40 protein-coding genes (1 of these 40 only partly in view) are annotated in these 45,782 nt (G+C 38.4%); 21 read left to right on the top strand and 19 right to left on the bottom strand.

The genetic code is table 11. The annotated features are described in order from the left end of the window. Positions 1–409: 409 nt before the first annotated feature. A complete protein-coding gene (locus OW492_RS15190) occupies positions 410–1,294 on the bottom strand; it encodes an endonuclease/exonuclease/phosphatase family protein (protein WP_290041218.1) in 885 nt (294 codons plus the stop codon). A gap of 150 nt (positions 1,295–1,444) precedes the next feature. Between OW492_RS15190 and ndk the strand changes: the two genes are divergently transcribed. The 4 genes from ndk (at position 1,445) to OW492_RS15170 (ending at position 3,589) form a co-directional block, all read left to right on the top strand. Continuing rightward, positions 1,445–1,873, top strand: coding sequence for a nucleoside-diphosphate kinase (gene ndk / locus OW492_RS15185; protein ID WP_290041215.1), 429 nt, complete (start codon positions 1,445–1,447; stop codon positions 1,871–1,873). Between the two features lie 175 nt (positions 1,874–2,048). After that, positions 2,049–2,921, top strand: coding sequence for an A24 family peptidase (locus tag OW492_RS15180; protein WP_290041213.1), 873 nt, complete (start codon positions 2,049–2,051; stop codon positions 2,919–2,921). Positions 2,922–2,925: 4 nt separating this feature from the next. Beyond that, positions 2,926–3,429, top strand: a complete 504-nt coding sequence (gene tadA / locus OW492_RS15175) for a tRNA adenosine(34) deaminase TadA (RefSeq protein WP_290041211.1) — start codon at positions 2,926–2,928, stop codon at positions 3,427–3,429. Next, positions 3,419–3,589, top strand: a complete 171-nt coding sequence (locus tag OW492_RS15170; RefSeq protein ID WP_169727660.1) for a hypothetical protein — start codon at positions 3,419–3,421, stop codon at positions 3,587–3,589. Before tadA ends, OW492_RS15170 begins: the two co-directional genes overlap by 11 nt. Positions 3,590–3,673: 84 nt before the next feature. Here the strand turns inward: OW492_RS15170 and OW492_RS15165 are convergent, their stop codons facing one another. From OW492_RS15165 to mltF, 3 genes are all read right to left on the bottom strand, one after another. After that, entirely contained in the window at positions 3,674–4,615 is a 942-nt protein-coding gene (locus tag OW492_RS15165) for an EamA family transporter (protein ID WP_290041207.1), read from the bottom strand. Between the two features lie 221 nt (positions 4,616–4,836). Next, positions 4,837–5,253, bottom strand: coding sequence for a CBS domain-containing protein (locus OW492_RS15160; RefSeq protein ID WP_290041205.1), 417 nt, complete (start codon positions 5,251–5,253; stop codon positions 4,837–4,839). A gap of 193 nt (positions 5,254–5,446) precedes the next feature. Further along, positions 5,447–7,279, bottom strand: a complete 1,833-nt coding sequence (gene mltF, locus OW492_RS15155; RefSeq protein ID WP_290041203.1) for a membrane-bound lytic murein transglycosylase MltF — start codon at positions 7,277–7,279, stop codon at positions 5,447–5,449. A gap of 192 nt (positions 7,280–7,471) precedes the next feature. Here mltF and purL point away from each other — a divergent pair, with 192 nt between their 5' ends. The 5 genes from purL to OW492_RS15130 all read left to right on the top strand — a co-directional run bounded on the left by purL (position 7,472) and on the right by OW492_RS15130 (position 16,953). Beyond that, complete coding sequence (purL, locus tag OW492_RS15150) at positions 7,472–11,368, top strand: phosphoribosylformylglycinamidine synthase (protein WP_290041201.1); 3,897 nt, start codon at positions 7,472–7,474, stop codon at positions 11,366–11,368. A gap of 145 nt (positions 11,369–11,513) precedes the next feature. Continuing rightward, a complete protein-coding gene (locus tag OW492_RS15145) occupies positions 11,514–14,219 on the top strand; it encodes an EAL domain-containing protein (RefSeq protein WP_290041199.1) in 2,706 nt (901 codons plus the stop codon). A gap of 189 nt (positions 14,220–14,408) precedes the next feature. After that, positions 14,409–15,866: a cardiolipin synthase gene (gene cls, locus OW492_RS15140; RefSeq protein ID WP_290041197.1), complete on the top strand. Its 1,458-nt coding sequence runs from the start codon at positions 14,409–14,411 to the stop codon at positions 15,864–15,866. 445 nt (positions 15,867–16,311) lie between these two features. Beyond that, on the top strand, positions 16,312–16,752 hold the full coding sequence (locus OW492_RS15135; protein WP_290041195.1) for a hypothetical protein: 441 nt from the start codon (positions 16,312–16,314) through the stop codon (positions 16,750–16,752). 15 nt (positions 16,753–16,767) lie between these two features. Beyond that, positions 16,768–16,953 carry a DUF1289 domain-containing protein gene (locus OW492_RS15130; RefSeq protein ID WP_290041193.1) on the top strand — a complete coding sequence of 62 codons (186 nt, stop codon included), beginning with the start codon at positions 16,768–16,770 and terminating at the stop codon, positions 16,951–16,953. 258 nt (positions 16,954–17,211) lie between these two features. Here the strand turns inward: OW492_RS15130 and OW492_RS15125 are convergent, their stop codons facing one another. Next, positions 17,212–17,667 (bottom strand): MerR family transcriptional regulator, encoded by a 456-nt coding sequence (locus OW492_RS15125; protein ID WP_290041191.1) that lies wholly within the window; start codon positions 17,665–17,667, stop codon positions 17,212–17,214. A 253-nt stretch (positions 17,668–17,920) separates the two neighbouring features. Here OW492_RS15125 and OW492_RS15120 point away from each other — a divergent pair, with 253 nt between their 5' ends. After that, positions 17,921–18,172 carry a hypothetical protein gene (locus OW492_RS15120; RefSeq protein ID WP_290041189.1) on the top strand — a complete coding sequence of 84 codons (252 nt, stop codon included), beginning with the start codon at positions 17,921–17,923 and terminating at the stop codon, positions 18,170–18,172. A gap of 93 nt (positions 18,173–18,265) precedes the next feature. On the opposite strand, the gene adhE is transcribed toward OW492_RS15120, so the two are convergent. Continuing rightward, complete coding sequence (gene adhE / locus OW492_RS15115; RefSeq protein WP_290041187.1) at positions 18,266–20,950, bottom strand: bifunctional acetaldehyde-CoA/alcohol dehydrogenase; 2,685 nt, start codon at positions 20,948–20,950, stop codon at positions 18,266–18,268. A 351-nt stretch (positions 20,951–21,301) separates the two neighbouring features. Between adhE and OW492_RS15110 the strand changes: the two genes are divergently transcribed. Both OW492_RS15110 and OW492_RS15105 read left to right on the top strand, forming a co-directional pair. Next, entirely contained in the window at positions 21,302–22,423 is a 1,122-nt protein-coding gene (locus OW492_RS15110; protein WP_290041185.1) for an AI-2E family transporter, read from the top strand. A 1-nt stretch (position 22,424) separates the two neighbouring features. After that, positions 22,425–23,354, top strand: a complete 930-nt coding sequence (locus OW492_RS15105; RefSeq protein ID WP_290041183.1) for a class I SAM-dependent methyltransferase — start codon at positions 22,425–22,427, stop codon at positions 23,352–23,354. 96 nt (positions 23,355–23,450) lie between these two features. Here OW492_RS15105 and OW492_RS15100 read toward each other — a convergent pair whose 3' ends face one another. From OW492_RS15100 to OW492_RS15090, 3 genes are all read right to left on the bottom strand, one after another. Next, a complete protein-coding gene (locus OW492_RS15100) occupies positions 23,451–24,053 on the bottom strand; it encodes a hypothetical protein (RefSeq protein ID WP_290041181.1) in 603 nt (200 codons plus the stop codon). 234 nt (positions 24,054–24,287) lie between these two features. Further along, a complete protein-coding gene (gene pta, locus OW492_RS15095) occupies positions 24,288–26,453 on the bottom strand; it encodes a phosphate acetyltransferase (protein WP_290041179.1) in 2,166 nt (721 codons plus the stop codon). Between the two features lie 62 nt (positions 26,454–26,515). Continuing rightward, a complete protein-coding gene (locus OW492_RS15090) occupies positions 26,516–27,715 on the bottom strand; it encodes an acetate kinase (RefSeq protein ID WP_290041178.1) in 1,200 nt (399 codons plus the stop codon). Between the two features lie 279 nt (positions 27,716–27,994). Between OW492_RS15090 and yfbV the strand changes: the two genes are divergently transcribed. Next, entirely contained in the window at positions 27,995–28,444 is a 450-nt protein-coding gene (gene yfbV / locus OW492_RS15085; protein ID WP_290041176.1) for a terminus macrodomain insulation protein YfbV, read from the top strand. Here yfbV and rlmA read toward each other — a convergent pair. The 3 genes from rlmA to pflB all read right to left on the bottom strand — a co-directional run bounded on the left by rlmA (position 28,441) and on the right by pflB (position 32,569). After that, positions 28,441–29,256 carry a 23S rRNA (guanine(745)-N(1))-methyltransferase gene (gene rlmA / locus OW492_RS15080; RefSeq protein ID WP_290041173.1) on the bottom strand — a complete coding sequence of 272 codons (816 nt, stop codon included), beginning with the start codon at positions 29,254–29,256 and terminating at the stop codon, positions 28,441–28,443. The two genes, yfbV and rlmA, sit on opposite strands and share 4 nt — an antisense overlap. Before the next feature lie 103 nt (positions 29,257–29,359). Then, entirely contained in the window at positions 29,360–30,100 is a 741-nt protein-coding gene (pflA, locus tag OW492_RS15075) for a pyruvate formate lyase 1-activating protein (RefSeq protein WP_290041171.1), read from the bottom strand. A 183-nt stretch (positions 30,101–30,283) separates the two neighbouring features. Beyond that, positions 30,284–32,569: a formate C-acetyltransferase gene (gene pflB / locus OW492_RS15070; RefSeq protein WP_290041169.1), complete on the bottom strand. Its 2,286-nt coding sequence runs from the start codon at positions 32,567–32,569 to the stop codon at positions 30,284–30,286. Between the two features lie 475 nt (positions 32,570–33,044). On the opposite strand from pflB, the gene OW492_RS15065 reads away from it, so the two are divergent. Then, positions 33,045–33,548 carry a hypothetical protein gene (locus OW492_RS15065; protein ID WP_290041167.1) on the top strand — a complete coding sequence of 168 codons (504 nt, stop codon included), beginning with the start codon at positions 33,045–33,047 and terminating at the stop codon, positions 33,546–33,548. A gap of 108 nt (positions 33,549–33,656) precedes the next feature. Here the strand turns inward: OW492_RS15065 and OW492_RS15060 are convergent, their stop codons facing one another. Together OW492_RS15060 and fldB are read right to left on the bottom strand one after the other, a co-directional pair. Next, a complete protein-coding gene (locus OW492_RS15060; RefSeq protein WP_290041165.1) occupies positions 33,657–35,177 on the bottom strand; it encodes a DUF3360 family protein in 1,521 nt (506 codons plus the stop codon). 441 nt (positions 35,178–35,618) lie between these two features. Beyond that, a complete protein-coding gene (gene fldB / locus OW492_RS15055) occupies positions 35,619–36,137 on the bottom strand; it encodes a flavodoxin FldB (protein ID WP_290041163.1) in 519 nt (172 codons plus the stop codon). A 57-nt stretch (positions 36,138–36,194) separates the two neighbouring features. Between fldB and xerD the strand changes: the two genes are divergently transcribed. The 3 genes from xerD to recJ all read left to right on the top strand — a co-directional run bounded on the left by xerD (position 36,195) and on the right by recJ (position 39,768). Beyond that, positions 36,195–37,091 carry a site-specific tyrosine recombinase XerD gene (gene xerD / locus OW492_RS15050; RefSeq protein ID WP_290041162.1) on the top strand — a complete coding sequence of 299 codons (897 nt, stop codon included), beginning with the start codon at positions 36,195–36,197 and terminating at the stop codon, positions 37,089–37,091. Between the two features lie 131 nt (positions 37,092–37,222). Beyond that, positions 37,223–37,978 (top strand): bifunctional protein-disulfide isomerase/oxidoreductase DsbC, encoded by a 756-nt coding sequence (dsbC, locus tag OW492_RS15045; protein WP_290041160.1) that lies wholly within the window; start codon positions 37,223–37,225, stop codon positions 37,976–37,978. A 56-nt stretch (positions 37,979–38,034) separates the two neighbouring features. After that, a complete protein-coding gene (recJ, locus tag OW492_RS15040) occupies positions 38,035–39,768 on the top strand; it encodes a single-stranded-DNA-specific exonuclease RecJ (RefSeq protein ID WP_290041158.1) in 1,734 nt (577 codons plus the stop codon). A gap of 50 nt (positions 39,769–39,818) precedes the next feature. Here recJ and trmL read toward each other — a convergent pair whose 3' ends face one another. Next, positions 39,819–40,283, bottom strand: coding sequence for a tRNA (uridine(34)/cytosine(34)/5-carboxymethylaminomethyluridine(34)-2'-O)-methyltransferase TrmL (trmL, locus tag OW492_RS15035; RefSeq protein ID WP_290041157.1), 465 nt, complete (start codon positions 40,281–40,283; stop codon positions 39,819–39,821). 345 nt (positions 40,284–40,628) lie between these two features. Here trmL and OW492_RS15030 point away from each other — a divergent pair, with 345 nt between their 5' ends. Further along, complete coding sequence (locus OW492_RS15030) at positions 40,629–41,564, top strand: cation diffusion facilitator family transporter (RefSeq protein ID WP_290041155.1); 936 nt, start codon at positions 40,629–40,631, stop codon at positions 41,562–41,564. A 27-nt stretch (positions 41,565–41,591) separates the two neighbouring features. After that, positions 41,592–42,371 (top strand): serine O-acetyltransferase, encoded by a 780-nt coding sequence (gene cysE, locus OW492_RS15025; protein WP_290041154.1) that lies wholly within the window; start codon positions 41,592–41,594, stop codon positions 42,369–42,371. Between the two features lie 19 nt (positions 42,372–42,390). On the opposite strand, the gene OW492_RS15020 is transcribed toward cysE, so the two are convergent. Next, positions 42,391–42,624, bottom strand: a complete 234-nt coding sequence (locus OW492_RS15020; RefSeq protein ID WP_290041153.1) for a DUF1653 domain-containing protein — start codon at positions 42,622–42,624, stop codon at positions 42,391–42,393. Positions 42,625–42,796: 172 nt separating this feature from the next. Between OW492_RS15020 and OW492_RS15015 the strand changes: the two genes are divergently transcribed. Further along, positions 42,797–43,030 (top strand): cell division protein ZapB, encoded by a 234-nt coding sequence (locus tag OW492_RS15015; protein WP_290041151.1) that lies wholly within the window; start codon positions 42,797–42,799, stop codon positions 43,028–43,030. Between the two features lie 107 nt (positions 43,031–43,137). On the opposite strand, the gene rraA is transcribed toward OW492_RS15015, so the two are convergent. The 3 genes from rraA to pyrB form a co-directional block, all read right to left on the bottom strand. Further along, entirely contained in the window at positions 43,138–43,653 is a 516-nt protein-coding gene (rraA, locus tag OW492_RS15010) for a ribonuclease E activity regulator RraA (protein ID WP_290041149.1), read from the bottom strand. Between the two features lie 306 nt (positions 43,654–43,959). Next, positions 43,960–44,415 carry an aspartate carbamoyltransferase regulatory subunit gene (pyrI, locus tag OW492_RS15005; RefSeq protein ID WP_290041148.1) on the bottom strand — a complete coding sequence of 152 codons (456 nt, stop codon included), beginning with the start codon at positions 44,413–44,415 and terminating at the stop codon, positions 43,960–43,962. Positions 44,416–44,424: 9 nt separating this feature from the next. Further along, positions 44,425–45,360, bottom strand: a complete 936-nt coding sequence (gene pyrB, locus OW492_RS15000; protein ID WP_290041147.1) for an aspartate carbamoyltransferase — start codon at positions 45,358–45,360, stop codon at positions 44,425–44,427. A 170-nt stretch (positions 45,361–45,530) separates the two neighbouring features. Between pyrB and dacB the strand changes: the two genes are divergently transcribed. After that, positions 45,531–45,782 carry the 5' portion of a D-alanyl-D-alanine carboxypeptidase/D-alanyl-D-alanine-endopeptidase gene (gene dacB, locus OW492_RS14995; RefSeq protein WP_290041146.1) on the top strand. 1,227 nt of this gene lie beyond the right edge of the window, so 252 of the gene's 1,479 nt are visible here — the first part of the coding sequence; it begins with the start codon at positions 45,531–45,533; its stop codon lies off the right edge, out of view.

Here is a 45,782-nt window from a genome sequence, read left to right as displayed (position 1 = left end):
AGCACAACCTTGCCAAGGTTGGGGTCACGAGTTCGAGTCTCGTGTACCGCTCCAATTTACTTACTAAAATATCCTAATATCCCAAAGAATCAAACAACCTTGCCCGGATTAAGTGCTGGGGTCACCTGTTTTTTTAGTCTCGTGTACCGCTTCAAATTTACTTCCTAAAGTATCCTAATATCCTAAAGAATCAAACAACCTTACTTTTCAAAAATTATTTATCTAAATACTATTAGCCTACTCAGTAGATCAATTCTCAATTGTTGCACTAATGCCAATCGCACTAATTAACGGATCTATTTTACTTGTTAAAATCACTTATTTCTTCGTTGTAATTTTCGTAAATAGAACGACTATTTGACTTAAATTACGCCTTGAACTCAGTCATTTTTCCGGTGCAAAATTTAGATCACTTATTTAATGCAATTGGTATAAAAGTGACTAATTGCGGTGTGTGATCGGAAGCATTGGTTGGAATACTTCGGGCATTAGTGACAGCTAAGCCTTTATAAAAAACATGGTCTAAGGGGGTATTGAATATTTTTAGCCTGTTATCCGTGGTAAAAGTCACTTCATTTAAACCTAATTCTGTTAATGCTTGATCGACAACCGATGTTCGGGCTTCACTCCATGTATTAAAGTCACCAGTTACAATAACTGGACCTTTGTGATCCTTGATTAAGGCGATAAAAGGAGTTAATTGTTCGGCTAATGGTGTTGAGGTTAGTGTGAAGTTCACCCCATGTATATTCACAACTAATAAAAGGTTGGTACTTCCTGCTATTTGATAAGTTGATGCAATTGCACTTTTAGGGATTCGACTCCAGGGTTCCGTATAACGAGTTCCACAAACTTGCAGCGCAGTCGCGCTACTTAAGGTATTTACACCATAATTAATCTGTTGATATTCAAAGGCTATATTTTGTAAAGATGAAAGTTTTTGCTGTTGTAAAAAAAGTTTTAAAGCAGGTTCATATTTAGCCTCTTGTAACGTTAGTAAGTTGGCTTGTTTTGCCCATTTAGTTAATTGCGCTAACCATTGTGTATTTTGTTGTTTATAAATATTCCAATTTAATAAAGAAAAGGTCGTTGGTAAAACGCTATTATTCGTCGTTAATAAAGGTTCGCTCAATGCAGGGCAAGTCGCTGAATATTGCCTTTGTTCTTGATTAATAATGGTCATTTGTGCCGGCGTATGAGGGAGTAAACCATTACTAATAAACCAGAGAACAATTGCAATCAGCACTATTAAGGATATTAAGATGATTTTTTTTATATTGAAATTAGCTCGCATTTTGTATTGCCTTAAATAAAAACTGCACGATAAATACCCATCTATATGAAGGAAATGTGATATTGAGTTCTGAATGGTCAGGTTGTTATTGATAGCCAGTGTCTATACAGGGTATATTATGAGTCCCATTAACTAATTTAAGAAACTATTATGCCATTAGAAAGAACACTTTCCATGATTAAACCTGATGCTGTTGGTAAACAACTAATTGGCACTATCTTACAACGATTCGAACAAGCTGGCTTCACTGTTGTTGCTGCAAAACTAATGCAATTAACGCGTGAGCAAGCAGAAGGATTTTATGCAGAGCATGAAGGCAGAGATTTTTATGAGCCATTGATTGACTTCATGACATCTGGCCCAACGATGGCGTTAGTATTACAGGGTGAAGATATCATTCCTGCTTATCGTGAACTTATTGGCAAAACTGATCCAACACAAGCAGCTGCGGGTACTATCCGTGCTGATTTTGCTGAGTCTACTCGTTTAAATGCGGTACATGGTTCAGATAGCCCTGAATCTGCTGCACGTGAGATTGCTTATTTCTTTGTTGATGATGAGATTTGCGTTAAAGCATAATCTATTTGATATTGTTCATATTGGTTAATACGGCTATAGAATGTTTTCATTAACAGTCTATAGCTTTGATGACGTTAATCAGTGTGATTAACCACCTACATTCAGCATTACCAATAAATCTGGTGATGCTGAATTTTTACCCGCATTAATTTAAATATTAACAATGAAGGCATTTATGAGTGACGTGATCACATTGATGGAACAAGTTCCCTCTTTTTATTTTGGGCTTGTTTTAGTCTTAGGCTTATTGGTTGGTTCATTTTTAAATGTGGTGATTTATCGCTTGCCTGTGATGATGCAACGTAGTTGGGAAGCTGATTGTGCAGAAACATTTCCTGACAGTAATATTAAAGTTGACGATTCCACCTTCAATTTAGTACTACCTCGTTCGCGTTGCCCTAAATGTAATCATTTGATTGGTTCACTTGAAAATATTCCATTAGTCAGCTGGTTGCTACAAAAAGGTCGTTGCAAGCATTGTGATTGCAATATCCCTGCTCGTTACCCAAGCATAGAGTTATTGACTGGTTTAATGTCATTAGCTGTTGCTTATGTCATTCCGTTTGGTTGGCCTGTTTTATTTGCACTATTGTTCACTTGGACCTTGATTAGTTTAACCTTTATTGATGTAGATACTATGTTACTGCCGGATCAGTTAACTTTACCATTGGTTTGGTTAGGTTTACTGGTGAATATGTCTGATACCTTCATAGGGCTTCAGGATGCGGTTTTAGGCGCTGTTTTTGGTTACTTGACCCTTTGGTCAGTTTACTGGGCGTTTAAGCTCCTGACGGGCAAGGAGGGCATGGGATACGGTGACTTTAAATTATTAGCTGCGTTAGGTGCATGGTTTGGTTGGCAAGCGCTGCCTTTAATTATTATTCTCTCTTCATTTGCTGGTGCCATTTTGGGCATTATTATGATCGCTTTATCTAAGGATAAACAAAGCAAACCAATGCCTTTTGGCCCATATTTAGCGATAGCAGGTTGGGTTTATTTAATCTGCGGTGCAGAATTAACTGACCTCTATTACTCTTTGATTCTTTAGTACCATGAATACTGAACATTTTACCGACCATGACTGGATGCAATATGCTTTATCTTTAGCGGATAAAGCTGAAACGCTTGGCGAGATCCCTGTCGGTGCTGTGCTGGTTAAAGATAACCAAATTGTTGGTGAAGGTTGGAACCTGTCGATTGTTGAACATAACGCTTGTGCCCATGCAGAGGTGAATGCTATTGCCAAAGCTGGACAATATTTACAAAACTACCGTCTAATTGATTGTACTTTATACGTGACTTTAGAGCCTTGTCCTATGTGTGCAGGTGCGATTGTACACTCTCGTATCAAACGTTTAGTTTATGGTGCGGGTGATTATAAAACCGGTGCGGCGGGGAGCGTGTTTGATTTAGTGCGTCATGAACAACTGAACCATCAAGTTGAAGTTACAGCTGGTGTTGATGCCGAACAATGTGCGACAAAAATCAGTGATTTCTTTAAACGCCGTCGTAAAGAAAAAAAAGCCTTAAAAAAGGAGCGCAATAATGAGCAATAAAGTCGTTAATTTTGAAATAGAAAAAGAGACTAAAAACAGCGTCCGTTATAAAGAAGTGCCAGAAGAGGGGCAAGCACCAATTGTCGGGAGTTTATATGTTCAAAAGTGGTTTGCTGGTAATAGTAAAAATATACAAGTAACCATTGAAAAGAAAGATTAAGCTTATTCGCTAATAAAATGAATAATATTTAACACCTTTATTTATATAACAAAGCATATAAATAAAGGTGTTTTTTATTTTCTGTTAAATAGACTTAGTCGCTGTAGGTTTAATTTCATTGTTAATGATGGTTTTATTTACCTGCTTATTAGCTTGTTTTTTAGCAAAATAAGTACTTAATAAAGACCCTAATAACGAGGTCATAATGATCAAAGCCATTAATACATATTGAATATGAGTAAATTGCTCTCCAACCAATATTAACCCCATCAAAATCCCTGCAATCGGATTGCTAATGCCTGCAAAAGTAAACTCAACTACTGTCATTCGGCTTAATAACCAAACATATAATGAATAAGCCAACATGGTATTCAGAACGATTAGCCAGACTAAGCCGCCAATATTCAGGTAGCTAATATTTTGTAAAGCCGAGACATATTGTGCTGGTGAAGATAAAGCATGCATTATTGCGATCACGGTTAAAATACTACCGCCAATAATTAACTGCCAACATAAAACCGGCCACCAGTGCATTTTTAAGCCTAAGTTTTTAGTGATATTACTGCCGATCACAATACAGGCTAAAGCACAAAGCATAGCCACTAAGCCTACGGGGTTAAGTTTCAGATGTAATGGGTCAAATAAGAACCACGCAAGTGTGATTAAAGTACCTCCTGAGATCAGTTGCACCTTCGTTGGTGTACTTTTATGAACAATCCAATAGTAAAACATGGCAAATACCGGTAATGAAACCATGCCAACCCCTGATATAGCAGAAGGCAGTGTTTGCGCCATAATAAATAATAAGCCAAAGAACAGGGCGATATTAATCGAGCCTAATCGTATTAATACAGGCCATTCATGTGCTTTTGGTAAATTTGGTTTGAAGGCGAGTAGCAGTAAACCTGCTGGCAATGCGCGTAATGCTCCCAATAATAGAGGCGGCCATCCGCTTAAAGTGTACTGTGTTACTGCATAGGTTGTACCCCAAAAAAATGCAGCTATCATTGCCAATATTACGTTCATTGATGTCGCTCTTAAAATAAAAAGGGTGTGCACTCTGCCTATTTTTAATGCATTTGTACAGAAAACTATTTTTGTATCGTGGCTTAGGTTGAGTTAAATCAAGGTAGGATCTTACTAAGTGGTTGATCTGTTGTTTACAAATCAACCTTTATTCATTTTCTAAGGCTTACCCTTTAAATTTGTATTTTTCATTTTAGCTTCATTTATCCCTTAGAAAAGGATTACAACTGCTTTTGCGAACACAAAGATAAATTGTTTTGTAAGTGTGTCAGTAAATCTGTTCGTTTCATAATGCCGATTAACTTATCGCCTTTCACAACAGGGAATATATTATCCGATAAATGCTGCGTTTTAATGGCGACTTCAGATAAATCTTCATCGGCATTGAATGTATTAAAGTCTATCGCCATGACGTTATCAACCTGTACTGGTTTATCACAATGGTAAGCACTGCTTAATAATGCTTTTTGACATCCTACTAACGATACCATTCCTAGTAACTTTTTCTCGTTATTAACCACTGGTAATTGTGATTGTTGACTACTAATTAAGGTTTTTACGATATCAGTTAGCGATGTGTGGCACTGTAATGTGATGGGGTTGTTTTTCATGATTTGGCTAATTGTTTTTTTGCTCATTGCAAGGCCTTTATAATTATTGGAAGTTAATATCAGTCATCATAAATGAAGTTTTAGGATTGTCTAAATCGATTGTTTTTATTAATTTAATAGGTTTTGTTGTTACTTGTCTGGGGCACAGGGTAGGGTTAGTTGCTTCGAGGCTAGTTTGATTGGTGTTAGTGAGAGGCTTCAGCCTCCCACTAAAAGTCCATTAAGGGGTAACTGTCGTTTGATCTACTTTGGGGGCTGGTTCTGTTTGTGTTTGTTCTTCTGCTAATTTAGCAGCAGCATCTGCTTGTGCCTTTTGCTCAGCTGCTAGCTTAGCAGCGGCTTCGGCCTGTGCTTTTTGTTCTTCGGCTAGTTTTACGGCCGCTTCGGCTTGCTCTTTTTGTTCTTCAGCTAATTTGGCCGCTGCCTTTGCTTCAGCTTTTTCTGCTGCTTCTAACGCGGCTTGCTTAGCTTCTTCTGCTTGTTTATCAGCTGCTATCCTTGCTTGATTTTCAGCTTCAATTGCTGCTTGACGTTGTGCTTCGGCTAATTTTTCCTCTTCAAGTTTTTTTTGTTTTTCTAATTCAATAGCCGCTAGTCTTTCTTCCTCGGCTTTTGCAATTGCTGCCAATCTTGCTTCTTCTGCTTTTTGCTCTTCCGCTAATTTAAGTGCTTTTTCTTGCTCTTGAGCATGCCAAGTTAATGTTTCTAAGTATTCTCGAATATTATCAACATAATGCTTCGCTTCGCGTCCACGGGCATAACCGTAACGGGTTTTGGTGTACCATTTTCGCTCATGTAATAGTGGTAAGTTTTCTTTGACATCAGCCCAAGAATCTGGATTTTGCTCGCGCATTTTGGTAATTCTTCGCACGTCTAATAGATGCCCTAAACCAATATTATAAGAGGCTAATGCAAACCAAATTCGTTCATCTTCAGGGATGCTTTCAGGTAAACGTTTGATTAATTGTGTGAGGTATTTGGCACCACCTTGAATACTTTGTTCTGCATTAACACGGTTTTTAACTCCTACAAATTTAGCGGTGTCTAAGGTCAACATCATCATGCCTCGAACACCCGTTGGGGAGGTGGCTTTTGGGTTCCAATGTGACTCTTGATAACTCACTGATGCAAGTAATAACCATGGCACTTCAGGCGTGGCATATTGTTTAAATAGCGCTTCGTATTTAGGTAAGCGGCTATCAATACGCTTTAAGAAAATACGTGTGTCGACGTAATCAAAGTCACCGATGTGGCCAAAATACTTTTCTTCAACTTTAGCAATGGTACCTGAGTTATATTGGTTACCCATGAACTCAATCATTGCTGAATAAAAAGAGTCATCTTGAGCTTTACGAATTAACCAAGCTACAGGTTGTTTTTCATAGATAGTGAAAGCTTCTGCAAGTGAAGGGTAATAACGCTGCTTTTGTGCCAAAGTGGTACTGTCAACAATCGCATATTGAATCTCTTTTTGGGCAACTTTTTGTAATAGAGACTCTTGGTCTTCATTTTCTAAAACATTGATCACGAGATCCGGGTAGTCAATTAACGAGGCTTTAATATTTTCCTCATGACTACTGCCTTTAAGCACATTAACTGGCGCATCTATGTCTGAAATGTCGCGAGGGCGGTAAGTGCCTTTATGATAAACCAATGTTTGTGAAAGATAATAATAAGGTGGTGAACTACGATATTTCTCGGCACGCTTAGGAGTTAAGGTTAAGCCAGCTCCTGCAAAGTCTATTTCATTATCTTCTAAGGCTGAAAATAATGAGTCGAAATCGTCATATTCTTTAATAATTAATTTTAGGTTGAGGTATTTAGCAAACTTCTTGCCTAATTCGTAATCCAATCCACTGTAATTGTCGCCATCGAAGCTATAAGTCAGTGCACTATTCATGGTGCCCATGATTAATGTTTGCCGTGCTTGCATCTCTTCAAGATCGGTCGTTGGGGTGACCGGATTACAAGCGGTTAACAAAAATATAAAAATGGCGCTTAAAAATAGCTTAAATTTAATAGTCGTAGAAGTGAGAAAAACAGGTTTATTCATAAAAATGTTGCCGATCCAATGAGTCGAATTGGTAGATTATTCAAGAAACGATTTAAATATCTATTTATTTACCAATTATCAGGTTTATTTATGACAGACTATAGAGTGTTTCTATTTAATAAAAAATGCTTTTCTTTTATAATATTGAGCTAAACCCAAGTTCATTTATTTATCCAACGAGAGTAATAACCTATGGAAATTTTGCGTGGGGCACCTGCCTTATCGACATTTCGTGTTAACCAGTTGTTGAAAAACTGTGAAGTATTAGATTTACCTGTAACAGGCCTATATGCTGAATTTATGCATGCTGCAGATCTATCTGATTCTTTAAATGACCAAGAGTTAGCTGTTCTACAAAAGCTATTAACTTACGGACCTAAAATTGCAGAGCATGACCCAGTAGGGACTCTGTTATTTGTCACACCACGCCCAGGCACTATTTCGCCTTGGTCTTCAAAAGCAACGGACATTGCTAAAAACTGTGGTCTTACCAAAGTAAAACGTTTAGAGCGTGGTATCGCTTATTACGTTGAAACTGAAACAGAGTTAAATGAACAACAAATTCAAGCGTTAACAGACTTGTTGCATGATCGCATGATGGAAGTCGTGTTAACTTCGTTGGAAGACGCCGCGACCTTATTTGTCCAAGGTACGCCAGGAAAAATGACCAGTGTTGATGTGTTAGGCGAAGGCCGTAGCGCATTAGAAACTGCCAATGTGAACTTAGGTCTAGCACTTGCAGATGATGAAATCGATTACTTAGTGGAAAACTTTATTAAGTTAAATCGTAACCCTAACGATATCGAACTAATGATGTTTGCACAGGCAAACTCAGAGCATTGTCGTCATAAAATATTTAATGCTGATTGGACCATTGATGGTCAAAAACAGCCTAAATCATTATTTAAAATGATTCGTAATACCCACGAATTACATCCTGAATACGTATTGTCTGCATATAAAGATAATGCCGCGGTAATGGAAGGTTACCAAGCAGGGCGTTTCTTCCCAAGTGTTGATGACCGTGAATTTGGTTACCACCATGAAGATATCGATATCTTAATGAAGGTGGAAACACATAACCATCCAACTGCTATCTCTCCATTCCCAGGTGCTGCAACTGGCTCTGGTGGTGAAATTCGTGATGAAGGCGCAACAGGTATTGGCTCTAAACCGAAAGCTGGTTTAGTGGGGTTCTCTGTATCTAATTTACGTATTCCTAGCTTTGAACAAGCATGGGAAACAGATTTTGGTAAGCCAAGCCGTATCGTTTCTGCTTTGGATATTATGTTAGAAGCACCTTTGGGCGGTGCTGCATTTAATAATGAATTTGGTCGCCCTAATATCCTAGGTTATTTCCGTACTTATGAAGAAAAAGTAGATAGCCATAACGGTAGCGAGATCCGTGGTTACCACAAGCCAATTATGCTTGCTGGTGGTTTAGGTAACATCCGCCGTGAACACGTACAGAAAAAAGATATCCCAGTTGGCGCGAAACTGATCGTGTTAGGTGGTCCTGCAATGAATATCGGTTTAGGTGGTGGTGCCGCGTCTTCAATGGATTCTGGTGCTTCTTCAGAAAATTTAGATTTTGCTTCAGTACAACGTGAAAACCCAGAGATGGAACGTCGTTGTCAGGAAGTAATCGACCGTTGTTGGCAGATGGGTGAAAATAACCCAATTCAATTTATTCACGATGTAGGTGCGGGTGGTTTATCTAATGCTATGCCTGAGTTAGTGGATGATGGTGGCCGTGGTGGTGTATTTGATTTACGTGCAATTCCAAATGACGAGAAAAGCATGGCACCACATGAAATCTGGTGTAATGAGTCTCAAGAACGTTACGTAATGGCGGTTAAGCCTGAAAATCTAGCGACCTTTGAAGCGATTTGTAAGCGTGAACGTGCACAATATGCGGTGATCGGTACAGCCACTGAAGAGTTACACTTAACGCTGAACGATCCTGAGTTTGATAACAAACCAATCGATATGCCATTAGAAGTGTTATTGGGTAAAGCACCTAAAATGCATCGTGATGTTCAATCACAAACAGCTAAAGGTAAAGCGTTAGACTTATCTGGTGCAAGTGTGAAAGAAGCGGCAGAGCGTTTGTTACGTTTACCTTCAATCGCAGAAAAAACCTTTTTGATTACTATCGGTGACCGAACTGTAACGGGCTTAGTTGCTCGTGACCAAATGGTTGGTCCTTGGCAGGTACCTGTTGCCGATTGTGCTGTAACAGCTGCAAGTTACGATACTTATTTTGGTGAGTCAATGGCATTAGGTGAACGTACACCTGTGGCATTACTTAACTTTGGTGCATCTGCTCGCTTAGCTGTGGCTGAATCAATTACTAATATCGCTTGTTCTGATATTGGTGATTTTAAACGTATTAAACTATCTGCTAACTGGATGTCAGCAACCGGTCACCCTGGTGAAGATGCTGGTTTATACGAAGCAGTTAAAGCGGTTGGTGAAGAATTATGTCCTGAATTAGAGCTTACTATTCCTGTAGGTAAAGACTCAATGTCAATGAAGACACGTTGGCAGGAAGAAGATGGCAGTGATAAAGAGGTGACTTCACCATTATCATTGATTATCACTGCATTTGGTGCAGTACGTGATATCCGTAATACGGTGACACCGCAATTACGCACAGACCAAGGTGAAACCGACCTGATCCTAATCGACTTAGGTAACGGCAAAAACCGTTTAGGTGGTTCATCACTGGCGCAAGTATATAAGCAGTTAGGTGAAACAACGCCTGATTTAGATAGCCCAGAATTATTAAAAGGCTTCTTTAACTCGGTGCAAAGCTTATTAGCTGATAAGAAATTATTAGCTTATCACGATAGAAGTGACGGTGGTTTATTCTCAACTATTACAGAAATGGCCTTTGCAGGACATTGCGGTGTAACCGTTAAGCTTGATCAAGTTGGTAGCGATGACTTCTCTGCATTGTATTCAGAAGAGTTAGGTGCGGTAATTCAAGTTAAACGTGAAGATAAAGAAGCGGTATTAAATACTTTAGCTGGCCACGGTTTATCTTCTAGCTCCCTAGTGATTGGTTCAATCAATAGCACAGACCAAATTGAATTCCTACGCGATGGTGTTGAAGTATTAGCAGCTAAACGTGCGGAGTTCCGTGGTATTTGGGCTGAAACAACACTGAAAATGCAATCATTACGTGATAACTCTGAATGTGCACAACAAGAGTTTGACCTTAAATTAGACGATAAAGACCCAGGTCTATCGACTAAATTGACGTTTGATATTAACGAAGATGTTGCAGCACCTTATATTGCTAAAGGTGTTAAACCGCGTATGGCTATCTTGCGTGAGCAAGGTGTTAACTCGCAGCAAGAGATGGCAGCAGCCTTCAACCGCGCTGGTTTCTCTGCGATTGATGTACACATGAGTGATATTCTGTCGGGTAATGTTCAACTAGAGAACTTTGCTGGTTTAGTGGCTTGTGGTGGTTTCTCTTACGGTGACGTATTAGGTGCTGGTGAAGGTTGGGCTAAGTCTATTCTGTTCAACGAACAAGCTCGTACTCAGTTCCAAACTTTCTTTGAGCGTGAAAACTCATTTGCATTAGGCGTGTGTAACGGTTGTCAGATGTTATCAAACCTCAACGAGTTAATTCCAGGTTCTGATCTCTGGCCGCGTTTTGTTCGCAATAACTCAGAGCGTTTCGAAGCACGTTTCAGTTTGGTAGAAGTGCAAAAGTCTAACTCGTTATTCTTAAATGATATGGCGGGCTCACAAATGCCTATCGCAGTATCTCACGGTGAAGGTCGTGTGGAAGTGAAAGACACCTCACACCTTGCAGCTATTGAAGCAAGTGGTTCTGTTGCATTACGCTTTATCGATAACTACGGTAATAACACTGAATCTTACCCATCTAATCCAAATGGTTCGCCAAATGGTATTACTGGTCTAACGTCTAAGGACGGTCGTGTCACTATCATGATGCCTCACCCTGAGCGTGTATTCAGAACGGTTGCTAACTCTTGGCATCCAGATGAATGGAAAGAAGATAGCCCATGGATGCGTATGTTCAGAAATGTGCGCAAACAATTAGGTTAAAAATAATTAATGAATAAAAGGGAGCGTAAAGCTCCCTTTTTGTGTTCTAATGAACGACTGTTATTATATTAATGGTATTAACTCAAAGTATTTGTAGTAGTGCAGTTTGTTAATGTTATTGTTTTCGTCATGGAGGGCAGTTCGGTTGTCTAGTCAAGTCAGTAAGGTTTTATACATAGGTAATAATGTACAGTTAGTTAAAGCCTTATTACCCATCAATGCAGCGTCTGGTGCAGCAAATCTTACCCACTGTCATTGTGTTAATGGTCTTGAGGAAATGTTGCAAGAGCAAGATTTTGATTACTTCATTTGTGAAGTTCCTATCTCAGGGGTATTAAAAGAACGTATAAAACAGCTCTATCCCGTATTAGAGTGTATCTATTTATCAAGCCAAGAAGAGGACAATGCAACGTCCGCATGCTTTACTGACGCTAAAGCAAAAGATTGTATTTCAGATGAAATTAAATCAACACTTAACTGCATAAGTATTCCTATCTACTATAAAAGTAATGATGGTTTTATCATTGCGTGTAATTCCTATTTCTCAAATATTTTTGGTTATTCACCTGATGTATTGGTTGGTAAAGAGCTATCTACACTTTTACCTGATGGTACTGCTGCGCAATTAATTAAGTCTGACACTGCTGATGTCAAATCAAATCAACCTTTAATGCTGGAATGCAATATAGAAGAATGTTGTGGCGAAAAGCGTGAATTTTTATTACGTGAAGAAGTCGATGTGGGCTGTAATATGCGCGTCGGAATGCTCTTTGATATTTCAGAAATGAATGCAGTTAAAGCAACTATTGAGAAAGAACGCTTGATGCTACGCGCAACGGCAGACTTATCAGAAGATCTTATTTTCTTTAAAGATCTAGATAGCCGTTTTATTGGTTGTAATAAACAGTTTGAAAAATTTGTTGGCTGCTCTGAAGCTGAGATCATTGGAAAAGCTGATGATGAACTATTTGAAATAAATCAGGCAAGAATGTGCCAGGCTCAAGATGCACAAGTAATGAGTAACAATGAAACTTATGCAAACAATGAGTACTTAACCTATAACAATGGGGAAAAGCACTTTATCTTCATGCAAAAAGTGCCACTTCGCGATAAACATGGTGAAGTTCAAGGGCTCTTTGCAATTGGTCGAGATATTACCGAACAAAGCATTATCGAAAAACAATTAAGATTGGCCAACGTGGTGTTTGAAAATAGCCGAGATGGTATTTTAGTTACCGATAATACAGGGGTAGTGATCACTGCTAATGACGCTTGCTTCAGCGTTTCTGGTTATTCTAAAGAAGAGTTAATTGACGTTAATATTACCTCTTTTGCAGACGGTTTTGACTCTTGTACATTATTTGATGATATCGAAGTTGGCATTAAAAAAGAGGGTAAGTGGCAAGGTAATGTCCGTTTCTATACTAAGATGGGTTACCTAGGCTATTTCTGGTTAGAGGTTAATGAAGTCAAACACGGCAGTGACAACATGAATAATCGTGTTTTTGTATTCACCGATTTAACCCAAAATAAAGATTACGAAGCGAAGATTCAATACCTGTCTAAACATGACTCATTGACTGGGCTAAATAACCGTATAGCACTGTTCACTCACCTAGAAAAAGCGATAGCACGTGCTAATCACAAACAAACGGCTATTGGTGTGTTACATATTGAAATTAAAGGTATTAAAGCTGTTAATGAACGTTATGGCCATAATAAAGGTGATGTTATCTTTAGAGGCATAGCTAAACGCCTCAAAGAGCTTGCATCTGATAAAGATATTATAGCGCGTATCAGTGATGACCAGTTTGCACTAGTGATTGAAGAGTTAGAAAACGAGCAGGTAGTGGCATTAATTGCACGACAAATTACCCAACAGTTTTCTGGAACTGTGACCATGGAAGGTATTGCGGTAAACTTGACAACCTCTATCGGGATTAGTATTTGTCCCGATGATGGTTCAGATGTGGACAGTATTTTATCGAATGCGGAAAATGCAATGTACCGTAGTAAGAATGATAAAAGCAGCGCTTACCACTTTTACACAAACGAATTAACTATTAACTCGACTAACCAACTTGCATTAGAAAATGAGTTAAAAGTGGCATTAAATGAAAATCAATTCGATGTTTATTATCAACCACAATTTGATTTGAATAAGCGCCAAATTGTGGCAGTGGAATGTGTCTTGAGATGGCATCATCCTGAGCACGGAACTTTGCTGCCGGAGCGTTTCTTAATGCTTGCTGAGCAGTCTGGTTTGATGGTTGAATTAAGCATGAAAATGTTTACTAAAGCGGTTGAACAAGCTGTGAAGTGGCATCATGCTGGTATTAATTTTGGGCGCATTGCATTCAATATATCAAAAGCGGAATTATCGCAGCTTTCATTAATAGCATCGATTCAAAAAATATTTTTGGATACTGGGGCTAAGGCGAATTGGTTTGAGTTTGAAATTGATGAAGCCCTATTTAGTAATGATCTTTATACAGTGCAAGAAAATTTACTAAACCTGAGTCGCTTGGGTATCTCTTTTACTGTTGACGGTTTTGGTGCTGAACGTTCAGTGTTGTATTGTATCGATAAACTGAATATTGATAAGTTCAAAATATCTAAACACTTTATTCAAGGCGTGCCTGGTTATCTAGCCGGTGAGGCAATGTTGAAATCAGTGTTTGTATTAGCTAACTCCTTAGGTATTGATGTGGTTGGTGATACGATCGACAATGATCCAAGAGAACAGCTGATTAATGATCATCAGTTTATTGCTGATAAAAACCAGCCAACCAAAGAAGCGATGAGCGCTTCAGAAGCGACTTTTTACTTAAGATGCCATAAGCGAAAGTAGCCAAACCCCATAGCCCACAATAGGATAGCTAAAAATAACTATCCTATTGTGACATTTTTGATACCATCCGCGTTATTAATCACATTCTCTAATTAACCACCGCAGTCAGTATGGCAACGATCAGGCTGGGTGTGTTGCTCTCTTTTTCTTTTGACTGATAGGACTGTAATGGCAAACCTAGGCATAAATATGAGCTGGCTAGAAAGCGAGGTATACCTTGTATTTTCAGCGACTCTGTATTTTAGTTTTTTAACACTTATCTCCTTACGTGTGATCATTAAGCGCAAGCCGATTGGTGTTTCACTTGCCTGGTTATTTTTAATCTTTGCCGTGCCATTAGTTGGCATGATCGGCTACTTAATCTTTGGAGAATTAAACCTAGGTGCGAAACGCAGTAAACGTCGAAAATTGCTCTCTGGTGCTTTTTTAAAGTGGATAGAAGAGCAAGCCAATACCTACAAACAAGATAAAGAACTCATCAGCGAAAATGCGCGTTCAATGCAATCTTTTGTTGAGTCCTACACCAATATGCCAATGGTAAAGGGTAATAAACATACCTTATTAACCACTACTGACAATATACTATTAGAGCTAACCAAAGAGATTCGAGAAGCTAAAAAGCATTGTTATTTAATGTTTTATATTTGTAATCAAGGTGGGTTAGTTGACCAATTATTAGAAGAGTTAAAAGCCGCTGCACAACGTGGTGTCACCTGTAAGTTACTCTTAGATTCAGTGGGAAGTAGTGATTTTTTTAAATCCATCCTACCTGCACAATTACGTAAAGCTGGGGTTGAAGTCGTGGAAGGCCTACCTGTAGGTGCATTCCGACTATTATTCCAACGACAAGATTTGCGCCTACACCGAAAGCTTGTCTGTATTGATGATCATATTGCCTACACTGGCAGCATGAATTTGGTTGATCCCGCTTATTTTAAAGTAGAAAAGGGGATTGGTGAATGGATCGATTTAATGGTGCGTTGTGAAGGACCAATCGTACAACATATGGAAGGCTTATTTATTTGGGATTGGAGTTTAGAGACTGCACAACACCTTGATCTACCGCCTGCAAATCGTTCCTTATTCTCGTTAGTTGGTGATGAAAATTCACAGCTGATTCCATCGGGGCCCGAGTTTGGTAAAGTAGGTATTCATCAAGTATTATTAACGGCTATTTACGAAGCTAAATACAGCTTAGTATTAACCTCCCCTTACTTTGTTCCAGACGAAAGTCTGTTAACCGCATTACAGGTCGCATCCATGCGTGGTGTTGATGTAAAAATTATTTTACCCGCTAAGAATGACTCCTTGATGGTTAAGTACGCATCACGCGCTTTCTTTGAGGACCTATTGAAAGCAGGCGTAGAGATTCATCAGTTTTACGGTGGTTTATTACATAGCAAAAGTATTGTTATTGATGAGAAGTTAGCGCTGGTGGGCTCGGTGAATTTAGATTTACGTAGTTTCTGGTTAAACTTTGAAATGACTATGTTAATTGATAATCCGAAATTTGCTGGCGATCTACTTACTGCTCAGATGCATTATACATTAGCCTCTAATCAGTTAACTTTAGAGAAGTGGCGCAAGCGACCTTTCTTTAAACGTATTTTAGAAGGTGTGTTGTACCTGTTTAGCCCGCTGTTGTAGCTTAGTTTTTTGGAATCGGTATTCACTTAATAGATCACATAACACCTTTTGACCTTGGGGCGCTGGCTTTAGCCTGCTTGTTTTTTGATTTTTGTCGTGTGAGCTTACTTAATACAGCACAAAGCACCTTTTGACCTTGGGTGCTAGCTTTAGTCTTCTTGTTTTGACTTTTGTTATGTGAACTTACCTAATATAGTGCGCAGAATCTTTTGATTTTGGGACGCTGGCTTTAGCCTGTTTTTTGTCTTAGCGGAAGGGCTCTATTATTCCTCTCTGCTCTCGGTTTGATTTATCAAAACAGATCTCCCATTTAATGAACAGCTTGTTATCTCTCTTTTGTTAATTGATAATCTTTTATTGGCTTGAATTTAGATTGGCAATTTGTGGGCTGTTTTTAAAGGCATGTTTGTGCAAATTTACACAATAATGGATGAGAATAAATTTAATGAAAGATGTAAAAGGTGTATTTCGTAACCTTGAAAAAATGCTTCAGAAAGCGAGTTGGTTCGATGACGGTTGGGAGATTTATAATCGTGGTAATTATATGCAGCTCTCCAAACATAATTGGTTTAATCAAAACCAAGGTGGTATTCACTTTGAAACCTTTATAGAAGGGCCTCAGATTAAACAAAAGTCCTTTCCTATTTGTATGCACGTTGAAGAAGATTGTCCTTCCCAGGCTGAATTTATTCGTCAATTTATGGCGTTAGAAGAGAAGCGAATTAAAAGCTGGAATGGGTATAAAAATCTCGATAGTAGCTATGGTATTTGTCAGCGAACACTGCCGCTTAATTTTAAAAACCTAGAGCAACGTTTATTTGAAGAGTTTAATCGTCTTCGAGTTTTAGAAGAAAGTATTGATCAAGTGTTACTTGAACTTCAATAAAGTGAGATAGCAGAGATGAAGAAAAGAAAAAGCCCTTGTATTGATCAGTGTGATTTTTCAGGTAGTAAAGGGTGGTGTTTGGGATGTGGCAGAACAAAAACTGAGTGCCAAAAGTGGAAATCCATGATGCCATATAACATTACCAACCTTCAAAAAGAGCTTAAAAAGAGAATGCTAAAAATTAAGGTTGAAATAAGCTAAACAGTGCTGAAAGCTAAAAAATGATACCTCGTATGAGGTTGAGGTTGTTTATTAAAAAACTGCCTACCTGATCTCAGTAAAGAGCGACTGTTAATAGATAGGCAGTTTACATATTCAGGTGCTAAAGGGATTAACAACAATCCGAATTAATACAGCAATCGCCACAAGCACAGCTTTCTGCGCATTTACAACTGTCTGTATTACAACAACAGTCTGGTGTTTTTTTGTCTTCACAACATTTACATACTTCACTCATGTTTATTCTCCAGTTAGGTTAGGGGCTGGCTCAGTACTACAGCACTGCCAATGATTTTCAAAACAATCTAATAAATGACAATCAGTCTCTATGTTCTTGTCAGTACCACAAGAGTTTGAAAATACTTCTAAAGCTTTGATAGTTGTCTGTAATTCAGAAATCTGTGTTTTAATTTCTTCAATTTTAGTTAATGATTTATGCTTCACCACTGATCGTGATTGACTACAACAATGATCGAAAATGAGAAAATCCTTAATTTCATCTAAGGAAAAACCAACTCCTTGAAGCTTTTTCACTAAGCGAATCACTCGAATATCTTCATTAGAATAATGACGAAACCCATTGTTTTTTGGTGGTTGCTTAATAATGGCTTTGCGTTGGTAATAGCGAATTGTTTCTACGCCAACATTTGCTGCTTTAGCCAGTACGCCAATGGTAATCGGTTTGTTCTCATTCATCGATAGCTCCTATCCTATACTCTGTACCTAGGTACAGAGTCAAGCAGGTATTTACACAAAAAGCAAAATAGTTTGTATTTTTCCTTTTTATTTAAGTGTTAGTTTTTAATAGAGCCGAGATAGATTAGTGACTTTTGTTACAAAATAATTCTTTTAAATGAAAAAGAGTTGTCTTTTAAGCTTGTGTTGCTAATTTAAATGACTGCTTTGTCTCTTAACGAGGCGTGATTTGGATAACTAAGAGGTATTGCTAATGAAGTTATTTACTATTTCATTTGTTTTTTCAGTGATGACTTTATTTATGTTAGTTTTTTTAGATGCTGGTTTATCAAATTTATATTGCACCTGGCCACTCTACTTTATTGAAAAGACTGGGATATTGGGTAATGACATTGTTACTTTTTATAATGACTGGTATACCGTTTCAATGAGTTTTTCTCTACTTGTACAAAGTGCCATTATCTATTTTTTGACATCAAAGCTAGCCCCTGAAAAAGTAACTTAGTTTTATTATTAGTCTGGTCATTTTAGAGTGATGGTTTAGTAATAAAAAAGCCTGCATATAGCAGGCTTGATAAGGTTGTTTGAAGGGAGTTGATTAGCTAACTAATTCTTTCACTTTTTTAGCTGCTACTTTTTTCTCTTCTTTTACTTCTGCTTTTACTTCAACTTCAGGTGCGTCTACAACATCTGCGTAAGCTTTACCGTAGTAAGAAGCGATTAATACTTCTTTTAGCTCTGCGATTAATGGGTAACGTGGGTTTGCACCTGTACATTGGTCATCAAATGCATGCTCTGCTAGCTCATCTACTTTAGCCATAAACTCAGCTTCGTTTACACCTGCCGCTTGGATTGATAAAGGAATGTCCAATGCAACTTTTAACTCTTCTAACCAGTTTAGTAGAGCATTTAGTTTATCTTCAGTGTTACCTTCAATGAAGCCCAAGTGTGCAGCTACTTCTGCATAACGAGCACGTGCTTTAGGGCGATCGTACTGTGAGAATGCAGTTTGTTTAGTTGGGTTATTGGTTGCGTTGTAACGAATTGTATTCGAGATTAATAACGCATTCGCTAAACCGTGTGGAATGTGGAACTCAGCACCTAGTTTGTGCGCCATTGAGTGACAAACACCTAGGAATGCATTGGCAAATGACATACCTGCGATTGTTGCTGCGTTATGTACTTTCTCACGTGCAATTGGGTCTTTCTTGCCGTTTTTGTAAGAGCTTGGTAAGTACTCTTTTAACATTTTAAGTGCTTGTAAAGCATGACCGTCAGAGTATTCATTTGCTAGTACTGACACGTAAGCTTCCATTGCGTGAGTTACTGCGTCGTAACCACCGAATGCACATAAAGATTTAGGCATATCCATGACTAGGTTAGCGTCAACAATCGCCATGTTTGGCGTTAGTTCGTAATCTGCTAATGGGTATTTTTGACCGGTTTTTTCATCGGTAACAACCGCAAATGGTGTGACTTCAGAACCTGTACCAGATGTAGTTGTGATACATACTAACTCGGCTTTTGACCCCATTTTAGGGAATTTGTAGATACGTTTACGGATATCCATAAAGCGCATTGATAAATCTTCAAAGTCAGTTTCTGGGTGCTCGTACATTACCCACATGATTTTAGCTGCATCCATTGGAGAACCACCGCCAACGGCTAAAATTACATCTGGTTGGTAGCTTAAACATGCTGCTGCACCCGCTTTAACAACCGCTAATGTTGGATCCGCTTCGACTTCATGGAATACTTCAACTTCCATACCTTTTTCTTTTAAGATGCTACGTAAGTCGTCGATGTAACCGTTATTGAATAGGAAGCGGTCAGTCACGATTAGCGCACGTTTTTTGCCTTCAAGGTCAGTCATTGCAACTGGTAAACAGCCGCGGCGGAAGTAGATTGATTTTGGTAGTTTATGCCACAACATATTTTCAGCTCTCTTCGCAACAATTTTCTTATTGATAAGGTGTTTTGGACCTACGTTTTCAGAAATGGCATTACCACCCCATGAACCACAACCTAGTGTTAAAGAAGGCGCTAATTCAAAGTTGTAAAGGTCACCAATACCACCATGAGAAGAAGGTGTGTTTACTAAGATACGTGCTGTTTTCATTTTATCGCCAAAGTAAGCGATACGATCTGCGTTGGCATCTTGGTCAGTGTAAAGCACTGATGTATGACCAACACCACCTATGTCTAATACGATACCTGCTTGACGCACTGCATCTTCAAAGTCTTTTGCTTTAAATAGACCTAATGTAGGAGATAGTTTTTCGTGTGCAAACTCATCATCCCAAGATGCTTCTAAGCCTTCACCGATTAGGATTTTAGTTGATGTTGGTACTTTAACGCCGGCTAATGCTGCAATTTTGTATGCTGGTTGACCTACGATTTTAGCGTTTAGTGCACCATCGATGATTAATACTTTACGCACTTTCTCTGCATCTGCTTTGTTTAATACTGCTGCACCGTATTTTGCAAAACGTGCTTTCACTTCGTCGTAGATTGATTCAACTACAATCGCTGCTTGCTCAGAAGCACAGATAACACCGTTATCGAATGTTTTAGACATTAAGATTGAAGAAACAGCACGTTTGATATCAGCAGTTTCATCGATTACAACTGGCGTATTACCTGCGCCTACACCGATAGCTGGTTTACCTGAAGAGTAAGCTGCTTTAACCATACCAGGACCACCTGTTGCTAAAATCAGGTTGATATCGTCATGCTTCATTAATGCGTTTGAAAGTTCAACTGATGGTACGTCAATCCAACCAATAATGTCTTTTGGAGCACCTGCTTTTATTGCTGCGTCTAATACTACTTTTGCTGCATAGTTTGTTGCATTTTTTGCACGAGGATGTGGAGAGAAGATACAACCATTACGAGTTTTAAGACAAATTAATGCTTTAAAGATGGCTGTAGAGGTCGGGTTCGTAGTTGGTACAATTGCACACACGATACCAACAGGCTCTGCGATAGTGATAGTGCCGCCTTCTTCGTTGCGGTCAATCACTCCACAGGTTAATTCATCTTTGTATTTGTTGTAAATGAATTCAGAAGCGAAGTGGTTTTTGATCACTTTATCTTCCATAATACCCATGCCTGATTCAGTCGCTGCCATTTTAGCAAGTTCGATACGTGCTGTAGATGCGGCTAATGAAGCGGCGCGGAAAATTTTGTCAACTTGCTCCTGTGAGTAGCTAGCAAATTCTTTTTGTGCTGCTTTCACTCGAGCAACCATTGCATTTAGTTCAGTGACATTGCTTACAGTCATATATTTCTCCAAAGTTTAATAAATTTAAAATCTTTAAAAGTGCTTTATTAAGGTGACTTGGTAAAAACAGACTTAGTAAATAACTTTCAATTTGATTATAGGAAGAATGGGGATTCTCATATTGATCAGGATCACTTTAATGTGCGGATTGTTATTATTTTTAAAGAGATTTAGGTCACTTATTACTAAAAGTGTTTTTTAATCGGAAAAATGCCTCTAAAACAGGTTTATTAGTAATATAATATGTTTATATTTCAGGTGGTTAAATTCTTAGTTATTATTGTTAGTCTATCCATTATACTTAGCGCTAATAACCTTATTTACAACCAAATCTATTAAGGAAAGTGCAATATGGTTAATACTTCTACAGCAGCTCGCACCGCGCTGTATTGTTCTGCTTTGGTTATCTCTTTAGCTGGGATAAAAGTGGCTGCTCCGATTGTTGTTCCTTTTTTATTGTCTTTATTTGTGGCAATTATTTGTAACCCTGCGATTAATTATCTGGAGTCCAAAAAACTACCAAGAGGATTGGCGATTACATTAGTTATTGCCACCATTTTCTCTCTTTTCATCGTCTTAGGTGGTGTAATTGGTGCTGCTGTAAATGACTTTAGAAAAGCTATTCCCACTTATGAAGCACAGCTCACTGAGCAGGTAAATTGGCTTGTCGAGTGGTTAGCTGGACATGATATTGCTTTGTCTATGGATGAGGTTGGGAGCTATTTTGACCCAAGTAAAGTGATGAACTTAGTGACCTCTACTTTAAGTGGTTTCAGTAGTGTACTGGGTAATATCTTTCTGCTGCTATTAACCGTGGTATTTATGTTAGCGGAAGGCAAGGTATTTACTAAAAAGCTGCATATGGCTTTTAATGATTCCGCGGAAACAGATAAAAAGCTAGACCATTTTTTAAAAATGGTTAACCAATATATGGCAATTAAAACGCTAGTCAGTTTGGCAACAGGTTTGATCATTGGCTGCGTGTTATGGGCAATTGGTGTGCAGTTTTATGTGTTGTGGGCTTTGCTAGCATTCCTTCTTAATTATATTCCTAATATTGGTTCAATCATCTCAGCTGTACCTGCGGTGATATTAACATTTTTACAACTTGGAGCGGGTTATGCTTCGGTTGTAGTCGGGTTGTTTGTGAGTGTGAATATGATCATGGGTAATTTGGTTGAACCCCGCTTTATGGGGCGTAGTTTAGGCTTATCAACTTTAGTGGTATTTCTATCATTAATATTTTGGGGCTGGTTATTGGGTATGGTTGGCATGCTTTTATCTGTACCATTAACCATGATTTTAAAGATTGCCTTAGAGAGCAGTGAAGATGGGCGGTGGGTTGCTATTTTATTAAGCTCTGATGAAGAGGTTGAAGTGCTGGAAAATATCGATCAAGACAAAATAGATGCTGAATCACAAAATACAGTGTCAGAGAGTTTAGTTAACGTTACTAATAAAGAAGAAAAATAATATGTTTACAGCATTGCTAGAAAAAATGCATTTCCCTGAAATAAAAGCAGGGCAAGAGAAAGAGATGGCGCGTTTATTTCACGGCCGAGGGTTTAATTACCCTGAGTACCAACATTTCAATATCGATTGGTTATCGCCAGTTGCTCTGATTATTCTTTATAAAGAAGAAAGTGACCAATGGTTGGCTAATTTAAGTGAATGTCTATTAGCAGAGTTAAACAACAGAGGTTTTACTGTAGAAAGTATCCAAGTGCAGTTTCGTTGTCGTGAACTTGCGCCTACCTTTGTTTTATACGGTGAAGAGTTCACGGATTATACTGCCGATGAAAATGGTTTATCTTACAAAATCAGCCTAGGAAAAAACCAAAACTACGGTATTTTTTTGGATATGAAAAATGGTCGAACTTGGTTAAAAGAACATAGTGAAGGTAAACGAGTACTTAACTTATTCTCTTATACCTGTGCTTTTTCTGCTGCTGCCATTGCAGGTGGCGCAGAGCAAGTCGTTAATTTAGATATGAGTAAAGCGGCATTGGCGGTAGGGCGTGATAACCATCGTTTAAATGGTCATGATTTAGATAAAGTAAAATACTTGGGACATGACTTATTCAAGTCTTGGGGCAAGGTTAAGCGTTTAGGACCTTACGATATTATTGTCGCTGATCCGCCTTCTTTGCAGAAGGGGAGTGTTAATATTAAGCGTGATTACCCTAAAATTATGCGCCGTTTACCTGAATTGTTAAAGGATGGCGGACAGGCATTATTATGCCTAAATAGCCCTGATTTGGATTTCCAATTTATTACCGATTCACTTGCTGAGCATTGCCCTCAAGCTAAAGTTATCGATATCATAAAACCACCGAGTGAATTTATTAATATTGAACCCGATAAAGGCTTAAAATGCGTGCTAGTGACATTACAGCCTGTGTAGTAGATATAGTTTTAAGTTGTATTTAAAAGGAGCGTATATCGCTTCTTTTTTATAGTTTATTTATTTTGTTATCAATGAACTTACAAGTACAGTGAGTTATTTAATACTGACTGTGTTAATCGCTTGATTGAATGCATTCTCCAGGTTTTTGTAAGTATCAACTTTAGCTGTTGCGGTAAACATCAAGAAGACGTTTTCAGACAGGGAAATATGATATTGCATAGAGACAGTGCCTTCTAAGCCGCCATCAAATTTAGCATACAGAGCATTTCTACCTATCACTTCAGTTTGTTTACACTCATAGAGTGTAATGTCGCGTTGAAAGAGACTGCTTAGCTCTGATTTTGCACTGGCACAGACTTCAGCAAGCTCATTGGCATTATTAGGTACACTCCCTACTTGCTTCATGACATTAATGTTATCGGTAAAGCTACTTATAGCATTCTCTGTATTGTTGGGAATAAAATAAAGATCCATATTGCCAGATTGGATAACTGGTATAACCTGCTCTAACAATGCTGGTGGAATGCCTTCTATTTGATCGAAATTAAAAAGATCAGGGTTCGCTTTTATTTCAGGTCCTGTTAGTGGCGACCAGCTATCAGGAATTTGCATGGTGTAACCTAAATCGCTAGTAGCTTGCTTAGCTTGTGCAAAAAAGCTGATGATCATTAGGCTGGTACATAAAAAATATTTCATTGTATCTCTCCGTGACATAATACCAATTCCATTAACTTGCTGATTTATTTTACTGGTTAAAATCACTCACTTCTGTGTGGTAAGTACTATAAAGAGGACAAACTGATTAGTTATTGCCTCCTGTAAAGTTATTTAAGATGACTGTTTAGATAATCGTTTAGATAATAAAAAGCCCCGTTTAACTTTAGTAGTTAAACGGGGCTTTAATGTTGTGGTTAGCTTGTTAAGTAAAGATTAACCTTCGATTAACGCCGCTTTTTCACTAGCTTGTGTTGCTTGAATTGCTGTAAGTGCAATGGTGTAAACAATATCGTCTACTAATGCTCCACGAGACAAGTCATTAACAGGTTTGCGCATACCTTGTAGCATTGGACCAATACTGATTAAGTTAGCACTTCGTTGTACCGCTTTGTACGTTGTATTACCTGTGTTCAAGTCAGGGAAGATAAATACGGTTGCTTGACCAGCTACTTTAGAGTCTGGCGCTTTGCTCTTCGCTACATTTTCCATCACAGCTGCATCGTATTGTAGAGGGCCGTCGATTAATAAGTCTGGACGACGCTCTTGTGCAATCTTAGTTGCTTCACGTACTTTCTCAACATCTGAACCTGCACCTGAGTTACCTGTAGAGTAACTGATCATCGCTACTTTAGGATCAATACCAAAGGCAATCGCTGAATCAGCTGATTGAATAGCGATATCAGCTAATTGGTCAGCTGTTGGGTCTGGGTTGATTGCACAGTCACCGTATACCAATACTTGATCAGGCAATAGCATGAAGAAGATTGAAGATACTAAACTCGCACCTGGAGCTGTTTTGATTAGCTGTAAAGCAGGGCGGATTGTGTTTGCTGTAGTATGAACTGCACCAGATACTAGACCTGCTACTTCATTTTCCGCTAACATCATAGTACCTAGTACTACTGTGTCTTGCAGTTGTTCACGTGCTACAACTTCTGTTAAACCTTTGCCTTTACGTAATGCAACCATAGGCGCTACATATTGCTCAATCACATCAACAGGATTTACGATTTCAACTTCATCTGTCACAACAATACCTTGTTGTGTTGCGATGCGGTGGATCTCTTCTGGGTTACCTAGTAATACAGGTTTAGCGATACCACGTTGCGCACAGATAACTGCTGCTTGGATAGTACGTGGCTCTTCACCTTCAGGTAACACGATGCGTTGGTTTGCTTTACGTGCTAACTCTGTTAAGTGATAACGGAATGCTGGTGGTGATAAACGACGTGATAATGAAGAATCTTCAGTTAACGTGTTTAACCAGTGTTTATCAATGTGGCTTGCGATGTACTCTTGTACTTTTTCAATACGCTCTAGATCGTCAACTGGAATTTCCATGTTGAAGTTCTGTAAACGTTGAGCTGTTTGCCATGTGTTACTTTTAATCAATAGAATAGGTAAACCCGCATCCATTGCACTTTGACACAGTTTAATTACTTCTTCTTCAGGTGTGTAATCACCCGTCAATAATAAACAACCGATCTTCATGCCATTCATTACTGCTAAACAAGCTGCAATAATTACATCACTACGGTCGCCAGAAGTCACTAGCATTGAGCCTGCTTTAAAGTGCTCAACCATGTTTGGAATAGAGCGTGCGCAGAAAGTAACAGAGTGTAAACGACGGTTTTCTAAATCGCCTGCATTTAAGATTTTTGCTTCTAAGTGAACGGCTAAATCTTTAACACGAGGGGCAATTAGTTCAGCACTCCATGGAATGCAACCTAAGATTGGCAATGGGCTTTTGCTAAACATTTGTAACACTTCAAGATTGTTATTAATGCTTGCTTCAGGAATGTCGAACATCTCTGTGATATCCATACCTGTTTTATCATTTTCATCAATTGGCGCGCCCACTTTATTAATGATGCAACCGGCAATACGCTCATTGTCTTTACCACCAAATGAAGAAACTGCAATTTCCATGCGCTCTTTCAATTGTTGAGAGGTATCGTTACTTGGATGAGTAACAAATACCATCTCTGCACCTAGTGCTTTAGCAATACTGTAGTTAACACTATTGGCAAACTGGTGTTTATCAGTAGGTACTAAACCCTCAACGATAATTACATCGCTGTCTTTAGTGCCTTCACGGAAACGCTCAACAATATTTTCAAGCAATTCTGAAGTGCGACCTGAAGAAATAAGGTTTTCAGCGTATTTCATTGCAAAAGGTTCAGGAGGTAGGATGTTGCATGAGTTACGTAGAGTCGTTGTTGAACGTTCTGTACCGTGGTCACCTTGACGAGGTTGAGCAATTGGTTTGAAGAAGTTAACTGCAACGCCTTGACGCTCCATTGCGCGAACCATACCAAGACTAACTGAAGTAACACCAACACCAGCCCCGATTGGGATAAGCATTATTGTACGTGCCATGAGCTTTCCTTTTATAAGATCAAAAAAAGGGAGTATAGACTCCCTTTAAAAATTAGTGGTAATTATGCTGATACTAATGCAGCAGAATCTTGTGCGATAACCCATTCTTCATTAGTTGGGATAACCATTGCGATAGGTGAATCTTCAGCAGTGATGACACCTTGAGTACCGAATAATGCAATTTTGTTTTTCTCTGCATCGACTTTGTAACCAAAGATAGTCAGTAGGTCTAATACTTTTTCACGAATGATGTCAGAGTTCTCACCGATACCACCAGTGAATACGATTGCATCGATACGGCCTAGTGGTACAGCGTAAGAAGCAATGTATTTAGCTAGACGGTAGCAGAACATTTCGATAGCTAGTGTTGCACCTTCATGACCTTCTTTGTAGTTATCTTCGATATCACGACAGTCACTAGATAGGCCTGAAATACCTAATAGACCACTTTGTTTTTGTAACATATCCATTACACCTTTCAGGCTGTAACCTTTACGTTCAACTAGGTGCTCAATGATACTTGGGTCAATATCACCACAACGTGTTCCCATTACTAGACCAGCAAGTGGAGTCATCCCCATGCTTGTATCAACTGATTTACCGTTTTTAATAGCCGCAACTGATGCGCCATTACCTAAGTGAGCAGAGATAATGTTAGTTTCAGATACTGGTTTGTTTAATACTTTAGCTGCTTCGCCAGTCACGAATAAGTGGCTAGTACCGTGCATGCCGTAACGACGAATATGAGATTCTTTGTATAGGTTGTAAGGTAAAGCGTATAGGAATGCTTTAGCTGGCATTGATTGATGGAAAGCAGTATCAAATACAGCAACTTGTTGTAAAGAAGGGAAAGCTTCTTGTGCTGCTTTAATACCTAAGATATGAGCTGGGTTGTGTAGAGGTGCAAGTGATGCACACTCTTCAATACCTTCTAATACTGCGTCATCGATAATCACAGATTGAGTGAACTTTTCACCACCGTGAACGATACGATGCCCAACAGCAATAAATTGCTCTGCTAGACCTTCAACTTTGTTGACTACTTCTTCAACGATGAAGCTAATCGCTGCAGAGTGAGCACTGTTTTCAGGAAGTTTAGCTGACTCCTTCTTACCATCAAATTTCCATTTGATGCGTGCATCAGGAAGGTTAAAACATTCTGCTAAGCCACTGATGATTTCATCACCATTGTTTGCATTAATAACAGCAAATTTAAGCGAAGAACTACCACAGTTAAGTACAAGGACTAATTTATTGCTCATGAAAAAATTCCATTCAGTAAAGAATTAACAAAAAATATCAAACCAAAGCCTGATATTAAGCTAGTATATAATGATTAGGTACAACTTAATTAGTACTCAGCATTCGTTGACCTTGCTCACATTAAGTTATATTGGTAATTTTACCCGTATGTAATAAAATTACAAATAACAATTTGCTAAAAACTATTCCAAATCAATTAAAATTTGAATATTTTTTGTTCAATTAAGCGGAATGTTATTTATGGGATAAAGGTCTAATCTTTTTTAAGGAGAGTTGCATTGTTTATATTTTTTGATTTAGTAAAAAAAGGTGATCAATATTTAAAGACTTGGCCTAAACAAAGTTGCCTATATTCATTATTTATTGATAGTAAAATGGTTTGTTATACGCAGCTATTGATTAAAATATTTCCTATTTTTATCGTCTTTGTTGCCTCACTTTATATCCTGTTGCCTACTTATTTTTCTTGGCCGAGTACCGCTACTTTTATCCTGTTTTTGATTGGTTTACCTATTCATTGTTTATTATGGTTAGGTAAAAGATCACAGCAAACCCTTTCACCATCACTGTTTGCTTGGTATGTGGAAATTATTGAAGTCGTTAATGGTAAACAATCTGGTCAACAGGTAATGGTCGATAAGCCTCGATTTATTGACCTAGCAAAGTTACTTAATAGAGGCTTTAAAAAAGGTGGCGATAATTTTCTCTACAATAATGAATTAATTTAATCTTTTTGAAATACTTCAATATTGAAGTCGCATTCAATTTGCCATTTTGATTGATTTAGTAGTTTATCTAATTTCTCTTTTGTGAACTTCCAAGCAAAGGGAGTCATGTTAATCAGGTCTTTTAATTGCTGTGAACTTTCAATTTCTAGTGTGTAATTTAAGCCTATTTTCTCTATTTTGCTAAAACCATTAACCGCTTCATTGTCTTCAGCATGTGCATTAATTTGTTCATAAATGACTTCTCTTAGTTGATATAAGTGACGTGGCGCAGGTGTTACTGTAATTAAATAACAGTTTTTCTTGATTAATCTCTGAAGTTCTTCAGCTTTTGAAGGCGCATAGATACGGATCATTAAGTCTAGTGTGTCATCTGCTAGTGGAATCTGGTAAGCACTAGCGACACAGAAATCGATACTTTTATAGCGTTTTGCTGCATAACGTACTGCTACTTTAGAAATATCTACACCACATAGGTCATAGTTTGGCTGTTTTTCTTTGATGATATTGGTGTAATAACCTTCCCCACAACCGAGATCTAAAATACGTGCTTGCTCGTTACCTGCCAAATAATGCTTACTGACCTCTGCGACTTTATTGGCTAAAGGTAAGTAACCATCAGTATTAAGAAATGCACGTCTTGCTATCATCATCTCTTGATTATCACCGGGGTTCTTAGAGCTTTTAGACTGCACTGGCAGCAGATTTAAATAACCTTCTTTAGCAATATCAAAGTGATGGTTATTTTCACAAACCTGTGTGTTATTGGTTTGTATAAAGGACGTTTGGCAAAGCGGGCAAATAAAAGAGGTCATAATGTTACTGCTCAATCAAAAAAGCTAAGCTTAACATAAAGGCAGTACAAACTGCCTTAACAAGTGAGATAAAAGTAGGAGATGGATATGGGTGAGTATTTTGTTAAAAAATAACGCTCGGATGATATTCTAATAAGACTTGTTGTACCGCTGTCATGACCTCTTTGGTTGGAGGGTGAACTCCTTCTAGTGGATATATTTCACCCATCTCAATCCATTTATGTCGACCTAATTCGTGATAAGGCAACATTTCAATCTTCTCTATATTTTTCATTGGTTGAATGAATTTACCTAATGCATGTGCATCCTCTAGGCTATCGGTTATACCCGGTACAACGACATAACGTAAATACACCGCTTGATTATGGTCAGCCAAATACTGAGCAAACTCTAAGGTGTATTTATTACTCACATGAGTGAGGTCGATATGCTTTTTGTTATCCATCTGTTTTATATCTAACAGTACCAGGTCGGTACTGTCTAAGATTTTTTTGGTTCTATCATCAATTTTACGTACAAATCCATTAGTGTCTAAACAAGTGTGAATGCCTTCTAAACGGCAAGCTTCAAACATAGCTTGTACAAATTCAGGTTGTAACATGGCTTCGCCACCGGAAATAGTGATCCCTCCGCCTGATGCATTCATAAAGTGGCGATACTGTAATAGTTCTTTCATGAGTTCGTCGACAGTCATCTCTTTGCCGCCTTCGGTATCCCAAGTGTCGCGATTATGACAATACTGGCAACGCATTAGGCAACCTTGTAAAAAAATGATAAAGCGAATGCCTGGCCCGTCAACGGTGCCACAGGTTTCAATTGAATGTACTCGACCAGTCACTGGCATAAAGTTACCTCTAAAATAAATTATTTAATTGTGCTCTTAATATTGATCATACTTATTCAATTTGATGGAAAAGAACAGTTAAATAATATTTGGTTAATGGTAAAAATAAAGGTTTCACCCGTTAAGATGAAACCTTTGAAAGGTTAGCCCGTTATCTTACTCTCTACAAATACAAATTGAGAGTTACAGGCTAGCAGTAAAGGTACGTGTAATAACGTCCTGTTTTTGCTCTGCAGTTAATGAATTAAAGCGTACTGCGTAACCAGAAACACGAATCGTTAACTGTGGATATTTATCAGGGTTTTCCATCGCATCTAATAGCATGTCACGGTTCATTACATTTACATTTAAATGTTGGCCACCTTCAATGTCTGGTGTGTGTTTAAAGTAACCATCCATTAAACCTGCTAGGTTTGATTTTTGTGAATCATCGGTTTTACCCAGTGCGTTTGGTACGATAGAGAATGTGTAAGAGATACCATCCTGTGCATAAGCAAACGGTAGTTTAGAAACTGATGTTAATGAGGCAACTGCACCTTTTTCATCACGTCCGTGCATTGGGTTTGCACCTGGTGCAAATGGCATACCTGCGCGACGACCGTCTGGTGTGTTACCTGTTTTCTTACCGTATACAACATTAGAAGTAATAGTAAGGATTGATTGTGTTGCACGTGCATTGCGGTACATTGGACGTGATTTGATTTTCTTCATGAAAGTTTCAACTAATTCACATGCAATATCATCAACACGTGGATCATTGTTACCAAATTTAGGGTAATCACCTTCAATTTCAAAGTCAGTTGCAATACCATCTTCGTCACGAATAGGTTTAACTTTTGCGTATTTAATAGCTGCTAATGAATCGGCTGCAATTGAAAGCCCTGCAATACCACAAGCCATTGTACGAGAAACATCACGGTCATGAAGTGCCATTAATGCTGCTTCATAGCTGTATTTGTCGTGCATGTAGTGAATACAGTTAAGTGCTGTCACGTATTGCTCTGCTAACCAGTCCATGAAGTGATCAAGGTTTGAGTAAACTTCATTGTAATCTAATACCTCAGAAGTGATCGCTGGCAATGTTTTAGGACCCACTTGCATTTTAGATTTTTCATCAACGCCGCCGTTAATTGCGTACAGAAGTGTTTTTGCTAAGTTGGCACGTGCACCAAAGAATTGCATCTGTTTACCAACAATCATTGGAGATACACAACAAGCAATTGCATAATCATCGTTATCGAAGTCAGTACGCATTAAGTCATCATTTTCATACTGGATAGATGAAGTATCGATAGATACTTTTGCACAGTATTTTTTGAAGTTAATTGGTAAATCTTCAGACCATAAAACAGTAATGTTTGGCTCTGGAGAAGGACCCATAGTGTATTGAGTATGTAAAAAACGGAAGCAGTTTTTAGTCACTAATGTACGACCATCAACACCCATACCACCGATTGATTCAGTTGCCCAAATTGGGTCACCAGAGAATAGGTCATCGTACTCAGGCGTACGTAAGAAACGAACCATACGTAGTTTCATTACTAAGTGGTCAATTAATTCTTGTGCATCTGTTTCTGTGATTAGACCTGCTTTAAGATCTTTTTCGATGTAGATATCTAAGAATGAAGCAGTACGGCCAAATGACATTGCTGCGCCATTTTGTGATTTAATTGCCGCTAGGTAACCAAAATAAGTCCACTGAATTGCTTCTTTGGCACTAGTCGCTGGACCTGAAATATCGGAACCATATTTAGCAGCCATTACTTTCATTTGGTCAAGTGCACGGTATTGCTCAAAAATCTCTTCACGCAGTTTCATGGTGTCTTCTAATGAAGTCCCAGCGATCAGTTCTGCTTCTAAGCTTTTATGCTGTGCTGCTTTTTCTGCCATTAGGAAGTCGATGCCGTATAAAGCAACACGACGGTAATCACCAATGATACGACCACGACCGTAGGCATCAGGTAAACCTGTTAACACACCTGATTTACGACATTTAAGAATATCGCCAGTGTAAACATCAAATACACCTTGGTTATGCGTTTTACGGTATTCAGAGTAGATAGTACGAATACCGTCATCTAGTTCTTTACCGTACACTTTACAAGATCCATCGATCATACGAATACCGCCGTTCGGGATAAGCGCACGTTTTAATGGTTTTTCAGTTTGTAGGCCCACGATTGTTTCTAGGTCTTTGTTAATGTAGCCAGCGTCATGTGCGGTAATAGTAGAAACAACATCCGTATCGAAATCAACAGGTGCATGCGTTGCATTTTCCTGTTTAATGCCCACCATTACATTTTCCCAAAGCTCATCTGTTGCTTTAGTCGCATCTGCTAGAAAACTTTCATCACCTTCAAATGGTGTGTAGTTTTGTTGGATAAAATCGCGCACGTTGACTTCAGTTTTCCATGTTTCGCCTGCAAAACCTTCCCATGCTGATTCAAATGCTTCGTTTAATTTAGTCATAAAGCTTTACCTTTACCGTTAGTGATTAAAAAAATAGTTAGAATTTGTTTGTCCTAGGGCAATGCAAATGATGGTAAATAACAGAACAATAAGTGGCTTCAACATCAGCGTAATATAAGAGTCAGATAAAAAATGCTGGCATGCTTGGTCAGCAGTTGCGCTGTATTGGTTGGTCATTTGATAAGCTAGAAGCTTGTTTGTTCTGTTGTCTATTTGCATCTTAGAAGTTACCCCGTGATGGATTAGTTACTAGTTTAGCAAAGGCTGATTTTCAAAAATTGATTCACATCAACTTGTACGTAGACTTGTAATAAAATTACAGTTTTCTTTTACATCGTGTTTATTAATAACGATTAAAGCCCTTCAGCATTAACAATATTGTGTTTTTTATGTTTGAGGTCAGAGAAGTGGGGAATTGAACCAGTGATAATAGTGAAAACTTGTTGTTTAAATAAAACTAAAGGAGCTAATTCATATGAACAATCAAATACTATTGACGATCACTGGTCAGTATCAATTTAATTTAGTGAATATTTTATCGGAAAAAACACATGCTTTAGAAGGTAAGTGGTTAAACAGTAAAATCAACCATATCGACAACATGATGGCTGGATTAATTAAAGTCGAACTTGATCAGCTGTACCTTGAAATACTGATCAATGAAATTAAGCAGTTAGGCTTGAATGTCAGCTGGGAAGTGATTTCTTTAGTGGAACCGCAGCAAGTTAAGCACTTTTCAGTGACTATTGATGCAAAAGATAGATTAGGGTTAGTAAGGGATATTTCATCTGTTTTAAATGACTATGAGCTACAAGTGCAAAATATGGAATGTAATCGTATTGGTGTACCAGGCATTGGTGAAACAGTGTTTACCAGTCACTTTCAAATTTCAACTGCACAGCACTTTGAGCAGGATGAGTTACTCATATCATTACAACAAATTTCACCGGACTTGGTTGTTGATATTAAGGCATCCTAGGTTAACGCTGTGTAAGTGGTTTAGGTTAATCTGCATTTTTATTGAGTGAAATTGGGGTATAAAAAAGGCGCTATGAACAGCGCCTTTTCTGTGTGTAGTTAATAAGCTTTATAATAAAGCAGGTAAACCATATTGTTTTTCAAACATACCTACAGCGACCATAGCAATAAAGCACACGATTAATACCGAGCCTGGAATAATCACCTTATCTAAAAATGATAAACGTTTAGCACGCTCTTTATCACCAATTAAACCGTTATTATCAAGTAACATGGTTAGAGCCCAAGCTAAGACAGGATTAAATACCGCAGCAGTAAAGATACAAATACCCGCAGCTTGAGAGTCTTTAGTATTTTTAATCATCTGCATACCTGCTTCTAGTAGCGGTAGGAAAACACCCACCAATAACGCGATACGCATTACTGGAGGCCAAACTGCAATATCCATTGGGAAGCCCAAGAATGCAATTAGCATCACCAAGCTACCTAGGATAATAGAGCCAGCTGGAATAGGGCGTTTAGCAATGGCCGCTGGAATCATATAAGTCCCCCATGAAGAGGTGATATTACCACCACCCACTGCAGTACCCACCATTTGACGAACTGAACACATGGTCATCGTATCATCGACATCCATTAATACTTCTTCAGTGTCTTTTGGGTAGTTCAACTCTTGAAATATACGGTGCCCTAAAAAGTCCGGAGACCACATCGCCACGGCTAAAATAGCAAAAGGTAAAGAGGCGATAAAGTGCTCTAGATTAGGTAAACCTAACATCCAACCTTCAGTCGTACTTCCCCACCAATAAACAGGGTTTAAATTAGGCAATCCCATTTCTGTTTCAAAGGTTAAGTCGAATCCTGCACCAAAAGCTAGGGCAATAAGTAGGCCTGTGATGGCACAAGCTGGGATAGCTAGCCAACGTTTGTTTATTTTGGCTAGAATGGCATATAAAACAATATTGGCAGCGAGTACGACTAGCCCAATGTAACCCATACTGCCTGTAGCCACATCTGCCGATGCTAAACCTTTAGCCCAGTCTTGAATTTGACCTATTTGACTGAATGCACCAGTAAAGCCTAAAAAGACTAATAATCCACCGGCAACGCCTTCACTGGTGAGGTTCACTAGTTTAGATCCGCCTTTAAAGTAACTTAGTAATAAGCCAAAAATACCTAGCAATATAGCTAATGCTAGCGGGTGTGCTCCAGCAAGTGCAATAGCTCCTATTAGCGGAATCATTGGTCCATGGTTACCTGCTAAATTTGCTTTAGGGTTTACAAAACCAGAGGCAACAATACAGAAGAGAAAGGCTGGTATTAACATCTCTACACGAGCGACTTCAATAGCGAAGTCTTTTCCTAGGGTGATATGCGGCCATTGCTCTGTTAGGCCATCTGCCCATGACATCATTACTGCTGAGTACATAGCAATGATACCAATAGTGCCTGCTACTGCTGGTACGAGATCTTCCCATTCAAAATTGAAGTCTCGCCCCGGTAGGTTTAATCGATAACGACGTGGTTTCATGATTTGTAATTCATGATTTAGATAATCTGCTCTTGAGGCAAACTCGCTGGCTGGCTTGTGCAGATCTTTATAGCTCTTGGTTTTGTTGTTTTTTGGCATTGAGGAGGTACTCCTTTACTCTGGTTAAATTTAAACTTTTTCGGTAGTGCTCGTCACTAGAATTAGGTTAAATAATGTTCATAAATTTTATATTTGTAGCTTAACCAAAGTGGGATAGAGGTGATTGATCTGGATCAGGAGAGTTACGATATTGAAATTTAATTACATAAAAATAAGATAACAATGATAATAAGGTCAGATAAGTGTAAAAATATGTAGCGCGGATAGCTTCTATTCAATGATGGAAACTGATTATGCAATATTAATTTTCTTAGAAATAGGGTTTTATAAGTTTTTGAAAAATAAGGTTTAAACTATACGGTGTTATATGAAGAGAAGGTTAACAGCGCTGTTATGCAGTTATATAGCTGCAATGTATCACGCTGTTACTTGACCGTTTTCAGTTTGTATTTCTATTACAGAATGACTTGAATAGGTATTTTATAATAATTCTTGTATCTCTTCTAAGATCTGCAAACACCACTCACTAATACGTTGGTCGCTTAGTTCGTATTGTGTATCTTCATCTAAGGCTAAACCAACAAAGTATTGGCCATCCTCTGTGAGTGCTTTAGAAGCATCAAACTGATAGCCTTCAACGGGCCAGTAACCAATAAACCTAGGTTGTTGTGGTAATAATTTATCATGTAGCATACCTACTGCATCTACAAACCATTCGCTATAACCATCTTGATCGCCTAAACCAAAAATAGCGACAATTTTCCCATTGACAGTTAAGCCGTCGATTTGATCCCATAACTTACCCCAATCTTCTTGAAGTTCGCCAAAATCCCACGTAGAAATGCCTAAAATGAGAATATCGTAATCATTTACCTTGCTTAATCCCTCATCTTTTATGTTAAATAGGTCCACTAATGATTCGCCTAGCTCTGCTTGAATTTTTTCTGCAGCGATTTCTGTGTAACAAGTGCTAGAGCCATAAAATAAACCGATTTTCATATGCGACCTTTTGAAGAAAAATAAAAGAGGCGCTAATTTACCGTTAAGGCAGTAGGAATGGAAGTATTAAGCATCGAACAATTTTTAGATTCACTGTGGTTAGAGCGTGGATTATCTAAAAATACGCTGGATTCGTATCGTCATGATCTCTCTTTAGTTGAATTATACCTCGCTAAACACAATGCCACATTAAGTGATGCAACAGCACGTCAACTCAGTGATTACTTTGAGAATAGGTTAAAAGGGGAGATAGATTATAAAAGCGCCTCTACAGCACGTTTGATGAGTGCTGTTCGTCGTTATTACCAGTATTTATGTCGTGAAAAAATACGTGAAGATGATCCAAGTGCTAAGTTAGAAAGCCCTAAAATCGTGAAACCTTTACCCAAATCATTATCGGAATCTGAAGTGGATGCATTACTTGCAGCACCAGAATTGGGAGATCCGATTCAATTCAGAGATAAGGCGATGTTAGAGGTGTTATACGCAACGGGTTTACGTGTCACAGAGTTAGTCGGTTTAACCATGGAAGAGATTAACCTAAAACAGGGCGTGATCCGAATTACTGGTAAAGGCAACAAAACCCGATTAGTGCCATTGGGAGAAGAGTCAGTATATTGGTTAGAGCGTTATATCGAAGAGATGCGCTCAGTGTTATTGTCCGGCCAGAGTAGCGACGTGTTGTTTCCAAGCCGTCGTGGTACACAAATGGTAAGGCAAACCTTCTGGCATCGTATTAAACATTATGCGCAATTAGCAGGCATAGACAAAGAAGCCTTATCACCACATGTATTACGCCATGCTTTTGCAACACATCTGTTGAACTATGGTGCTGATTTGCGTGTTGTACAAATGCTGTTAGGCCATAGTGATTTATCGACAACGCAAATCTATACACATATTGCAAAAGATAGGTTAAAACTATTACATGAAGAACATCACCCTCGTGCTTAGTTAATGGTGTTCTTATACTAAAGTCGCACAGAGGTGATTTATCACAGAGGCTAATATGAGATATAAAGGCATTCACATTAGTTACTAAGATAGGCATAATCAATCGTCTTTAATTTAATTTTTCAGGGGTCATGATGTCCATATTGAACGTTAAAAAAACGGTAGGTGCGTTAGTTGCTGGGATGCTACTTAGCACCAATAGCTTTGCGGCTATTTCACCAGAAGTGAACGAACTACTTACTAAAAAGTTACAATCATTAAAAGTAGAAGTGGACTCTATCGATGAGTCGCCTGTTAAAGGGTTATATGAAATTGTTAGCCAAGGTGCTATTTATTACATTAGTGAAGACGGTCAGTTTTTATTAAATGGCGATATCTATGATTTAGATAATGGCATGAATAACTTAACTAGCGCTAAAGTTGATGAAGTGCGTAAAGCAAATAGTGCAGAACACTTTGCAAAAATCAAAGACTTTGAAAAAGATATGATCATTTACAAAGCTGATGATGAAAAACATGTCATTACTGTTTTCTCTGATACTAGTTGCGCTTACTGTCAGAAATTGCATTCACAAATGCAAGAGTATAATGACCTAGGCATTACAGTGCGTTATTTAGCTTTCCCACGTGGTGGCGTTAACTCAAATGCTTATCATACTATGGTATCAGTATGGTGTTCAGAGGATCGTAAAGGTGCAATGGATGACGCTAAAAAACGTCGTAACATTGAGCCTGTGACCTGTGATAACACAGTGAAAGAACAATATGATCTAGGTGTCGCATTAGGTATCACAGGAACACCAACTATCTTCCTAGAAGATGGTACGGCTATGCCGGGTTACTTACCACCAGAACGTTTACTGCAAGTATTAGAGCAAAAAAAATAGACTAGTACATCAGCTATTTGTAAACTGCATTGATAATTCCTTATCGTGCAGTTTTTATGTCTCTAGAAATTAATAAAACACAAGTTCAACAACGCCCGCTTCAATGTGACGATAGCATATTGTCATTATCTTGCTCACCTCTATTAACCAAGCTTTATGCAAGTCGTGGTATTACCGATAATACTGAATTAGATAACAGCACTAAAACCTTGATTCATGCCAACCAATTAAAGGGGATGAGTGACGCGTGTAACTTGTTATACGAGGCTTATGTAGCACAACAAAAAATTATTATTGTTGGGGATTTTGATGCCGATGGTGCAACTAGTACTGCATTAAGTGTCTTGTCATTGCGAGCGTTGGGCTTTCAACAGGTGGATTATCTTGTACCTAATCGCTTTGATTACGGCTATGGTTTAAGCCCTGAAATTGTTGATTTAGCAGTGCAGCAGGGCGCTGAGCTGCTAATGACAGTAGATAATGGGATTTCTAGTATTAGTGGTGTTGCGCATGCTAACAAGCTTGGCATTAAGGTATTGGTTACCGATCACCACTTACCTGGGGAAGAAACCCCAATTGCCGATGCCATTGTTAACCCAAACCAAGTTGGCTGTGACTTTCCTAGTAAAAACTTAGCCGGGGTTGGTGTGGCATTTTATGTAATGTTAGCACTGCGCTCACTAATGCAAGAAAAAGGCTGTTTTACACAATACCCTGCGCCTAATTTGGCAAATTTCTTAGACATAGTCGCGTTAGGCACTGTGGCTGATGTCGTGAAATTAGATGCTAATAACCGTACGTTAGTACATCAAGGTTTAGCGCGTATCAGAGCTGGATATTGCCGTCCTGGCATTAGCGCATTAATTCAAGTTGCAAAACGCAACCAACAACAGCTGGTGGCAACAGATTTAGGTTTCTCATTAGGTCCAAGGTTAAATGCGGCAGGGCGTTTGGATGAGATGAGCCATGGTGTGGAACTGTTATTATGCGATGACCCATTGCATGCAAATACCTTAGCGACAGAGTTGGATGGTTTAAATGTGTCTCGCCGTGAGATAGAGCAAAGTATGCAGCAGGAAGCACTCGCTAATTTGCAAAAGCTGTCCATTGATCAAGATAACTTACCGTTAGCCTTATGTTTATTTGAAGCTGATTGGCATCAAGGTGTCATTGGGCTAGTCGCATCACGCATTAAAGAAAGGTATTACCGACCAACCTTTGCTTTTGCCCGCGCTAACGACGGTGAAATTAAAGGCTCTGCCCGCTCTATTCCTGGCGTACATATTCGCGATATTTTGGATGTGGTTGATAAAACGATTCCAGGCGTGATTTTAAAGTTTGGTGGGCATGCGATGGCGGCAGGGCTGAGCTTATTGGAGAAAGACTTTACGCTGTTTAATGACACCTTAAATAAAGTATTAGCAGAACAAGTGGAAGAGCACCTATTACAAAATGTTATTTTATCTGACGGGCAATTAACGCCGGATCAATTAGATTTATGTATTGCGCAAGAGCTACGTGACGCGGGGCCTTGGGGGCAAGGTTTCCCTGCGCCTGTATTTGATGGTGTATTCGAATTAAAACAACAACGTATCGTTGGCCAAAAACATCTTAAAATGATGTTAGAGCACCAAGGAAAGTTAATTGATGCCATTGCCTTTAATATCGATCCAGAAGTTTGGCCTAATCTTTCGGTGAAAAAAGTGTTCTGTGTATATAGTCTAGATGTGAATGAATTTAGAGGTCAAAGAACCGCACAGTTATTAGTACAGCTGTTAGAGCCGAGATAGTAAGTGAGTGAAAGGTAAGTGCTTACTTACCTTGTTTGGTTTAGGTTAGTTTAAACTGCCCCTGGGAAGTCTAGTTGACGCCATGCTTCATAGACAAATACAGATACTGCATTAGATAAGTTCATTGAGCGGCTATCTGCGCGCATTGGGATACGCAATTTTTGTTGTAGTGGTAATGCATCTAATATGCTCGCAGGCAAACCCCGAGTTTCTGGACCAAATAACAATACATCACCATCTTGAAAGTTGGCATTATGGTGGTACGTCGTGGTTTTAGTGGTACAAGCTAGTAAACGCTTACCTTCAACAGCTTGTAAGAAGATATCGTAATCTTTGTGGATATGAACATTGGTCATTTCATGGTAATCAAGTCCAGCACGTCTTACTTTTTTCTCATCTAAATCAAAACCAAGTGGTTCAATTAAATGCAATACACAGCCTGTATTAGCGCACAGGCGGATAATATTTCCGGTATTTGGTGGAATCTCAGGTTCGTATAATGCAACTTCAATCATCTGTTTACTCTTGTTTTGGTCAGTTTAAATGCGGCAAGGGCTTATTTTATGGGTGTTTTAGGGAAAATAAAAGTAATGAAACATTAATGTCATTACGAACTGCTATTTAACAATCAAAACAAATCTATTAACAATTACATTTATGTTTTATAAATTGTATTTAATTGATTGATTAGTAACAAAATAAATAGGAGATATACTATTACTCGCTAAAATACTTGATTGCCAATGAAGTGATGGAATTCACAGCAATATAGTTTAGTGCTGTACATTATTAGTGGTGTTTTGTATCTGAAATGATAATGGGTATAATACTCGCCCGATAGTTTTCAAAGTGGTAATACCGTGACTCAATCATCGCACTCACAACAGTATGCTTACCTAATTAACCGAGCTGGCCATGCGGCAATTATAGCTGCCTCATTGTTAATTATTGTAAAATTAATTGCTTGGTTTATGACTGGTTCGTCAAGTATTTTAGCTGCGTTAACCGATTCTTTAATGGATGTAACAACCTCGGTTATTAATTTATTTGCGATCAAAATTGCCTTACAACCTGCTGACAAAGAACATCGTTTTGGCCACGGTAAAGCTGAAAGTTTAGCGGGATTAGCTCAAGCAGCTTTCATTTCAGGTTCTTCTATCTTTTTAATGATCAATGGTGTTTCTGCTTTAGTTAACAATCAGCCGATTCATGCAAGTAATGTCGGCATTTCAGTCATGGTCTTTTCGTTACTTGTTACCTTAGCATTAGTTTTATTTCAAAGTTACGTGGTACGAAAAACCAATAGCATGGCGATCAAAGCTGATGCCTTACATTATCGTACCGATATCATGCTGAATGGCTCTGTGTTATTGGCGATTATCTTAGCCAGCTATGGTTGGCATTGGGCTGATGGTGTATTTGCAATTGGTGTTAGCCTATTTATATTGTATGGCGCGTGGGAAATTGGTATTCAATCTATTGATGCATTAATGGATAAACAACTTCCTCAAGAAGACCAAGAGTTAATTATTAAACGCGCATACAGTGTTAAAGGGGTGCGTGGTGTGCATGATTTAAGAACGCGTTATTCAGGTTATATTAAATTCATACAGTTACATTTAGAGTTAGATGATGAGCAAACGCTATTTGATGCGCATCAGAAAGCGGATGATCTTGAGTTAATCTTAGAAACTGATTTCCCTGGGGCTGATATTTTAATTCACCTTGACCCTATTTCAGTGGTGCCAGAAAGAAACTCCATTGATCACATACAAGCTGACTCATCAACAAAATAACGATACAGAATAGTTTAAGGATAAAAAATGCAATGTAACGTAAAGAACCTCTGGGAAAAGATCAGACAAGAGGCTTGGGATAGTTCAGCAAGTGAACCTATTTTGGCGAGTTTTTTCCATTCTACTATTTTGAATCATAAAGATTTAGCCTCTGCGTTAAGTTATCAATTAGCTAATCGTTTAGACAGTCGCACTATGCCTGGCATCCTAGTAAGAGAAGTAATTGACGATGCTTTTTCTAGTGATCCAACTCTGATTGAAAGCGCAATGGCAGATATTTTAGCTGTGCAAGACCGAGACCCTGCTGTAGAAGAGTATTCGATTCCACTGTTGTACTTAAAAGGTTTTCATGCGATCCAGATTCACCGTGTTGCGCATTGGTTATGGCAACAAAAGCGTATTGCTTTAGCTTTTTATTTGCAAAACCGCAGTTCAGTGATTTTTGGTGTTGATGTGCATCCTGCCGCAACGATTGGCAAAGGGATCATGTTTGACCATGCAACAGGTGTAGTAGTGGGTGAAACTGCTGTGATAGAAGATAACGTCTCTCTTTTACAAGGAGTGACACTTGGTGGAACAGGTAAAGAGAGTGGTGATCGCCATCCTAAAATCCGTCAAGGAGTGATGATCGGTGCTGGTGCAAAAGTACTTGGCAATATTGAGATTGGTATGGGGGCTAAAATTGGCGCGGGTAGTGTCGTGTTAGAAGCCGTACCTGCACACACTACAGTTGCTGGTGTGCCTGCCAAAGTAGTGGGTAGACCGTCTTGCGATATGCCTTCCCTGTCTATGGAGCAGAACTTGTGACAGGGTAAATGGCAGTGGTCTATTTAATCTTATCGGTATCTTCAACTAATGCAAAGCGAGGTTGGCTTTTACCATCGATGAGTACATTTTCCACAAACATAGTTAACGGTCTAACCCATAATCGCCCTTCACCGTATAAAGGGCGATATATTACCATCTCTTCATCGGTTTCACTGTGGATGGCAATATCTTCAACTTGGTAAAAATTACCTTTGTAATGCTGGTATTTACCCATGGTTAATTTTGCTGACATTTTTCCTCTCAAATAATTCCAAATTGCAGCGATAAGCTTAACATAATGAGACTTTAAAGACGATTTGCATCTTTTTTTCATTAAAATTAAAACAAAGGTTGAATAAGCGCCGTGGAATGCTTATTCTCGTTGAATTCCAGTTAACCATTTACTTTGTATTAAGGGTCTTTAAATGACATTCGAGCTATTAGAAAAATTAGAAAACAAAATTAACCAAGCTGTAGAGACTATTGCATTGCTGCAAATGGAAATTGAAGAGCTTAAAGAAGATAAAGCGAGCCTAGCAGGTAAAGCTGAACAACTACAATCAGATAACGACCGTTTAAACAATGAGCATCAGCAATGGCAAGATCGTCTAAGCGCACTAGTTGGAAAAATTGATCAAGCAGAGACTAACGTAGATTAATAATCGATGTTTTAGATACTGTAAATAAAAAAACCAACGATAATGTTGGTTTTTTTATGCCTGTCTTTTTGTCGTTATACCAATTATATACTTGGTATTATTAACCGCTAGAAAACATCGTCTTCGTCGGCATCTTCTTCGTCTAATACTAATGGTTCAGGAGAAATAACAATTCCTGTGCTATCAGCATATAAGAAGTCTTCTGGTAAGAAAGTAACACCTGCAAAGTTGACCGGTGAATTTATTTCACCAATTTCATCGTCATCTGCACCTACAGGCATCGCTGTAATTGCTTGAATACCAATATCCATCTCTTCTAGCGAGTCCACTTCGCGTACACAACCATTGACAACAATACCTTCCCAATCGTTTTCAACGGCAAGCTCTGCAATGTGTGAATTGATTAAAGCACGACGTAAAGAGCCACCACCATCAATTAATAACACTTTACCTGCACCATTTTCTTCTAATACCTTGTAGATTAGTCCCACTGATTCAAAACACTTTACGGTGACGACTTCCCCCGCAAAAGAGTTACGTCCACCAAAATTGGTTAATAGCGGTTCAGCTACATCAATTGTATCGGCGTAGATATCACATAAAACAGAAGTATTGTATTGCATATAAATGCTCACTTTTAATGATGAAGTTTGTAATCAGTATAAACGTAACGCACTCTAATTCAATATTATTCTCGGATATTTGTTGAATATTTTTTAACCAGATCGACCTAGCATCAGTTAGGGTTAACGGAAGCGAAACATTATATAAAATCAGATAGTTAGATCATTTATTAGGCCGTACCGCTAATTGTACGTCGTTCAAGGCAAATTATTGGAGCAATAACTGGTTATTGAAAAATAATTTAACGTAGAAATCTGTATAAATAGCGGTGGTGACTCACTTTTCTTATCTAGTATTGAGGTTAACTAATCTAATTCATCAAAAGTCGCGCGATTAAATGACTTTTCACAGTAATGACATTTAAGTTTCAAAGTCTTTTTCTGTTTGACATAAAAACGGCTTTGAACTGGTTCATTATGGCTAATGCAGTTACTGTTAGGGCAGGATAAAACATCAATAAATGAACTTGGTAATTGTACTTTAAACTTATTAACCACTTTAAAATCTTTAATTTGATTAATCGTCGCATTAGGTGCAAATAAAGCTAATTGGTTGGCCTGTTTGTCATTAAAGAAGGTGTTTTCAATTTTGATTAAATCTTTGCTTTCACCGCTTTTTGTTGCCAAATTAAGACCAATGGTGATCTTTTCATTAGTCTGAGTAAATTTAAAGAACTTCAGTATTTTCACACCTTGGTGTGCAGGAATATGATCAATTACTGAACCTTGCTCGATAGCTTCTACTTGTAATTTCTTTTGCATGATCAACTCCTAAGGCTTTGCTTGAAAGTGGTTAGTTAATAATAAAGCGAGCAATGCTTGGCGAGCGAATACACCATTTTGTGCTTGTTGAAAATAATAGGCGTAAGGTGTGTTATCCACATCCTGATTAATTTCATCAATACGCGGTAATGGGTGCAATACTTTAAGATTGTCTTTTACATTTTTCAACATGCCTGCATTCAATAAAAAGGCTGATTTCATGTGCTGATATTCAGTTTCATCAAAGCGCTCTTTTTGTACGCGCGTCATATACAGTACATCCAATTCATCAACGACTTCTTCAATGCTGGTATGTAAAGAGAAGCTAATATCTCGTTCAGTTAGTTCCTCAATAATGTAGTCAGGCATTGCCAAAGCTTCAGGTGAAATAAAGTAAAAGTTACAGTTAAACAGTGACAAAGCTTGTGCTAAAGAATGCACAGTTCGGCCATATTTTAGGTCACCTACAAAAGCGATATTAAGGTTATCTAATCTTGCTTGTGTTTCATAAATGGTGAATAGGTCTAATAAGGTTTGTGTTGGGTGTTGGTTTGACCCATCACCACCATTAATCACAGGCACAGAGGTAAATTCAGAGGCTAAGCGCGCAGCACCTTCTTGCGGGTGGCGCATAAAGAAAGCATCAGCGTAAGATGAGATTACTTTCACCGAATCCGCTAGGGTTTCGCCTTTTTGTGCCAGTGAGGTATTACCGCCACTGTCAAAGCCGATCACACTACCACCCAAACGTTGTACCGCGGTTTCAAAAGACAAACGAGTACGTGTTGATGCTTCAAAAAAACAGCTGGCAATCACTTTGTTATTTAATAGCGTCGGTTGGGGATTTTGTTTTAAAGAGTGGGCAGTTTCTAATATTAATTCTAAATCGGAACGAGATAGATCAGCGATGGAGATGATATTTTTCTGGTACAGCGGATTATTCATTTTTTTACACTCATATTGTCTGGCCAAGTTCTGGGATAAGTGAAGCAGATAACGCGCAAAATTATATCACTATCAATTGCTTTTGTTGTTATTAATCCTTTAAATTTTCATCGCATGGTGTTGGGATAAAGGTTATCCTCAAAATTGATTTCTCGTTTAAGTGGTTTTATATGTTAAAAGTGTGTTGGTTTTTTATTAGTAGTATTTTAAGTGTCAGTGTTTTAAGTAGTCCTGTTTTAGCGCAACAATGGCAGCAACTACAATCTCTCTTACCCAAGGGGACTCAAGTCTCTTATCTGGTGTTAGACCCCCATAGCAAGAAAACGATCGCAAGTTTTCAAGAAGAAACGTTAAAAACACCGGCCAGTGTTCAAAAGTTATTAACGGCGACCACGGCTAAATTGTATTTAGGTGACGATTTT

This window comes from Psychromonas sp. 14N.309.X.WAT.B.A12, from assembly GCF_030397575.1.
In the GTDB taxonomy this organism is placed as follows: Bacteria; Pseudomonadota; Gammaproteobacteria; order Enterobacterales; family Psychromonadaceae; genus Psychromonas.
The sequence above is the reverse complement of the archived record's forward strand: the minus strand, read 5'-3'. Positions and strand labels throughout refer to the sequence as shown.

What these genes read in the sequence shown, in the direction of transcription:
- OW492_RS15190 (WP_290041218.1), bottom strand. Translation starts at nt 1,294, where the DNA reads ATGCGAGCTAATTTCAATATAAAAAAAATCATCTTAATATCCTTAATA.
- ndk (WP_290041215.1), top strand. Translation starts at nt 1,445, where the DNA reads ATGCCATTAGAAAGAACACTTTCCATGATTAAACCTGATGCTGTTGGT.
- OW492_RS15180 (WP_290041213.1), top strand. Translation starts at nt 2,049, where the DNA reads ATGAGTGACGTGATCACATTGATGGAACAAGTTCCCTCTTTTTATTTT.
- tadA (WP_290041211.1), top strand. Translation starts at nt 2,926, where the DNA reads ATGAATACTGAACATTTTACCGACCATGACTGGATGCAATATGCTTTA.
- OW492_RS15170 (WP_169727660.1), top strand. Translation starts at nt 3,419, where the DNA reads ATGAGCAATAAAGTCGTTAATTTTGAAATAGAAAAAGAGACTAAAAAC.
- OW492_RS15165 (WP_290041207.1), bottom strand. Translation starts at nt 4,615, where the DNA reads ATGAACGTAATATTGGCAATGATAGCTGCATTTTTTTGGGGTACAACC.
- OW492_RS15160 (WP_290041205.1), bottom strand. Translation starts at nt 5,253, where the DNA reads ATGAGCAAAAAAACAATTAGCCAAATCATGAAAAACAACCCCATCACA.
- mltF (WP_290041203.1), bottom strand. Translation starts at nt 7,279, where the DNA reads ATGAATAAACCTGTTTTTCTCACTTCTACGACTATTAAATTTAAGCTA.
- purL (WP_290041201.1), top strand. Translation starts at nt 7,472, where the DNA reads ATGGAAATTTTGCGTGGGGCACCTGCCTTATCGACATTTCGTGTTAAC.
- cls (WP_290041197.1), top strand. Translation starts at nt 14,409, where the DNA reads ATGAGCTGGCTAGAAAGCGAGGTATACCTTGTATTTTCAGCGACTCTG.
- OW492_RS15135 (WP_290041195.1), top strand. Translation starts at nt 16,312, where the DNA reads ATGAAAGATGTAAAAGGTGTATTTCGTAACCTTGAAAAAATGCTTCAG.
- OW492_RS15130 (WP_290041193.1), top strand. Translation starts at nt 16,768, where the DNA reads ATGAAGAAAAGAAAAAGCCCTTGTATTGATCAGTGTGATTTTTCAGGT.
- OW492_RS15125 (WP_290041191.1), bottom strand. Translation starts at nt 17,667, where the DNA reads ATGAATGAGAACAAACCGATTACCATTGGCGTACTGGCTAAAGCAGCA.
- OW492_RS15120 (WP_290041189.1), top strand. Translation starts at nt 17,921, where the DNA reads ATGAAGTTATTTACTATTTCATTTGTTTTTTCAGTGATGACTTTATTT.
- adhE (WP_290041187.1), bottom strand. Translation starts at nt 20,950, where the DNA reads ATGACTGTAAGCAATGTCACTGAACTAAATGCAATGGTTGCTCGAGTG.
- OW492_RS15110 (WP_290041185.1), top strand. Translation starts at nt 21,302, where the DNA reads ATGGTTAATACTTCTACAGCAGCTCGCACCGCGCTGTATTGTTCTGCT.
- OW492_RS15105 (WP_290041183.1), top strand. Translation starts at nt 22,425, where the DNA reads ATGTTTACAGCATTGCTAGAAAAAATGCATTTCCCTGAAATAAAAGCA.
- OW492_RS15100 (WP_290041181.1), bottom strand. Translation starts at nt 24,053, where the DNA reads ATGAAATATTTTTTATGTACCAGCCTAATGATCATCAGCTTTTTTGCA.
- pta (WP_290041179.1), bottom strand. Translation starts at nt 26,453, where the DNA reads ATGGCACGTACAATAATGCTTATCCCAATCGGGGCTGGTGTTGGTGTT.
- OW492_RS15090 (WP_290041178.1), bottom strand. Translation starts at nt 27,715, where the DNA reads ATGAGCAATAAATTAGTCCTTGTACTTAACTGTGGTAGTTCTTCGCTT.
- rlmA (WP_290041173.1), bottom strand. Translation starts at nt 29,256, where the DNA reads ATGACCTCTTTTATTTGCCCGCTTTGCCAAACGTCCTTTATACAAACC.
- pflA (WP_290041171.1), bottom strand. Translation starts at nt 30,100, where the DNA reads ATGCCAGTGACTGGTCGAGTACATTCAATTGAAACCTGTGGCACCGTT.
- pflB (WP_290041169.1), bottom strand. Translation starts at nt 32,569, where the DNA reads ATGACTAAATTAAACGAAGCATTTGAATCAGCATGGGAAGGTTTTGCA.
- OW492_RS15065 (WP_290041167.1), top strand. Translation starts at nt 33,045, where the DNA reads ATGAACAATCAAATACTATTGACGATCACTGGTCAGTATCAATTTAAT.
- OW492_RS15060 (WP_290041165.1), bottom strand. Translation starts at nt 35,177, where the DNA reads ATGCCAAAAAACAACAAAACCAAGAGCTATAAAGATCTGCACAAGCCA.
- fldB (WP_290041163.1), bottom strand. Translation starts at nt 36,137, where the DNA reads ATGAAAATCGGTTTATTTTATGGCTCTAGCACTTGTTACACAGAAATC.
- xerD (WP_290041162.1), top strand. Translation starts at nt 36,195, where the DNA reads ATGGAAGTATTAAGCATCGAACAATTTTTAGATTCACTGTGGTTAGAG.
- dsbC (WP_290041160.1), top strand. Translation starts at nt 37,223, where the DNA reads ATGATGTCCATATTGAACGTTAAAAAAACGGTAGGTGCGTTAGTTGCT.
- recJ (WP_290041158.1), top strand. Translation starts at nt 38,035, where the DNA reads ATGTCTCTAGAAATTAATAAAACACAAGTTCAACAACGCCCGCTTCAA.
- trmL (WP_290041157.1), bottom strand. Translation starts at nt 40,283, where the DNA reads ATGATTGAAGTTGCATTATACGAACCTGAGATTCCACCAAATACCGGA.
- cysE (WP_290041154.1), top strand. Translation starts at nt 41,592, where the DNA reads ATGCAATGTAACGTAAAGAACCTCTGGGAAAAGATCAGACAAGAGGCT.
- OW492_RS15020 (WP_290041153.1), bottom strand. Translation starts at nt 42,624, where the DNA reads ATGTCAGCAAAATTAACCATGGGTAAATACCAGCATTACAAAGGTAAT.
- OW492_RS15015 (WP_290041151.1), top strand. Translation starts at nt 42,797, where the DNA reads ATGACATTCGAGCTATTAGAAAAATTAGAAAACAAAATTAACCAAGCT.
- rraA (WP_290041149.1), bottom strand. Translation starts at nt 43,653, where the DNA reads ATGCAATACAATACTTCTGTTTTATGTGATATCTACGCCGATACAATT.
- pyrI (WP_290041148.1), bottom strand. Translation starts at nt 44,415, where the DNA reads ATGCAAAAGAAATTACAAGTAGAAGCTATCGAGCAAGGTTCAGTAATT.
- pyrB (WP_290041147.1), bottom strand. Translation starts at nt 45,360, where the DNA reads ATGAATAATCCGCTGTACCAGAAAAATATCATCTCCATCGCTGATCTA.